This is a genomic window from Hyphomonas sp., from assembly GCF_041398385.1.
GTDB lineage: Bacteria > Pseudomonadota > Alphaproteobacteria > Caulobacterales > Hyphomonadaceae > Hyphomonas.
In genome coordinates, this window is sequence record NZ_JAWKUW010000003.1 from 283929 (window position 1) to 338780 (window position 54852).

Consider the following 54852-nt stretch of genomic DNA (forward strand, 5'->3'; position numbering starts at 1 on the left):
GTCGCCAAAAGTGCCGTTGGCGCGGTCGAGACGGTGAAAGAGGCACGCGTGGTCAATATTTCCCGCGCGCTCGAGCAATTGGGCGAAGCCGGCTATCATACGGTCGGGCTGGCCGGTGAAGGATCGGCCGACGTCGAGCGGGCAGTCAAAGGCGCGCCAAAGCTCGCGATCGTGCTTGGCGCCGAAGGGCCGGGCCTGCGCCCCGGCGTCGCCAAAGCCTGCGCCGAGCTTGCGCGCATCCCGATCCGGCCGGAAATGGAAAGCCTGAACGTATCCAATGCTGCCGCAATTGCCTTCTATGAAGCAGCCCGAAATGCTTTTCCCGGCGATTGATCCTCGTTAGGCTCGTCGCTGGATTTTGATCAGGGAGCCTGAACTGCCATGATGCGATTCATATCGATCCTTATTCTTCTGGCTGGCCTTGCCGTGGCCGGCTATGGCGGCTCACGCCTGCTCGAAGCCTATGGGCCGCAGGATCTGGGCAGCGCCGCCAGCGACATGACAGAAGCCGCCCCTGCGGAAGAAACCGTAATGGAATCGGCGCCCATGGAAGAGGCGGCAGGCGCAGAAATGGCAGCAGAACCCGCGGCCGTTGAAGTGGCCGAAGCGAAACCTGCGCCCGAAATAGCGACGCGCTCGCTTCCCGCTCCCTCCCTCGATGACGACCTGTTTTCCGGCGAGTCTGCGGCAATCGACGAAGTGCTGATGACGCCTGAAGTTGCGCCCGAAGTGCTCGATGCGCCCACTGCTCCGGCGCCCGATCCGGCTGCGACTTTCCTCGAAACGCTGCAGACCGTGCCAGTCGCGCATGAGACGCCGTCCATGGCGGAATACAAGCGCCCGTTCGAAGCCGTCCTCGCCCTTGATGCGACGGGAGATGATACCGCTGCCGACGCCCTGCCGGGCCGGGGCAATGTCCAGGAGGGCACCGCCCGCGTTTCCAAGCGGGTCGAGGCTCGCCTGTCGGGTTCCGGCTTCGCCATAAAGGCCATGACACCCGAACAGCAGACGATCTCGCCGCTGACAGAGAACACCTGGCGCTGGTCGGTCACGCCCCTCACGGCGGGCAGCCAGGAACTCACCTTCGACATCTACGCCATCGATGACGGCCCCGCCGTGCCGCTGCGCACCTTCCACAATACTGTGACGGTTCAGGTGACCGGCCTTAACCGGGCGATCGCCTTTGCCGACCAGGCTAACCCGCTGGCGGTGTTCCTCGGCGGCGTCGGGTCCATCCTTGCGGGACTGTTCGGGGCGATCAAGTTCGTCCGCAAACGCTAGAAATAACGGCAGACCTGCCCGGATTGTATGGTCCGGGCGGGCTCACCCCCTGACGCGGGGACAAGCGCCCTTTGACTTTCAGGCAAAAGGCCGCTTTGAGTGGCGGACATGACATCCCGCTCTTCTTCAGCTCCGCTATCCCTTGAAACCGCGCAGGAATTTCTGCGCGAGCAGGCTCAGCGCATCCAAATCGACCCGATGACCAATTCGGTCTTCGCCTTGTCGCAGACCCTGTTCCGCAGCCTCGAAGCCGGCGAGACCAGCCTTGCCGACCTGTCGAAATTCGCAGGCGAAGTGCACCTCGACCTGATCGAACAGCGGGCAGACCGCTTCCGCGCCCAGCATTGCGGAGGCAATGACACAGCAGCCTGGAAGCTGCTGGAAGGCAGGCTGGAAGAGCTTGCCGGGGAAGGGTTCGACGCCTTTAAAGCAGCTGTCGAACAGCCACGGGGCGGGATCGTCTTCACCGGACACCCGACCTTCGCGCTCTCAAGCGAACTCCGCACTGCCTTTGCCGCCCATGTAGGACATCCGACAAAGTCGAGCCGCGCCACGCTCGCGAAGTTGGTCCGTCAGGACTCCCGCGTCTGGAACCAGCAGATCAGCCTGCATGGCGAACACGAAGAAGCCCAGGCAGCGATTGTTCACGCTGCCGGCGCGCAGAGGAAAGTCTCGGCCGTCATCCTGAAAGTCGCCCGCCGCGCGTTCCCGGACCAATGGCGTTCACTGCGGCCAGCGCTGCCAACGCTCGCGAGCTGGGTCGGCTATGACCTCGACGGACGTGCCGACATTCACTGGTCGCAATCACTGACTTTCCGCCTCTGCGAAAAAGCCGAGCAACTGGAGCGCTATGCCGACCGCGCTGATGAGATCAACGCTATCGTGGGCAAAAGCCCGGCATTGAACGCCCTGTCGAAGCGCCTGAGGGCCGCATGCAAGGAAACCCGCCGGCACGCCGATCTGTTCGCCACAGATTTGACCAACGCCGACAACCTTGTCGCAGCGGCAAACGCGCTGACGGCGCACTCCGAGCACGCGATCCGAAGCGCCACCGACATCACGGATGCCGTCGACCGAGCTCTTCCGTCTGCAGAGGATGATCTGGCTGAAGCACTGATAGCGTTCCGCGCTGAAGCCGAGGCGCAGCAGCTCGGAACCGCGCGCATCCACCTGCGCGTCAACGCAGCCCAGGTGCGCACTGTTATCAACCGCGACCTTGGCCTCGAAACGGAAGACCGCGAGCTTGGCCGGGTCGCCCTCGCCGAGCTCGCCGAGAAGGCCCGTAAATCGAAGCCTGTGAAAGTGAACTTCGGGGATCTGTTCCTGGAACAGTCCACCGCACGGCGCCAGTTCATGATGTGCGCGCAGATCCTGAAGCATATCGACTCCGGGTCTGTCATCCGCTTCCTGATCGCCGAGAGCGAGAACCCCGCGACCGTAATGGGCGCGCTCTATCTCGCCCGCCAGTATGGCGTCGAAGACATGCTCGACATCTCCCCCCTGTTCGAGACGCCCGAAGCCCTCGAGACCGGCGGACGCTTCGTCGAGCGCCTGCTGGAAGAGCCGGAATTCCTCGCCTATGTGAAAGCGCGCGGCTACCTGTCCATCCAGCTCGGCTTCTCCGATGCCGGACGGTTTATCGGCCAGGTCGCCGCCGACATGGCGATCGAGCGGATCCACAACCTCATCGCCCGCGCGCTTGCCGCCAAGGAAGCTGGCGTCGATCTCCTCATCTTCAACACACATGGTGAATCCATGGGCCGGGGCGCCTGGCCGGGAACGTTCAAGCAGCGGTTCGACCACCTGCTGACGCCATGGACGCGCGGCGGCGCAAAGATGCGCGGCCTGAAACTGCGCCATGAAGTCAGCTTCCAGGGCGGTGACGGCTACCTCCACTTCGCAACACCAATGCTGGCCAGCGCGACCATGGCGGCATGGTGCCAGCACATATTCGAACCCGTTGAAGAATCTAGGGCCGACCCTTTCTACACGCGCACGGACCTTGTCTGGGATTTCTATCGCGCCCTCAGAGCCTGGCACGAGCGCCTGTTTGGAAACGCCGATTACGGACGTTTGCTCGGGGCCTTCTCCAGCGGCCTGACGGTCAAGGCAGGTTCCCGTCCCAAACGCCGCGCGGCTGGTCCGGCGGGGCCGCGTTCCCTGAGGGCGATTTCCCACAATGCGACGCTGCAGCAGCTTGGTGTTCCGGTGAACACGGCGGCAGGGATCGGTTCTTCGCTGCAACGGGAAACGGAGCGGCTGGTACAGCTGATAGACGCCAGTCCGCGGATGCGTCACCTGATCGAACTTGCCCAGCACGCCCGCGACCTGACCAGCCTGCCCGCGCTGCGCGCCTATGCCCGCGTCTACGATCCGAGCGTCTGGATCGCCCATGCGCGCCTCATGACCACCGATACGGCCGCGGCAGCGTATCGGGCAGTTTATTATTCCCTGCGCACGGACGAGACCGCCATTTCCATCGACCGGATCGCGAACATGATGACGGTGGACCTCAGGCGATTCGACCGGCTGATGGCGCAGACAAAAGATGCGCCGTCAACTGAACAGCGCCACGAGGAGCGCCTGACCCTTCATGTGCTCCATGCTATCCGGCAGACCCTCATAATGCGTGCCTTCGCAATCGTCGGTGGCCTGCCGCGGTTGTCGGAGCGACATGATGCCAGCACGCGGGATGTCGTGCGCATGGTCAGCGAACTGCGCATCGGCGAAGTCGTCGACCTGCTCAGCGAAATCTTCCCCCGTGCCCGCGACGAAGGCACTCCGCTGGCATCTCTGACCGAGTCTGGCGGCGACGTTCGCGGAACCGCTTATGGATACGATCGAATTCATCGCGACATCATCGCGCCCCTGAACGAGATCGACCGAACCCTGCATGGTATCAGCCTTGCGATCACGCATCCTTACGGAGCGTTCGGATAAGCAAGGTCAGTTCTGCTTGAGCCGGGTCGCGCTGCCGCCCAGAATGATGCCAAGATTGTCGGAACGATCCGACGCATATTTCAAGCCCAACCCCTTCATGTTCCGGTAAGGGATCGTGAAAGTGATCTCTTTCCGGCTCTGGTCGATCTGCATACGGAATTCCGACAGAAAATCCATGCCGACCACCATTGCCGGTTCCTCGGCAAGTCCCAGCAACTCGAACAGAGGCGGATCCGACACCAGAACGTCAGCGCGCTTGAATTCATAGCCGCCGATCGCACAGCGCCGAACCGTCGTGATTTCAAGGAGCGCTCCATAGCCGCCAGTCGCACCCTGCAGGATTTTGGTTTTTTCAGGGTTGGTCTTGGCCCGTGCGGCTTCAGCCAGTCTCGGATTGATATAGGTCACATTCGATCCGGTATCCAGCAACGCAAAGGCTTTCTCCCGGTTGACCCGCACCGGAATGAAGATCAGTCCATTCTCCTCAACATATTTCATCGTGACACTGGCTGTGCCCCCGATCCGTTCCGGTCTTCCTTCGTAGAGGAAAACCTTTCTGTTCCGAAAGTCGAAATCGACAACATCCCGGCCCAACAGATTCAGCGGCAGGACGTTGCTTGCCGCACCTTCGACTTTCATTGTCGGATTGTAGGCGGCCCGGGTGCTGCCAAGCACAACGTTGCCGACCTTGACGGCCCCAATATCGACAACGGAATATTCCTTCACACCCAATGTCCCGACAACGCTGATCTGGGGGGCATTGTCGCCCGGCTCGGGAATACCGGCCGCAAGGGCAGTCCGGCGATCAATCATCGGATAGGTCGCGGCTGTATCGATGACTCCTTCGGCCGCGGCCTGTCCGTTCAGCTCGATCGGCACGATCATATGGTTCAGCTGGTTGATCTCGAACAGGATGACTTCCCGTTCGTTGGCCTCTGCCGGCAGAACCGGCGCCCCCCCAAAAGCCATCGCAGCCCAACTGGCCGCACATAAGACCCTAGAAGTCCAGGATAGCGTTGCACCAACCATGGGGGCAGTATTCCATAAAATCGGATTCCTTCAAAATCGAACTGTCGGATCCTGCCCCGGCGTCACGCCTTTCGATGACGCTTACGTTCGCGTAAACCGGGGCCAAAGGGAACCTCAGAGGAAATCCGGAGACAGATCATGGCCGAAGCTTTCATCATCGACGCCTGCCGCACGTCCCGCGGCATAGGAAAGGTTGGAAAGGGCTCGCTGGCCCACCTTCATCCGCAGCACCTCGCAGCCACGACGCTTGGCGCTATTGCCGAGCGCAACGGGCTCGACACGGCCACCGTCGACGACGTCATCTGGGGCACGTCCAGCCAGCGCGGCGCCCAGGGCGCTGACATGGGCCGTATGGCGGCGCTCGATGCGGGCTATGACATCAAGGCGTCCGGCATGACGCTCGACCGCTTCTGCGGCTCGGGCATCACTTCCGTTTCGCTCGCCACCGCCCAGATCATGTCGGGCATGGAAGACTGCATTGTCGCCGGCGGCTGCGAGATGATGAGCTACACGGCGGCCACGGCGGATCCGAAGAACCCGCCCATGATGGACTCCGGAAACCTGCACCTGCGCGACCTGCACCCGCAGTCCCAGCAGGGCTGCTGCGCCGACGCCATCGCGACGATGGAAGGCATCACCCGCGAAGCCGTCGACCAGCTGGCCGTGGTCAGCCAGGATCGCGCCAAGCGGGCCATGGATGAGGGCCGGTTCGACCGGTCCGTCGTGCCGGTCTTCAATCGTGATGGAACACTCGCGCTCGACAAGGACGAATTCCCGCGCCCCGGTACCACGATGGAAAGCCTTGCGGGCCTCAAGACCGTGTTCAACATGTTCTGGGACATCCCGGTCGACGACACGGGCCTGACCTATGGCAACATGATCGAGAAGGTGTACCCGCAGCTGAAGGGCAAGGTTCAGCATGTTCATCATGCCGGCAATTCCTCCGGCGTGGTCGATGGCGCCGCGGCCATCCTGCTGACCTCCGAGGCCTACATGAAAAAGCACGGCCTGAAGCCGCGGGCCCGCGTCGTGGCAACAACGAATATGGGCGACTGCCCGACGCTGATGCTGAACGCGCCGGTGCCGGCCGCGAAGAAGGTATTGGCGAAGGCCGGCCTCTCCACGGACGACATCGACGTCTACGAGATCAACGAAGCCTTCTCGGTCGTTGCAGAGAAATTCATCCGCGACCTCGATCTCAACCGCGACAAGGTCAACATCAATGGCGGGGCCATGGCCCTTGGCCATCCGATCGGTGCCACCGGCTCCATCCTGATCGGCACCGCACTCGACGAGCTTGAGCGCTCGGGCGGCCGTTATGGCCTCGTCACCATGTGCGCCGCTGGCGGCATGGCCCCGGCCATCATCATCGAGCGCCTCGACGCCTGAGCCTATCCGGCGGATTTGCTACGCTGATCGAACGCCCGGTTCCCCTGCGGACCGGGCGTTTTTCGTTGGCGGCATTACAGAAGTACCGCCTGCGACATTTCTGCAAATAATTCTCATTCTCTGTTGCGAGTCATTCTCATTTGCATTAAGGCCCCAGTCAAAGGCCGCGCGGGGCGGTCATCAGGGAGACCCATATGAGACAAGCCGTTCGCAAACCGCGAAGCCTGCGAGTGCCCGCTACAATGTGTGCTGCACTCGCCGTCAGCACGGCCGTTCCAGCCTTCGCAGACGATGCCGAGGAACCGGAACTGCGGAACGAAACAATCACGGTCACGGACGTGACCGCTGATACGAACCCCTATGGCGACCCGGATGCGCCCTATCGCGCGGTACGCTCGGCCAGCGGCCTGTTCACCGAAGACCTGCTGGATACTCCGAAATCCATCACCGTCATTACCGATGAGACCCTGCACGACCTTGGCGCCAAATCCTTCCGCGACCTGTTCCGCGCCCAGCCCGGCATCACGCTCGGAACCGGCGAGGGTGGCAACGCGTTTGGCGACCGGATCTTCATTCGCGGTTTCGACGCCCGCAATGACGTCTATGTCGACGGCGTGCGCGATCCTGGTGTCGGCTCGCGCGAGACTTTCGCGGTGCAGCAGATCGAGATCCTGAAGGGCCCGTCCTCTGCCTTCGGCGGACGTGGGACGACCGGGGGAGCGGTCAGCCTCGTTTCCAAGAAGCCGGGCGAAGGCGACTGGGGCGACGTAGAATTCACGCTGGGTTCCGACGCGACGCGCCGGGCGACCCTGGACGTCAACCATGAAGTGACTGATGACTTCACTGTGCGCGTCAATGCGATGATGCACGAATCCGAAGTCGCCGGCCGTGACGAAGTCTACAATGACCGCTGGGGAATTACCGCCGCGGCGGAGTGGACCCCTACCGAAGACGTGACGCTTGGCTTCGACTATTATCATCTGTCCACCGACTACCTGCCCGACTGGGGCCACCCCTATGACGTCGACAACAACCGCCCCTTCGCGGTCGATCGCGACAATTTCTATGGTGTTCTCTCGCGCGACTTCGGTGAGACCTTTGCCGACGTCTACACGCTGCAGGGAAACTGGGTAATTTCGCCTTCCGTCGAATTCAATTCGGTCCTGCGCTACGGCCAGAGCAAGAACGCCTACACCGCTTCTGCGCCGGAGCGCCCGGATGCCGTCGCCCGGACGGTCAGCGCCAATGCGAAACGCCGCGACGCGATCACCGACTACTGGACCAATCAGAGCCGACTCACCTTCCGCTTCGACACCGGCACCATCGGCCACACGCTGGTCACCGGCATCGAGCTGTCGCGCGAGGAAACGCTGAACCGCGCACGCACATTTACCGAATGCGCCGTCCTTCCGTGTACGGGCGCGACCTCCAATCCGCTGCTCGACCTTGACAATCCCGATAATGGAATTCCATGGGGCAATGAAACCGAAGTGACGGGCCGGCCGACCATCACGACTGAAACGGCGGCGCTTTACGCCCTCGACACGCTGACCTTCTCGCCGAAATGGGAAGCCTTTGTCGGTATCCGGGCGGACAGCTACTCCGCTGAAACGTCGGGCCTCACGCCGGAACGGTCGAGCGGCTCGGATTTCATCAACTGGCATGGTGGCCTCGTCTACAAGCCGGTCGAGAATGCCTCGATCTATGGCAGCTATTCCTCCGCCTCGAACCCGCCCTGCGAACAGCTCGACGCCTTTGCCCTTGATTATGGCGGCTGCGACGCGCTGACGGCAGCGATGGACCCGGTCGAGAACAAATCGCTCGAACTCGGCGCGAAGTACAATCTCGGCGGGCACCTTGACCTCAGCGCCGCCGTGTTCCGGATTGCCCGCGACGGCGTGCCGATCTCGCTGGGCCGGGGCGCGACGACGACCGGCTCGCAGGACCAGGAAGTCCGGGGTGTCGAGTTCGGCGTGGCCGGCAACCTGACCGACAAGTTGAGCCTGTTCGGCGGCCTGACGCTGTTCGAGACAGAGATCACCGCGAGCACCGATCCGACCCATGTCGGCGAGATGTTCCCGAACGTCTCGGAACAGAGCTTCACACTGACGTCGCGCTACCAGATCACGGACGACCTGCACTTTGGCGGCACGGCCGGCTACAACAGCGAGAAGTTCGGCGGGTCCGTCGCTGCTGCATCGACCTTTGTTCCCGACTATTGGCGCTTTGACCTGTTCGGCGGCTATCACCTCACCGACAATATGGAGCTGACGTTCAACGTGCTGAACCTGACGGACGAACTTTACTATGATGCCATCTACCGTTCCGGCACGCCGTTCAGCTATGTCGCACCGGGCCGGTCGGTGCTCGTAACTCTGGACATCGACTTCTGATGTCCGGATAGAGGGGCGGCCATTTCATCCCCACGCAAACGGCCACCCTTCGCACGCCTGGAGACCCAAATGCTGATCTGCATTCCACAAGTCCTGACCAAGCAACAGGTGAAGGACATCCGCAAACTGATCGATGCGGCCGAATGGGTCGACGGCAAGGTGACGGCGGGCATCCAGTCAGCCGAGGCCAAGCGGAATACGCAACTGCCGGAGGAGAGCCCCGCCGCGCGGACGGCACAACAGCTGGTCAGCGTGGCGATCGGCAACAATCCGCTGTTCCTGTCGGCGGCGCTGCCGCAGAAAGTGTTTCCACCGCTGTTCAACCGCTATGTCGTGGGCGACAGTTTCGGGGCACATGTCGACAATGCGATCCGTTCGGTGAAGAACTCCTCAGAACGTATCCGTACGGACCTTTCTTGCACCCTGTTCCTGACCGAACCGGAAGACTATGATGGCGGCGAGCTGGTGATCGAGACACAGTTCGGCGTGCAGGAAGTAAAGCTGGAAGCCGGCGACATGGTGCTCTATCCCTCGACCAGCCTGCATTCTGTCAGCGAGATCACGCGCGGCGCGCGCATCTCGTCATTCTTCTGGCTGCAGAGCATGGTGCGCGACGAGGGCGAGCGGACGCTGCTGTTCGATCTCGACCAGTCGATCCAGCGCCTCGCGGCCGAGCGCAGCCACAAGGACAGCGAAGTGATCCGCCTGACCGGCATCTATCACAACCTCATCCGCCGCTGGGCCGAAGGCGCCTGAGCACCCTCACCTCCCACGCCCTTCGGGCGCGGGCCCCTCCTCTCCCGCGAGCGGGAGAGGGGTGAAGGGGCGCCGGGTCAAACCCCTCTCCCTCGGGGAGAGAAGGGGCCCATTGCGTCAGCTATGGGACGTGAGGGCCTGCACTTGAAGCCGGACTGGCTGGAAGCCATCCGGGGATAAAGGGCCGTGGCGCGGCGGGCGCCGTGGCGCTCCGCCAGAGTAAGAATATAGGCTACGGATTGGAGCGTTACCGCCCGCCGCGCCGGAGATGGAGATTTCGGATCGCCGCCGGCGCGCCTCATCGCATCGGCCGTCTTGCAGGGCCGAGGTCGGACAGCCCAGCCGAAACCGGATCTGCCGGGGAGGTCATCGGTCTTTGTCGGTCGTGTTTCCACTTCCTCCGCCGGACCAGCTTTCCTAGGGCCGCCGCCTGGCCGTTACTCCGGGCGACAGCTCAATCTCTCCATTCCTCCCCCACACAAACCGAACGGTACCGGCCCGGCCCCTGTGCAAGGGATGCGGACAAGATAGGTGTGCAGCGCCGCTGTCCGGATAGACGCGTCGTCACCCCCGAACGCGCAGCGGTCTGGGGGGCCATCCCTGAACGCTTCAACACAGCACGGCATCTGCTGTGTCTTCAGCGGAACATGACGCACGTTGGGGGTCTTCCAGAGATGGGTGCCCGGACGGCTTTCAGCCGTCGGGCATGACGCGGGAGGGGGATAGAGCGTGCGTCCTTCCCCTCCAAAAAAAGCACGGGCCTTTCGGCCCGTGCGCCTGTTTCGTCCTTGAGCCGATTATTTACGCCAGACAGCAGCCAGCGCCGGATCTTCCTCTTCGCCGGTGTATTTACGGGTCTCGGCGCGGCCGACGACCATGTGGTGCACTTCGTCCGGACCGTCGGCGAGACGCAGGGTGCGCTGGTTCGCATACATGCGGGCGAGCGGTGTCCACTGCGAGACGCCGGTGGCGCCGTGCAGCTGGATGGCGTCGTCGATGATGGCGCAGACGCGCTCCGGCACCATGGCCTTGACCATGGAGATCCAGACGCGGGCCTCCTTGTTGCCGAGCACGTCCATGGCCTTGGCAGCCTTGAGGACCATCATGCGCATGGCTTCGATCTCGATGCGGGCGCGCGAGACTTTCTCGATATTGCCGCCGAGCTTGATGAGGTCACGGCCGAAGGCCTGGCGGGTCATGCCGCGGACGACCATCAGGTCCAGCGCCTTCTCTGCCGCGCCGATGGAGCGCATGCAGTGATGGATCCGGCCGGGGCCGAGGCGCAGCTGCGAAATCTCGAAGCCGCGGCCTTCGCCGAGCAGCATGTTTTCCTTCGGCACACGGACATTGTCGAACACGATATGCATGTGGCCATGCGGCGCGTCGGGATCGCCGAAGACGTGCATCGGGCCGACAATGGTGACGCCCGGATGCGGCAGCGGCACGAGGATCTGCGACTGGCGGCGGTTCACGTCCGGCCCGTCATTGGTTTTCACCATGCAGATCATGATCTTGCAGCGCGGGTCGCCGGCGCCGGAAATGTAGTATTTCTCGCCATTGATGACCCATTCGTCGCCTTCGAGGACGGCGCTCATGGAGACGTTCTTGGCATCCGACGACGGCAGGGCCGGCTCGGTCATGGCGAAGGCGGAACGGATCTTGCCTTCGAGCAACGGCTTCAGCCACTGTTCCTTCTGGGCCGGCGTGCCGACGCGCTCCAGCACTTCCATGTTGCCGGTGTCAGGCGCCGAGCAGTTCATGGTTTCAGACGCCAGCGGCACCTTTCCGAGTTCGGCGGCGATGTAGGCATAGTCGAGGTTTTTCAGGCCCTCACCGGTTTCGGCATCCGGCAGAAAGAAGTTCCAGAGGCCCTGTTTCTTGGCCTCGTCCTTCGCCTTTTCGAGGGCTTCGAGCTGGCCGGGGGCATAGGACCAGATGTCCTTCTTGCCTTCGCCGAGGCGCTCGAATTCCTCGTACATCGGCTCGACCGTTTCCTTGATGAAGGTCTTGACGTGTTCGTAGAGCGGACGGGCCGAATCCGACATGCGCAGATCATTCAGCTCGTTCATCGCATCCATGGAATGCTGGGTGTCAGCCATTGGGGTTCCTCCTTGGGGACATGTTTTGGGGACAGGTAGCCACGCGCAGGGCGCGGCGGCAAATGGATTCCGGGTAAGGCGCCCTCTGGCGCTCCGGTAAAAACGGGTCTAGGGCGCGGACATGAGCCCGATGTCCGCCGCCATCATTCTCGTCACAGTCCTCGTCACGAGTTTCATATCGGGCATATTCGGCATGGCGGGCGGCATCATCTTCATGGGTGTGCTGAATGCGCTGGTGCCGGTGGCGACGGCCATGATCATCCATGGCGCCGTGCAGATGGTGTCGAACGGATACCGCGCCTTCCTGTGGCGCAGGCATATCGATTGGAAAATCCTCAGGCGCTACGCGCTCGGCTCGGCGGCGGCCGTGGCCCTGTTGTTCGCGCTGAGCTGGCGGCCGGACAAGCACACGGTCTACCTGCTGCTGGGCCTGGTGGCGCTGCTGGTGTGGCTGCCGAAGAAACTGCTCGACCTCGACATCCAGAAGCGCTGGCAGGCCGAGGGGGCGGGCTTCGTCGTACAGGCGCTGAACACGGTGGCGGGCGTGGCCGGGCCGCTGCTGGACCAGTTCTTCGTGCGCACCGAGATGACGCGCCATGCGATCGTCGCGACCAAGGCGGTGACGCAGGTGCTCGCCCATTTCGTGAAGATCGTATTCTGGAGCGTGCCGGTGATCGCCGCAGCGGGCGTCGAGGCGCTGCCGCCCTGGTGGCTGATCCTCGCGGCGGCGCCGCTGTCCATGCTGGGCACGACGCTGGGCGGCAAGGTGCTGGACCGGATGAGCGACGTGAACTTCAAGCGCTACATGCGCTATCTCGTCACCGCGATCGGCGCGGTCATGCTCATGAAAGCTGCCGGCTGGCTCTAGGGCCGCGCGCATGGGGCTTACTCCGGTGTCGACAGGCCGGACGATGCCACAAACTCGACTATTCGTGAAATTTATTGCATGAAGCACAAACATCACTGTCCGTGATGATTGTGAGGCGTGCCATGAATCTGAGATCGCTGGACCTGAACCTCTTGCCGGTGCTGGAGGCCGTGTATGCCGAGCGGAGCCTGACGCGGGCGAGCGAGAGCCTGCGCATCACCCAGCCGGCGGTGAGCAATGCGCTTTCACGCCTGCGCGCGCATTTCGAGGATCCGCTGTTCGTGCGCGAGGGGCGCGGCGTGAAGCCGACGGCGATGGCGGAGGCGCTGATGCCGGCGGTGCGCGAGGCGCTGGACCGGCTGCGTGCGGGGCTGGAGCCGCGCTCGGCCTTCGAACCGTCACGCTCCACAAGGGTGTTCAATATTTCCGCGCGCGATGCCGGGGCCTTCATGCTGGCGCCGGTGCTGGCGCGGAAGCTACAGGCCGAAGCACCGGGAATCCGTATCGCCTGGAGCCAGGTGACGCGTAGCGCAATTTCGGGCGAGCTTGCCTCTGGCCGTCTCGACCTCGCCATCGACGTGCCGGGCATCCGCGGGGCCGACCTCGAGCGCGAGCATCTGATGTCGACGCCCTATGCGGTCGTGGTGGCGGCAGATCATCCGATGTCGGACAAACGTTTGTCTGTGGAAGACTTCGCGGCGCTGCGGCATGTCGTCGTGTCCAGCCGCCGCGAGGGGCGGTCCTATATCGAGGAAGTCGTGCGCGCGAACGGGGCGCGGATCACGCCGGTGGTGCGCCTGCCGCATTACATGCCGGCACTGGAAATCGTGCGGCAGACGGACCTTGTGCTCACCCTGCCCGACTCGCTGGTGAGCGGCGACGGGCTGGCGGCGCTGACGGTGGACATGGACCTGCCGGGCCTAGATACGGACCTTTACTGGCGGCGGGAGAATTCCGAGGATCCGGCGCTCAGCTGGCTGCGCGGCGTGCTGCTCAGCCTCGCTAGACCGTCGACTGCTCCAGCGTCGGCATGATGGCGTCGATGGCCGGGCGGCGCACCAGCAGCTTGTTGCGGTAATAAGCGCCGTTGGAAATCGCCTTGAGGCGCGTTGCTTCATCCATGGCGGCATCCATCAGCTCGCCCGGCTCCACCACGCGGTCCAGCCAGCCGACGGGCACGGCCTCGTCCGGCGTATAGAGGCGCGCCTGGACCAGCGCTTCGGTGAGGTACATCGGATTGAGACGGGCGCGCGGAAGCTCCGTGCCGAAGGCCGGAAGGGTCATGCCGTTCACCGTCTCGTTGGCGCCGACCTTATAGGCGCCGCGCGCCGAAATCCGCGTGTCGCCGCCGAGCAGCAGGAAGGCGCCCATGGCGATAGCGTGGCCGGTGGAGGCGATCACGACGGGCTGTTTCCACGAGAAGAGGCGCATGGCGAGCTTTCCGCCGCCGCTGACCAGCCTGCGCACATCTTCCGGCTGGGCACCTGCCATGAATTTGAGATCGAAGCCGGCGGAGAAGCGGTCCGGCCGGCCGGTCAGGACCAGCACGTCGGCGCCGGCGGCTTCGTCGAGGCAGGCATTCACGGCGTCGAGCATGGTGAGGCTGATGGCGTTGGCCTTGCCGTCATCCATGGTAACGATGGCAATGTCGTTCTCTGTGCGGAGGGTTGCGGTCATCGGGATCTCCTTTTGCCGCACATGGCAGGGCTTCACGTGAAGGAAAGCAAGTCTTTCCGGCGCGTCAGTTCTGAAAGGCGGGGTTTCAGGGCCTACCCGCGGCGGGCCTTGAAGAAGTCCTTGAGGAGGGCGCTGGCCTCTTCGCCGCGCGCTTCGTCCTGTTCGACCTCGGGTCGCCAGTGGCAGGTGGGCTGGTCGAAGAAGCGGGCGCCGTGGATGACGGCGCCGCCCTTGGGGTCGCAGGCGCCGAAGACGAGCTTGCCGATGCGGGCGAGGCTGATCGCGCCGGCGCACATGGCGCAGGGCTCCAGCGTGACGTAGAGGTGTAGGCCGGTGAGGCGGTAATTGCCGTATTTGTGCGCCGCGCGGCGGAGCGCGATGATTTCCGCATGGGCGGTCGGGTCGTTGGCGCTGATCGGGGCATTGGCCCCTTCGGCGACAATCTCACCGGTCTCCGGATCGACGATGACGGCGCCGACCGGAACTTCCCCGGCCGCCGCCGCCGCGCGGGCAAGCTGCAGGGCGCGTTCCATGGGATCGGGGAGAATTGTCATTGATAAGGGATCGCCCTAGAGGAGCCGGAAGTAAACCCGGAAGACTACGAATGCGCATCATTGCAGGCGAGCACAAGGGGCGGGCGATTGCTGCGCCGAAGGGTCAGGGCACGCGGCCGACGGCGGACCGGGCGCGGGAGAGCCTGTTCAATGTGCTGGCCCATGCGCCATGGGCGCCGGAGATCGAGGGCGCGCGGGTGATCGACCTGTTTGCAGGCTCGGGCGCGCTGGGGCTGGAGGCGATGAGCCGGGGCGCGGCCTTCTGCCTGTTCGTGGAGACCGACCATGCGGCACGCGGCGCGATCCGCGACAATATCGAAGCGCTGGGGCTTTACGGGAATACGCGCCTGCACCGGCGCTCTGCCACCGACCTTGGCGAGAAGCCGGCGGGCGTCGGCAGCCCGTTCACCCTCGCCTTCCTCGACCCGCCCTATCACAAGGATCTGGTGGCCCCGGCGCTCGACTGCCTCGTCAAGGGCAACTGGCTGGCGCCGGACGCGCTGGCCGTGGTTGAGACGGCGGTGGACGAGACGATCCTGCCGGTGGGGTGGATACTGCTGGACAGCCGGGATTATGGCGCGGCGCGGGTGTGGTTTTTGAAGCGTAGCTGACCTTCATCCTCCCCCGCCTGCGGGGGAGGTGCTGAGCGCAGGCGAAGCGGAGGGGGGCCTTGCCGCAAGTTGGGTGCCCCCCCTCCGTCAGCCGGCTTCGCTGTCTGCCACCTCCCCCGTAAACGGTGGAGGATGAAGGCCGGTTACCCCTCCAGAAACTCTTTCCTCAGGTCGATGTTCGAGGTCTTGGTGCCGAGGTGTTTGGCGTCGCCTTTGAGCCAGGCTTCGGCGGCGTCGCGGCCCTTGTCGCGCAGGCTTTTCAGGAAGCGCCAGCCGGTGTCGTACTTGGTCGACAGGCTGAGGTCGCGCAGGTCGTCGCCGCCGCGGATGGCGTGGAGGTTGAGGCGGCGGTATTTCTTCAGCATGGGTTCTTTCAGCATGCCTTCGTCGATGAGGCGCTGGACGAAGGCGATGGCGCGGAGTTCCCCGATCAGGGCGGCGTTGAAGCTGATCTCGTTGAGGCGCTCCTGGATCTCGCCCGCGCGCTTGGGCACGCCGTCGCGGCGGATCGGGTTCAGCGTGACCAGCAGCACGTCTGCCGGGGCGCCGGAATAGACCAGCGGGAACAGGCTGGGGTTTCCGAGATAGCCGCCGTCCCAGTAGGCCTTGTCGCCGATCTCGACGGCGCGGAAGGTCTGCGGCAGGCAGGCCGAGGCGAGGACGGCATCGGCGCTGACTTCACCATCGGAGAAGACCTTGACGTGGCCGCCCTGCACATCGGTGGCGCAGATGAAGAGTTTGACCGGGCCGTCATGGATGAGGTCGAAGTCCACGACCTCGTTCAGCACGTCGCGCAGCGGGTTCACGTCCAGCGGGTTGAGGTCATAGGGGCTGGCGACGCTTTGCAGGGCCGAGGCATAGGCAAAGGCGATGGGGCTGAGCGCGCCATAGAGGCTGAAGCCGGAGGACACGCGGGAGACGGCCTGCCACAGCGCCTCCATCGTGGCCTGCGCGCCGACGCTGCCGCCGACGGCGTAACCTGCTGCGAAGGCTGCAGCATTCATAGCGCCGGCGGAGGTCGCAGTGATGGCCTGGATGTCGATCCGGTCTTCCTCCTCGACGAGGCGATCGAGGACGCCCCAGGTGTAGGCGCCATGGGCCCCGCCGCCTTGCAGGGCGAGGCTGATCGGGCGGCGGACAGGTTTCGCCATGGCGGCCTCCTTTGCGGACAGTCCTCCCGGTGCTAACCGGGTGCTTCCCGCCGGGCCAGACCGAATCAGGACATGCCAGCCATGACAGACAGCGATGCCCGCAATGCAGGCGACCTCGTCACCATCGAGCGGCTCGGCTCGAAGGGCGACGGACAGGTGCGCGACGGCGACGAGTGGATCTCGGTGGCGCTGGCCCTGCCGGGCGAAAAGGTGCGCATCGCGCCGGACGGCAAACAGCGCGCGAAACTGCTGGAAGTGGTGACGCCCTCGCCCGACCGGGCAAAGCCGGCGTGCAGGCATTTCGGCAAGTGCGGCGGGTGCGGCCTGCAGCATCTCGGCGAGCCGGCCTACAAGGCGTTCAAGCGGGGCCTGATCGTGCAGGCGCTGAAATCGCGCGGGCTGGAGGCGCCGGTGGAAGAGACCTGGGTGACGCCGCCCGGATCGCGCCGCCGCGTGACCTTTGCGGCGCGGATGACGAAACAGGGCCTGCGCTTCGGCTTCCATGCGCGGCGCAGCGACGACATTATCGACATATCGGAATGCCCGGTTTCCTCACCCGACATTGTACGGAAGATCGGCGCCCTGAAGGAGCTGGCCGCGCCGCTGGCGCCGCTGAAGGGCGAGATGGACATTCTGGTGACGGCCGCGCCGAACGGGCTGGACCTGCACCTGTCGGGCGTTGCGACCTTTGCCGCGCCGCATGACGTGATGATGGCGGGCGCCAAGGCGCTGGCGGCAGGATTTATCCGGGTCACCATCGGGCATGACGTGCCGCTGTCGCAGGCGCAGCCGGAATTCCAGGTGGGCAAGGCGTTCCTGCGCCCGCCGCCGGGCGGCTTCCTGCAGGCGAGCACCGAGGCGGAAACCTTCATGGCGAGCCTTGTGCGCCAGCATCTGAAATTCGCGGTGGACGTGGTGGACCTGTTCGCCGGCAGCGGGACGTTTGCCCTGCGGCTGGCCGAAGAGTCGCGCGTGCATGCAGTCGAGGGCAGTCCCGAGGCGCTGGCGGCGCTGGAAGCGTCGGCGCGGGAGGCGCGCGGGCTGAAGCCGGTGACGACGGAAGTGCGTGACCTGTTCCGCAATCCGGTGCCGGCCGCAACGCTGGCGAAGTTCGGCGGCGCGGTGATCGACCCGCCGCGGGCGGGCGCAAAGCAGCAGGTCGAGGCGCTGGCCTATAGCGGTGTACGGAGGATCGTCTATGTCTCGTGCGATCCCGGCACACTGGCGCGCGACCTGCGCGTGCTGGCGGATGCGGGCTATCGCGTGAACCAGGTCTATCCGGTGGACCAGTTCCTGTGGTCGGCGCATGTGGAAAGCGTCGCCTTCCTTGAGCGGACCGGCGCCTGATGAGCGGGGAGAAACCGGTTCCGGCCGTCGGCACGGTGTGCTTTCGCGGTGAGGACGTGCTGCTGATCCGCCGGGGGACGAAGCCGCTGGCGGGCAACTGGTCGATCCCCGGCGGCAAGATCGAGTTCGGCGAGCGGGCGGAGGCCGCAGCACTGCGCGAACTGAAGGAAGAGACCGGCGTGACGGCCCATCTCGTGGGCCTTATCGACGTGGTGGACGCGATCTTCACCTCGCGGACCAGCGGCGAGCCGACCCGGCACTATGTATTGTTCGATTTTGCGGCGGTGTGGGACGCGGGCGAGCCCGTGGCGGGCGACGACGCTGCCCATGCGGAATGGATCGGGCCGGAACGGCTGGAATCGCTGGAACTATGGGACGAGACGCGGCGCATCATCGCGGCGGCGCGCGCCATGCTCGCAAGCCAATCCGCCTCTTGACCGGCCCCAACGTCAGCCATCTTGTGTGGCGCAGAAAACCGAATATCCATCAGGAGGACGCCCCGTGACCTACGCCCCATTCAATCTTTCCGGAAAAGTCTGCGTCGTGACCGGCGGCAACAAGGGCATCGGCCTCGGCATGGTCGAGGCGCTGGCCGCATCGAACGCCGACGTCGTGATCTGGGGCCGCAAGGCCGACGACAATGCCGCCGCGGTGAAGAAGGCCGAGGCCCTCGGCACAGGACGGGTCAAGGCCTGGCAGGTGGATGTCGGCGAGGAAGCCGAAGTCGTGAAGGCGATGGCGGAAGCGGAAGAGGAATTCGGCCGCATCGATACCTGCATCGCCAATGCCGGCGTTGGCCGGGGCGCGGCAAACTTCCACGACATGACGCTCGACACCTGGCGCTACAACGAACGGATCAACGCCGAAGGCGCCTTCTTCACATTGCGCGAAGCGGCCAAGTCGATGGTAAAGCGGGCAAAGGCCGGCGATCCGGGCGGCAGCCTCGTCGGTACGGCCTCGCTTGCCGGGATCGAAGGCGCCGGGCGGAACCAGGCCTATGCGCACACAAAGGGCGGCCTGATCGCCATGATGAATGCGATTGCGGTGGAATACGGACGTTACCAGATCCGCGCCAATTCGATCCTGCCCGGCTGGATCGCCACCGACATGACCGAGGGCGGCCAGAACAGCGACGTGTTCAACACCAAGGTCATCTCGCGCGTGCCGATCCGGCGCTGGGGCGAACCGGAAGACTTTGGCGGCATCGCCGTATACCTGGCGTCGGACGCCTCGAAATACCATTCCGGCGACACGCTGATCGTCGATGGCGGCTATGCCAAGTTCTGATCCCAAATAAAACGGGCCGCCCCTTTCGGAGCGGCCCGGAATATCCTGTTGCCAGGAAGCCTGAGCTTAGTGCTCTTCCGGCTCTTCGGTCGCTTCTTCCACAGCGTCGGCAGCATCGTCAGCTGCGTCGGACATGGCGTCAGAAGCATCGTCAGCCATATCGGACATGGTGTCCATGGCGTCGCCTGCGGCTTCGGTGGTTGCGTCGACCGCATCGCCAGCAGCTTCGGTCACAGCGTCGGCTGCTTCCGTCGTCGCGTCGACGGCGTCGTTCACGGTTTCTTCGACAGCTGCCGGCGGCTCTTCTGCCGGCTTCGGTGCTTCAGCGGGTGCACAGGCCACGAGGGCAAGTGCGGACGCGCCGAGAAGGAAAATGTTTCTCATTTCAGTACCCCTGTTAGTTGGTCTTTCGACCGGGCGGCCTCAAACCTTCCGCCCATCGTTGTTAATAGTCCACACAGCAGGCCTCAGGACACACCTGTAAACCCCTGACGCGAACACCCCTTCCCGGTGAGGCGGGAAAGGGCAGAGATTGGGCAACCGGACCATTTCGCGGGCATTCTGCCCCCTGTCCAGCGCCGGCTCCCAACCGGAAAGGATACGAATGCCCGAATTCCGGGTCAGCCGGGTTCCCTTCCGGAGCGAGTCGCAGGCGATTCCGCCTGCTTGGACAAGAGTCTGCAGGCAGATCGCGGCGGGATTTAGGCAACGGCGCGGCAGGACGGCGTTGGACGCGCCCCGGCGGCAGCTCTTGCGTTGACGCAGCGGCGGGGGCCTAGCCTGACACAAAAGCCGGATTCAAAGGGAGAATCGCTGCCATGGGCCTGAAAACACGCCTCACTGAGATGCTGAATGTCCGTCACCCGATCATGCTGGCCGGGATGGGCGGGGTGTCCTATGCCGAAGTGTGCGCGGCGATGTGCAATGCCGGCGGCTACGGCGTGCTGGGCATGGCCGGTACCACGCCGGACTTCATCGAAGACCAGATGAAACGGGTTCGGGAGCTGACCGACAAGCCGTTCGGCGTCGACCTGCTGGCAGCCAGCCCGGAAAGTCTCGAAGCCTCCGTGGACGTGATCATCAATGGCGGGGCCGACAGCTTCGTCGCCGGCCTCGGCGTGCCCATGCCGATCATGGAGCGGCTGAAAAAGGCCGGTGTGAAGGTGATGGTGGTCGGCGGCGCCGTGAAGCACGCGGTGAAGGCCGAACAGGCCGGGTGCGATGCGGTGATCCTGCAAGGCGGCGAAGGCGGCGGGCATACGGGCCTCGTCGGCACGTTGCCGCTGGTGGCGCAGGCCGTAGAAGCCGTGAAGATCCCGGTGGTCGCGGCGGGCGGCATCTATGACGGACGGGGCCTCGCAGCCGCGCTCGCCCTTGGCGCGCAGGGCGTGTGGATGGGGACGCGCTTTATCGCGTCCGCCGAGGCGCACGCCGCAAACATGTACAAGCAGGCGGTGGTCGAGGCGGGCGATACCGACACGACGCGCACACGCTGCTATTCCGGCAAGCCGATGCGCTGCCGCACGAATGAGTACATCAATGACTGGGAAAGCCGGCCGCAGGACATCCAGCCCTTCCCCTACCAGGCCATCCATTCGACCAAGACCGGCGTGATCGGCGGCATCGGCGGCATCACGGACGAAACGAAGCTCAATCCGGACAGCTCCTGCTTCGCCATGGGCCAGTCGGCCGGTGGCGTGCATGAGGTAAAGCCGGTGGCGGCCATCGTGGCCGACATCATGCGCGATGCCGAAGCCGCGATCGACCGGATGGCGGGCCTGCGCGTGAAGGCGGACGCGTGACACACGGCCGGCGCGGAAGCAGCTGAGCCCTAGAGCTTCACAACGTCGACGCGGCGGTTGAGTGCCTTGCCGTCGGCCGAGTCATTGCTGGCCACGGGCTCAGTCTCGCCCTTGCCGGACGATTGCAGCCGCGCGGCATCGATGCCCTGCTCCACCAGCCAGGAGACGACCGATGCGGCCCGCCGTGCGGAAAGGTCCATATTGTAGGCATCGGCGCCGTCGGAATCGGTATGGCCTTCGATCTCGACACGGAGGTTCAGGTCCGCCTCCAGCGCCTCGAACAGCATGCGCAGCGCCGGATCGGAAATCGAGCGGGGCACATCGCTGTCATGATTGAACAGGATGCCGTAGATGCGCGCTTCGCCGGTCGCTTCCAGCGACTCCGAAATCGGGTTGCCTGACGACGCCTCGCTGCAGCGCGTGGAAGAGCCCTCCGCCGCGACCGGGCCGCCCCAGGCCGCGCGGCTACGCTGGCGATAGCGCACGCCGTCGAGCGCGCCTGCCGAATTGCGCGTCACGACCGCCGTGCCGGTGATGCCGTCTTCGGACGTCCAGTTCAGAAAGGCGACCCCGTCATTCACGGCCCCCTCCAGCGTTCCGGTGCTGCGCCCGCCATTCTCGACATAACAGCCTTCGATCAGAGTGCCTGTCTGGTGCAGCTCGATCAGGTCCGCGCGGCCGGACTGGAAGATGCCGGAAAAACGGTCTTCGTCTTCCGGCGGCACCAGCGTGCCGTAGGCCATCACTTCGTCGAGGTAGATCCAGGAGGCGGCCGGGTCCTGCGGCGAGGTCACGGTGAAACGCAGCCAGCGGACCGGACTTTCGGATGACACGTCGGTCATGGTCGGGCCGTCGACCGCAGCCTTCTCGATCATGCCGAGCATGACGAAGCCGGCATCCGGCCCTTCCGCAGAGCCTTCGACCGTCACGCTGCCGGCCGACCCGCCCGCGACACCGCCCGGACGCGCGCCCGCACCATCAATGCCGACGGCCGTCAGCTCCGCCGGCGCCAGAAGTTCGAACACGAATGTCCATGGCCCCGGCGCCTTCTTCGTGCTGGTGCTCCAGTGGCTCTGGTCATTGCCGTCCGTCAGCGCCAGCGCCCCGGCGGGATTCACCGGCGCAGACACCAGGACGGCACCTTTGGACAGGGTCAGCAGGTCTTCCGGCGGCGCCGCTTCCTCGGCCGAAGCCATGCCCGCAAACGCCAGAACTGCCACCATGGCGGCAGCACGAATTATCCTATACATAGTCCGTCCCCTCTGAGTTTTGTCCCAGCAGGCGGACTAGACCACGGGAGCGCCGCAATGGCAAAGAAGAGCTGGACCGAGAAGCTGAACAGCGGCGCCGTGCGTGAAGTGAAGCGGGCGCCGAAGGATTTCGCGGACATCCAGGCCGGACAGATGATGCTGATCACGACCGCGCGGGACGTCGCCGATTTCGTCTCCCATGTGCCCAAGGGCAAGGAAGTCGATATCAGAGCCCTGCGCGCGGGCCTCGCGAAGGAAGCGGGCGCCCAGATCGCCTGCCCGGTCGTTACCGGCATCTGCCTGCGCATTGCGGCGGAATATGCCGGCGAGAAGCTGGAGGCAGGCCTGCCGGCGAAGAACGTGCCGCCGGTCTGGCGTGCCATGCCGCCCGGCGCTCCGATCTGGAAAAAGATTGAGAACGGCAAGGAACATTTTCTCCGCTTGCGGAAAGCCGAGGGACTGGCTGTCTGAGATGAATTCCGCCCGACATGAAACACAAGCCCTGGAGCAGAATCTCTGGTCGCAATGGGCGCAATTCGGTGTACCGGACAATTGCGCCTTCCACCGGGAGGACGGCGTGTGGCGGCTGGTGACACCGATCGCCTCCCTTCCCTACAATGGCGTCTTCCGGTTCGACGTCGATGACCGCGAAGCAGATGCGCGCATTGACCGGATAATCGCAGATTATGACGCGCGGAATGTGGAGCATTTCTGGGTCGTGCACCCGTCCTCCCGCCCTGCCGACCTCGACAAGCGCCTTATAGCACGCGGCTTCATGGAATTTGAGGTTTGCCCGGGCATGGTCGTCAAGCCGAAAGATCTGAAGGCCGATATTCCGTCTTCGGATGGTGTGGAAATCAGGGAGATTTCGGCGACCGACGAAACACCCATCCTTGAACTGGTGGCCAACCGGTGGTCCGTGCCAACGGATGCGCTGGGCTACCTGCAGTCCTTCTTCCGGGAGAACCATGTCGGCCAGCCGGACGGGACCACGCGCGCCTGGCTCGCCACCCTGAATGGCCGGCCTGTCGGCAAGGCTTTCACGCACCGGTCCGGCAACATTGCTGGCCTTTACGGCGTGGCGATCAGCCCGGAGGCCCGGGGGCACGGCGTCGGCCTCGCCATCTGCGCCCGGGCGTTGAGGGAAACAGCGACGGACGGCATTGAGCTACTGGTCCTGCATTCAACACCCATGGCTGTCGACCTGTACAAAAAGCTGGGCTTTCGCAGCGTCGCCCCCTTCCGCCTGTTCGGACGGGGCGAGCATTTCTCCATCTGACACCGCTTCAGCCAGCGTCTTCGAACACCCTCGGATCCACAAGGTTCAGCAGGGGTTCGCCTTTTACGTAGCGGTGGAGGTTTTCCACGAAGGTGCCGTCCGCGCGCAGGATGGTGCCGGTGGTTTCGGGCGAGTCGTGCGGCGTGAGGCGGATTTTCGGATGGTGCCAGAGCGGGCTTTCCGGTGGCAGCGGCTCCGTTGCGGTGACATCAAGGGCGGCGGCCGCGGGATGGCCTGCATCAAGCGCCGCGACAAGGGCCTCTTCGTCCACCAGCGCGCCGCGGCCGAGGTTCATGAACAGTGCGTCCGGCTTCATCCGTGAAAAGAAGGTCGCCCCGGCGATGCCTTCGGTCTCCGGCGTGTGCGGCACGCAGAGGAGCACGATGTCCGCCTTCGGCAATTCGTCCGGCACGAGCCCCATGGGGTAGATTTCATGTGCGCCTTCAGCCGGGCCCGGCGAGCGGCGCAGGCCCGTCACATGACCGCCGAGCGCGGTGACGCGCGTGCCGACGGCCTGCCCGATCGAGCCATAGCCAACGATCAGCCAGCGGCTGCCGGCAATTTCGCGGGCGCGCAGGCGCTTCCATTCCGCCGCGTCCTGCTGGGCCCGGTGGGCGGGGCCCTCGCGCAGGAAATCCAGCGCCTGCCACAACGCCCATTCGGCCATGGATTCGGCCTGGGTGTGATTGGTCGTGTAGTGTTTCGCCGCCTTGCCGATGGAGATGAGGGCCGCATTGTCGAGGCCGGCCGCAGCAGACTGGAACCAGTCGAGCCGGTTGGACGTCAGCACCGCCTTCATGAAATCCCGCGCCGCACCGCCGAACCAGGCGTCCGGATTGCCGAAGGCGATGTGCGGATTGGGGGCGTGGGAGACGACGCGGCTGCCAGCGTGATAGAACTGGCCTTCATCGGTCATCACAATGACGTCCAATTTGTGTTCAATGTCCTTGAGCCGCGACTCAATGCGGGCAAAAGTTTTCTCATGAAGCAGACACGTTTTCATGCTCTCCTGCTTAGCGCCCTGATGCTGTCAGGCGCAAGCGCGGCGCAATCGTCCATTCCCCTGCGCGGGCCGGATTATTTCCGCGACGCGGCCGACCTGGCAACGACACTGGGCTCAGCCCACGCGATCCGGGTGCGCTGCAATGGCCGGGAAGACCAGTACTGGCGGCAGTACATGGCCGACATGCTGAGCTATGAGGCGCCGGATCGCGGCAACCTGCGCTCGTCCCTCGTCGAGAATTTCAATTCCGCTTACCAGTCGGTCAGCAGGCAATATCTTCAGTGCGACAACCAGGCGGTGGAAGCCGAAGCGCGCTTTGCCCGCCACGGACAGGAAGTCTCCGAGCGCCTGGCCATGCACTATTTCCCGAAACGGCCGGATTAGGCGCCGGCGCCGCTGGAACCGGCTGGCAGGCCGGCACTGACTTTATTGCCCCGGTTTCCCGACATGCTCCGTGGTCAGCACGAAGCGGGGGCCGGGGCCGTTGCGGCGGGCGGAGTCGTCGGGGTTGTAGAGCTGGCAGGTCTTCATGCTGAGGCAGCCGCAGCCGATGCAGCCGTCGAGCTTGTCGCGCAGGCGCTCGACCATGGCGATATGGTCATCGAGATGCTTGCGGAAGCGGCGGGAAATCTTCGTCCAGTCTTCCTTGGTGGGCGTGCGGCCCTCCGGCAGCGATGAGAGGACATCGCCGATTTCCTCGATGGTGAGGCCCATCTGCTGGGCGACGAGGATGAAGGAGAGACGGCGAATGTCGGCGCGCTGGAACTGGCGCTGGCCGCCCGTGGTCCGGTCTGGCCGGACGAGGCCGCGGGATTCGTAAAACCGGATGGCTGAGACGCTGAGGCCGGTGCGCCGGGCAACATCGCCAATGGTGAGGCCCTGTTTCATCGCGATAATTTCCTTCAACTCTGCGCTTGACCTCAACTTAAGTTGAGGAATTACACCCGTCAAATCAGGAGATTGAGCAACACAAAGAAAGGACCCCTCCGATGAAACCCGCCATTTTCGAACATGTGAACGTGACCGTATCCGACCCGAAAAAGACTGCCGCCATGCTGGTGGACCTGTTCGGCTGGCATGTGCGCTGGGAGGGCCCGTCGAAATACTCTGGCTATACCGTGCATGTCGGGACCGAGGAGGAGTATGTCGCCCTCTATGCCCTGCCGGAGCAGGAGCGCCTTGAGAAGGAAAGCTATTACCGCACCGGCGCGGTCAATCATTTCGGCATCCTGGTCGATGACCTTGCCGGGGCCGAGCAGCGCATCCTGAAGGCCGGATACGAAACGCATAGCCACCAGACCTACGATCCCGGCAGCCGGTTCTATTTCCACGACCATGACGGGATCGAATGGGAGGTGGTCAGCTACGCCTGAGCGCTCTAGTCTCCCGGCAAAGCTGACCGGGAGACTGCCCATGTGGAAACACCTCGTCGCCGCCGGTGCTCTGGCACTCGCCGCCTGCCAGAGCATCGACGCGCCTGCGCCGACTGAGACCCGTGCGACCGACGCGAAACCCGGACCCGGCGGGCGGATGCCGACCGGACGGGACATGGGCGTGCGCTCAGCCGTGGTCGCCCCGCATGCTGCCGCCGCGACGGCGCATCCGCTGGCGACGCAGGTGGCGCTGGACGTGATGAAGCAGGGCGGGTCCGCGGTAGACGCGGCGATTGCCGCCAACGCGATGCTGGGCCTTGTGGAACCGGTTGCCAACGGCATTGGCGGCGATCTTTTCGCCATCGTCTGGGATCCGAAGACGCAGACGCTCTACGGCTATAACGGTTCCGGCCGCAGCGCGAAGGGCGCGACGTTGGAGCAGATGCAGGCCAAGGCCGACGAGTTCATGGATGGAAAGGAAATTCCGCCCTGGGGCGCGGCGCCGGTGACCGTGCCCGGCACGGTGGATGCCTGGTATGCCCTGCATGCGAGGTTCGGCAAGCGGCCGATGAATTCGAACCTTGAGCCGGCGATCCAGTATGCCCGCAATGGCGCGCCGATCCCGGAAGTCATCGCCTATTACTGGAACCGCAGCGCGGACCTGTTCCCGAAAGGCGCAGAGAGCGGCATGATCGAGGAATTCGAGAATGCACGGAAGACCTATTTCGACCCGCCGCCCCGCGAGGGCTCTCTCTTCCGCAACCCGGACCTTGCCGACACGCTGGAGCGGATCGCGTACAAAGGCCGGGACGAATTCTATACCGGCGAGACGGCCCATGTGATGGGCGACTATTTCGAGCGCATCGGCGGGTTCCTGCGCTATGAGGATTTCGCCACGCATAAGGGCGAATGGGTCGAGCCGATGTGTACGGAGTATCGCGGCGATTACAAGGTTTGCGAGCTGCCGCCGAACACGCAGGGCATTGCCGCGCTCCAGATGCTGCAGATGCTGGAACGGTTCGACTTGCGCGGCATGGGCTACGGATCGGCCGACTCGATCATGGCCCAAGTGGAGGCGAAGCGCCTCGCCTTTGCGTATCGCGCAATGGCTTATGCTGACCCCGATTTTGCCAACATCGACCCGAATCTGTTCACGGCTCCTGACCGCTCTGCGGCCCTGGCCTCGGAAATCAGCCTGTCGTCGCCATTGTCGAACCCCCAAAAAGCGGTTGGCGATGTTGAAATGGAGCTGATTTTGTCAGGCACTCCACCGTGCGAGGTGCCTAATGCAGCTAACCTTAGCGGCGGATGGGTGCTTTATCCCCCCTTGTCGGCGGAATGCGCTGACAAGCTACAATCTGCGCAGGATGCTGACGCCAAGCTGGAAGACGGCGACACCACCTACCTCACCGTCGCCGACAAGGACGGCATGATGGTCTCGCTGATCCAATCGAACTATCGCGGCATGGGCTCGGGCCTCGTCGCCGATGGCCTCGGCTTCATGTTCCAGGACCGGGGCCAACTGTTCAGCCTCGATCCGGCCCATCCGAATGTGTGGGAGCCCGGCAAGCGGCCGTTCCACACGATCATCCCGGCCTTTGCCTTCAAGAAGGACATGCCCGGTTGCCAGGTGCGCGCGGTGCCGATCGAGATGGCCTGCCCGTTCGAACCGTGGATGAGTTTCGGCCTGATGGGCGGCGCGATGCAGCCGCAAGGCCATGTGCAGGTGATCCTGAACCTTGTCGACTATGACATGGGGCTGCAGGAGGCGGGCGATGCCGCGCGCTGGGAACATCTCGGCGGTTGTGAGCCTACGGACAACCTGGACGACCCAGCTTGCGACGCGGATCTTGGTGTGATCGAGATCGAGGGCGGCATTCCGGAAGCGACCAAGGCCGAACTGGAACGGCGCGGCTATACGGTGAAATACATCCAGGCGAATGCCGGCGGATACCAGGCCATCATGCGCGACTTTGACTCAGGCGCTTACATCGCCGCGACGGAAATGCGCAAGGACGGGATGGCGAACGGGTACTAGGCCCTCACCTCCCAGAGGGAGAGGGGTTAAGTGGCTATCCCAGCACCAACCGCACGCCCGCAAGGTCGATGGCCTTGCCTTCCACGCGGAGGCCGGCGTCTTCTGCACGGGCGAGCACTTTATCCGTATCCGAAACATGGATGCCGAATTCCGCCAGCTTGTCGGCGGGGCCTTCGCGGAATTCGATGAGGGCGTCGGCGAGGAACAGGCGGCGCCGGTCCGGCGTGAGGCCGAGAGCGAGGCCCCATTTTTGCGCGAGGGCGTCGGGGTCCGGGCTTTCCAGAACGGCGCCCGTGAAGTTTCCGGGGGCGGCATTGTCGCGCCAGTCCGGCCCGCCCCAGCGCCAGCTGCCGGCCGGGCGCGGCTCATCGACGGAGACGATGGCGCCGCCGATGTCGGCAGGATGGATGTGGCTGGCGGAGATGTCCGGGAAGTCGACATTCCAGACGCGGCGCATGCCTAGGCCGTCGACCCGCTGGCGCAGGGCGGCGAGGTCGTCCGTCTGGAAGATCACCATATAGCCGCCCTCCCCGTTCCGCGCGATGAAGCGCTGGCCGGGTGCCTTGTCGGTGGTCGGCACGATCACTTCGAGGAACTGGTCACCCAGGGCAAAGACGGCATTGACGAGGCCGAATTCGGCGACGCCGGGATCGGGATAAGGCTCGCCCAGGCCGAGCACCTGTTTCAGGAGGTCTGCGGTGTCGAGGCTGCGGGCGACGATCACCAGCTGGCGCAGGCGCGGCGGCGCCCCGTTCGATGTCATGGCTGTGTCCTCCCGGTTTTCCTTGCAGCCTAGCACACGCACCGCCAAAGCAAGGCCGGAATCTGGCCTTGCCCTTGCAATCTGGCAACTGCGATACGGTATTACAGACGAATTGACCTTTCCCGGTCCCGATGCCACCCCGGCCCCATGAGCGATCACACGCACTGCCTCGACGACCACGATCATGACCACGCGCACGGGCATTCCCATGGGCATGATCACGCACATGAACATGGGCACGACCATGCGCATGGCCATTCGCACGATCATGCAGACATGCGCACCGCCGATGCCCGGCGCCGGGTGGCGATTGCCGGACTGCTGACGGCGGCTTTCATGCTGGCGGAAGTCGCGGGCGGGTTGATTTCCGGCTCCCTCGCCCTGATGGCGGATGCCGCGCATATGCTGACCGACGCCGGATCATTGGCGCTGGCATGGCTCGGCTACAAGCTGGGCGAGCGGCCCGCGGACCCGTCGCGCTCTTACGGGTTCGGCCGGATGAAGGTGCTGGCGGCGTTCACCAATGGCATCCTGCTGATCGCGCTGGCCTGCTGGATCGTCTGGGAAGCGATCCATCGCCTGCTGGACCCGGCGCCCGTGCTGGGCGGGGTGCTGATGGCGGTGGCGGCGGGTGGTCTTGTGGTCAACATCGCCGCCGCCTGGATCCTGCATGGCGGCGACAAGCATGACCTGAACCTGCAAGGGGCGCTGTGGCATGTGCTGGGCGACCTGCTCGGCTCTGTGGCGGCGATCGCGGCGGGCGCGATCATCCTGGCCACCAACTGGACACCTGCCGACCCGATCCTGTCGGTTCTGGTGGCGATTCTCGTCCTGATCGCGGGCATCCGCATTGCGCGCCGGTCGGGCCATATCCTGCTGGAAGGGACGCCCGAGGGCCTGTCGATCGACACGATCCGGGAAGACCTGGTGGCGCATGTGCCGGGCGTGGAACAGGTCAGCCATGTCCACGCCTGGGCGCTGACCGAATCGAAGCCGCTGATCACGCTGGAAGTGACGGCCTGTAACGGGGCCTGCACCGAGACATTGCGGCGGGCGGTGAAAGCGCGGCTCGCCGACGCTTTCGACATTGGCCACGCGACCGTGGAAGTCGTCTCCGAGCCCTGTTGAGCTTTCGCGCACACGTCACATTGATATGATCGGCCGGGGCCTTTAAGGCTGCCCGGTCCCGCCCTATCTGCGGGGACCGATTCTGATCTGGCGCATCCGGAGACCCGACATGGCCGACACCAAGCATGTAGAGATCCTCATCATCGGCTCCGGCCCGGCCGGCTGGACGGCCGCCGTCTATGCCGCCCGCGCGCTGCGCGACGTACTGGTTGTCACCGGCATCCAGCCGGGCGGCCAGCTGACCATCACGACGGAAGTCGAGAACTATCCGGGCTTTGCCGAGATCCAGGGCCCGGAACTGATGGTGAAGATGCAGGAACACGCCGAAAAGATGGGCGCCAAAGTAGCGGACGATCACATCGCCAGCGTCGATTTCGGCGGCCGCCCGTTCAAGGCCCTCGGTGAGAGCGGCACCACCTACACCGCCGACGCGGTGATCGTGTGTACGGGCGCGCAGGCGAAATGGCTGGGCCTGCCGACGGAAGAGAAATTCAAGGGCTTCGGCGTCTCGGCCTGTGCCACCTGCGACGGCTTCTTCTATCGCGGCCGCGAGGTGATGGTGGTGGGCGGCGGCAACTCGGCCGTGGAAGAGGCGCTGTTCCTGACGAACTTCGCCTCGAAAGTGACCGTGGTGCACCGCCGCGACGGCTTCCGTGCCGAGAAGATCCTGCAGGACCGCCTGTTCAAGAATCCGAAAGTGGAAGTGATCTGGAACCACACCCTCGATGAGGTGGTGGGCGACGAGAACCCGCTGGGCGTGACCGGCGCGAAAATCCGCGATGTGGCGACGGGCGAGGTCAAGCTGGTGCCGGTGCACGGCGTGTTCATCGCCATCGGCCACGCACCGTCGACGGAACTCTTCGTGGGCAAGCTGGACATGAAGCCGAACGGCTACCTGATCACCGCGCCGGACTCGACGGCAACCAATATTCCGGGCGTCTTCGCCGCCGGCGACGTGACAGACGAAACCTATCGCCAGGCCGTCACGGCCGCCGGCATGGGCTGCATGGCCGCGCTGGAAGCGGAACGGTATCTGGAAGCGACCAAGTCAGAAGCGGACAGCGTCGCGGCGGAGTAGTCGCCGCTCAAAGCATTTCGAGTGCGCGCGCTTCTGCGGCCTTCGGGCCGGCGGAGCTGAGGATGGCGTGGAGTTCGCTCGCGCGGCGCTGCATCACGCCTTCAAGATCGCTGTCCGGGCTTGCGGCCTCGGCCGTCGCCAGGGCCGCCTCGATTTCCTTGCGGTATTTCTTCGCGTCGAGGGCGGCCAGCGCACGGGCCCATTGCCAATGGACGGAAGCATCGCCGGGGCTGGCGGCCGCAGCGGCCTCATAATGCTTGCGGGCCTCCCGCACGCTGGCGCCCATGACCATGGCCCCGAGCGAGCCGCCGCGGCGCACGACTTCGATGTTCCAGACGGCCAGGAAACCATGGGCGTAGGGGTTGTCCGGGTCGGATTCCAGCGCGCTTTTCGCCAGATTGCGCGCCTCTTCTCCCAGCCCGGTCTTGTTGGCCTCCATGGCGCTCATCGGCCGGATGATCATGGAGAGGGCAATCGCCTTCTGGATGCGGCCCTCGACATGGGCTGGATCGAGCGCCAGGGCGGCATTTGCCTCGCGGAGAGCGGCCTGAAGCAGGTCTTGCGGCGGATCGGCTTCGCAACTCAGCGCCTCGGCCAGCAGGACGCGGGCCGCAAAGGCCTCGGAATCGGCATTTTCCTGCCCGGCCAGAGAGGCCAGCGCCGCGTCATAGTCGCCGGCGGCAAAGGCCTGCAGGGCTTCCTGCCCCTGAGCCAGGGCCGGCCGCGGCAGGGCCAGTGCGGCCAGGACAACGATAATGACAGGCACATATCTCACAGGGGCGAATCTAGAGCGGCGCCCCGGTCGCTGCCAAGTGAAATCCCCGCGAGCGGACGACATTCTGACCAGCTGCACATGGCCTGCTTGCAGGGCGGGCCTGCCCCGTGTATGAGGCGCCCTTCCGGCGGCGAAAACGCCCCAATGGTTCGGTAGCTCAGCTGGTTAGAGCGCGCGACTCATAATCGCGAGGTCGGGAGTTCAAGTCTCCCCCGAACCACCACTTTCCTGCGAGATCAGCCAAACCGGCTCCATGGCGTTAAGGTTTGACGGAACCGGGAACCAGAAGCGACACTGGCCGCCTCAATCAGACAGGACGCATGTGATGCCGGAGAAATCAGGCGGTCTGGCGAAGCCGGACCTCAAAACTGCACTCTGGCGAGCGGTGCGAATGAAATGCCCGCAATGCGGCCGGGGGGCAATCTACCGTGCCTATCTGAAGCCTGTGGAAACCTGCTCGGCCTGCGGTGCGCCGATCGGCGAGATCCGGGCGGATGACGGGCCGGCCTGGCTGACCGTCCTGATGCTGGGTCCGTTCCTCGTCGCCGTGACGTTTGGTGTGTCGATGAGCGGCCTGCCTTTGTGGGCCACGCTGCCTACTGCGGCCATCGCAGTGACAGCAGGCGTGCTCGCCATGCTCCCGCTTGTGAAGTCTGCCTTCATTGCAGCGCTGTGGGTGGCCGGCGGGAACCGTCAGGCGACGGACTGACCGGACGCCCTATCCGACCTGTGCCCAGGTCTGGCCGGACGGGAGAGCCATGAGAATGTCGGCCAAGGTGGCGATGAGGTCGCGGGGGCGAATCGGTTTTGCGATCAGCGCGGCAAAGCCTGCAGACCGGCACAGCGCGCGGCGTTCGTCAGTGAGATCCGCCGTGACGGCCACCACCGGCGTCGCGACATTGAGGCCGTTCCCTCCCCTCAGGCTACGGACGATGTAGTCGCCATTTGCGCCCGGCAGGTGGAAATCGGTCAGGATCAGCTGGTAGCGGTTCATGACTGCGCGGGCGAGACCGTCTTCGGCGGACTCGGCATGGTCGACTTTCCAGCCGGCCCCGCGCAGGGCCTCGGTGATCACCAGGGCGGTGGCCGAATGGTCTTCCACAACAAGCAGGCGTCCCAGTTCGAACTTGCCGGAGGTCGGGCGCTCGGTCCGGACGGGCGGCGCGGTAGATACGAGGCGCGGCCCGGCCTTCTCGACCGGGATCTCGACCGTGAAGATGCATCCGCCGCCGGGATTGTCCGCAAGCGCGATCGTGCCTTTCATGGCGGCGGTCAGCGAGCGCGCAATGGCAAGGCCAAGGCCCGTGCCGCCATGACGGTGCACCGTTTCCGCGCTCGCCTGCTCGAAAGCCTCGAACAGGCGCGCCTTGTCCGCGTCGGAAATGCCGGTGCCGGTATCGGCGACGCGCATGCGCAGCCGGAGCGCATCGCCGTGCTCGAACGTGGACAGGTCCACATCGACATGGCCGCTTTCCGTGAACTTCAGGGCATTGCTGATGAGGTTGAACAAGACCTGGCGGAGCCGGAGAGCGTCGCCCTCAATACGCGGCGTTTCGCCGGAGACTTTCAGGCGCAGGTCCAGCCGCTTGCCATCGCTGCGCGGTTGCCAGGTTTCCCTGGTCTGTTTCGCAAAATCATTGAGGTCGAACGGGACCGGGTTGACGGGCATGCGGCCCGCTTCGAGGCGGGAGAGGTCCAGCAGGTCTGTCAGCAGGCGTTCGAGCTGGTGGCCGCTTTCGGAAATGGTGCGGGCGAGCCGCTTCGGCTCGTGACCGGAGATTTTCTCGCGCAACAGGTCGGCAACGCCGAGAATACCGGTCAGCGGGGTGCGGATTTCGTGGCCGACAAAGGCGAGGAAGTCTGCCTTGTCCCTGGCGGTTGCCGCCATGTCGGCCTTCGCCTTTTCCAGGCGACGGGCCGCCGTGGCGAGGGTCTTTGCCCGGCCGGCATTTTCGTCGGCGACCGCACGCAGGAGGGCCTGCGGGCTGACAAGGCCGATATAGGCCTCCTGCTCCGTCACGATCAGGCCTTCGGACAGCGCCATGGGAAAGGAATAGGCGGCCGTGCGGGCAACAACGCCCGCCGTGGTGCCAGCGGCGGCCACCATGGGGGATTTGACCAGAAGGCTCTTGATGGGCCGCGTGGCGTGCAGGAAGCGCCCTTCCGGAGCGGCCAGCGCCTCCATGATGGCGGCCCGGGTCAGGAGGCCGATGGCGCCTTTCGCATGGACAGGCAGGGCAAACAGGTCTGCTTCTGCCTGGAACCTGCCCAGCGCTGCAGCGCAGGTCATTTCAGGCGATACAGGCTCGATAGCCTGGCTGATTTCCTCAATGCGGACCAGCGTCACGGGCGTATTATCCCTACCTTAAACGGAAGAGAAAGATCGCCGGGAATGATTTAGACGCCGCTAACGGGCCGTAAACGCCCCGTTAACGCTGACGGTCAGACGACTTCCTTGTGATGCTTCACAATCTTGCCGACGAGGCCGTAGTCGAGCGCTTCCTTCGCGCTCATCCAGAAGTCGCGGTTGGTGTCTTCCTTGATCTTCTCATAGGTCTGACCGGTCGCTTCCGCAAAGATGCGGTTCAGGCGCTCGCGCATCTTGATGATCTCGCGGGCCTGGATCTCGACGTCCGTTGCCTGGCCGCCGACGCCGCCGCGCGGTTCGTGCAGCAGGAAGCGGGTGTTCGGCAGGGCGTAGCGATTTTCCTTCTGGGCCGCCGAATAGATCAGCGCGCCAGCCGAGGCGCACCAGCCCGTACCGAGGATTTTCACTGGAGCCGGCACGAATTTGATCATGTCATGGATCATGTCACCGGATTCGACATGGCCGCCCGGCGACGAGAGGACAAGCAGGATCGGCTTGTCGTTTTCGGACGACAGGGCCAGCAGGCGCTCGCAGACGCGGCGGGCCTGCATGAAGTCGATCCCGCCGGTCAGCAGGATGGTGCGGGCCTTGAACAGCGCTTCCTCGAGGAAGGCATTTGGCTCGCTGCCTTTCTTCTCTTCGTTCTCGTCGTCGAGGCGAGCTTCGCGGGCAGTAAAGGTCATGATGGCTCCGGTTCGCGGGAATCTGTCAGGCCTATAGGTGCGGTGCCCCGGGGCGCGGGTCAAGGCTGCAGGTGTGCGCTTCGTGTGGGCAATCCGCCTCGCTGGCGTGGCCCGATTTTTGTCACGAAAGCGAAACAAAGTATCCGGCCCTCCTTCACCGAGCCGGAGCAACAGAGGAGGATGTGCCTGAATGGTTCAGTTTGCCGGCCCCATGGATGCTGTTCCGCCCAAACCGGCACTGGATCGCCCGTCCGAAATAGGACTTTCCCCGAAACGGGTCGCCATTGGCCTGATCCTCATCGGTGCCTTCCTGTTTACGGCGCAGGCCTTTGTCCTGGTGATGAAGTACGGGTTTGACCGTGAATACCTGTTCGGCCTGGCCGCAAAGTTCCACCTGAACAAGGAAATGAACGTTCCAACGGTCACTTCGACCCTGATTCTGGTCGGGTGCGCGGCGATGCTGTCGGTGAATGCCCTGTTGAGCCCCAAGGGAAGACGGGCCGCCTGGTGGCTGCTGGCTGCCGTGTTCCTGTTCCTCGGCTATGACGAAAGCATGCAGATTCACGAGATGCTGTCGGGATCTGTCCATCGGACCTTCCAGGCGGACTGGGTGCCTGCGTTTGCCTGGGTGCTGCCCTATGGTGCTGCGATCATCGTTCTGGCGGTGGTGCTGCTGCCATGGTTCCTGGCGCTGGACCGCGCAAGCCAGATCAGTTTCTTCCTTGCCGGCGTGATATATGTCGGCGGCGCGCTGGGCATCGAACTGCTTGAGGGCATGAGCTTCAGCAGCATCGATCAAAGCCTTTCTGTTGAAGGCCTGAGGGCCGCTAACCACTCCCTGCCGCACGAACTGCTGACCACGACGCAGGAATGCATGGAATATATCGGCTCGGCCTTCTTCCTGTACTTGCTCGTGAAGCGCGTCGGGGGGCTGCGGCTGGTTCCGGGGCCTGGCTTACTGCCTCAAGCGGCTTCCTGAACGATCCGCGCGACGTCTGCGGCATAGCGCTGGGCCTTCTTTTCACCGACGCCACTGATCTCACGGAGCGCTTCGGCGCTATCGGGACGCTCACGGGCGATTTCGGCGAGGGTGCGGTCGTGGAAGATGACATAAGGCGGCACGCCGCGCGCTTTGGCTGTCTCGGTACGCCAGAGGCGGAGTGCCTCGAACAGGGCAAGGTCGCGCGCTGACAGGTCGCTATGACCCGCCGCAACTGCCCCGCGCGAAGCCCTGCGTTTGCGCGCGGCTGACGGGTCGGCCCGCAGGAACAGCGTGCGGTCACCCTTGAACAGCGCGCGGGCGCCATCTGCGTCAGGCACGACAACGATCGGCCGCATGGCATCGCCTGCTTCGGCCAGCAGGCCATCATAAAGCAGCGCATCGAAAATCCGGTTCCAGCCCTGTTTGGGAAGGTCCGCGCCGACGCCGAAGGTGGACTGGGTGGAGAGCTCCTCGTCGAGCCCGTCTTTTGCCTGTCCGAGCAGGTGCTGCACAATACGCCCGCGCCCGACGCGCTGGCCGCATCGGAGCACGGCGGACACGGCCATCTGCGCCCAACGGGTGGCGTCGTGGGTCTCGCCGCCTTCGCCCCGACATATGTCGCAGGTTCCACAGGTTTCAGCGGTTTCTTCCCCGAAATACCGCCGCACGGCGCGGCGGCGGCAATCGTCGCCATCAAAGAAGGCAAAGAGCTGACGGGTCTTGTTGATCTGGACGCGTTTCACTTCGTCCGGCGCGTCGCCCTCATAGGTCCATGAGAGGGAACGGCGCATGTCGGCCGGGCCATAGAGGGCGATACCCTCGGCGGGCTCGCCATCCCTGCCCGCGCGGCCGACTTCCTGCCAGTAAGCCTCGATCGTCTTGGGCGGGTCGGCGTGAATGACAAAGCGCACATCCGGTTTGTCGACGCCCATGCCGAAAGCAACGGTGGCGCACATGGTGAGACCGTCTTCGAGCAGGAAGCGGCGCTGGCGTTCGGCACGCGTGTTCGCTTCGAGGCCGGCATGGTAGGCAAGCGCAGGCACGCCGGCTTTTTCCAGGGCTTCAGCAAGGTCTTCGGTGGCGTTGCGGGTCGCGCAGTAGACGATGCCGGAAAGGCCGGGGCGCGCCTTGACGAGCGAGACAACGCGCTGTGTGCGGTTGCCCTCTTTTGGCTCCGCGGCGAGCGCAAGGTTCGGCCGGTCGAAGCTTGCAACGTGTACGGAGGGCTTCGTCAGGTTCAGTTGAGCGAGGATGTCTTCGCGCGTCTTTGCGTCGGCCGTCGCCGTAACGGCAAGGCGCGGCACGCCCGGGAAGAGATCCTTCAGGCGGCCGAGGGCGCGGTAATCCGGGCGGAAGTCATGGCCCCACTGGCTGACGCAGTGCGCCTCGTCCACCGCGATGAGGGAGATGCGCATCTTCGCCAGCCGGTCGGCAAGGCCGGTGCCGAGCGCTTCGGGCGAGACATAGAGCAGGTCCATCTCCCCGCGCGCGGCGGCGTCGAGGGCATCGGCACGGGCGGTGAAATCCATCGAACTGTCGAGCCGCTCGGCCCGCACACCGGCGAGCTTCAGCGCGTCCACCTGATCCGCCATCAGGGCGATCAGCGGCGAGACGACGAGACCGACGCCGGGGCGCAGCAGCGCCGGGATCTGGTAGCAGAGCGATTTGCCGCCGCCGGTCGGCAACACAGCGAGCGCGTCGCGGCCCGCCAGCGCATCGGCGATCACATCTTCCTGCAGGCCCCGGAACGCCTCATAGCCATAGACGCGCTTCAGCAGCGCGCGGGCGTCGTCGAGGGTGGGCGTGGGAGGCATGCGGGAGTTGTGGCGGGCGTCGCGAGTCGGGGCAAGGGGCGGGGTGCGAGGCCTCTTCCCGCCGGGCCGGAGCTGTGTCTCAATGGGCGCAAATTCGAGGAGGACCGCCATGACCGCTCCGAAGCCGCCGCTCAGCGCCGCCATGATCGGCAGCTGGCAGCTGTTCATCCGCGAAGACCACACCGCCGATGGCCGGGTCATCAAGGAGTCCGCCTTGGGGGCCGATCCGCTGGGCCTGCTGATCTATGACCGGGGCGGCAACTTCGCGGCGCAGTTCATGCGGCGGGACCGGTCCGGACCGCCGCCCGCCGCGCCCGTTCAGAAAGTGTCCGGCGCCAACAACACGATGCCGACCGACGGCTATGACGCCTATTTCGGCACCTACACGGTAGACGACGCCGCCGGCACGGTGACCCAGACACTTGTGGCGGCCCTGTCGCGGGAGAATGTCGGACAGGTGGTGACGCGCGACCTGTCCTTGGACGGCGATGTCCTCACCGTGACGCTGGGCACGACCCTGCCGGACGGTACGCCGGTGACGCGTATCCTGAAGTGGAACCGCGTCGGGTGACGCCTCAATCCATGTAATCGATCCGGTCGTCGTGGATCTTATAGCGCCAGCTGGGGCACTGGCGGCGCTGCGTTTCGGCGGCGAGGAAGTCGATGATGCCGTCGCGGTCGGCAAGCGGGCGGCCGGTGACGGCTTCCCAGCGGGCGGGCGGCGGAACATCGATGCTGAAATGGACGCCGCCGCCGCACATCTCGTGGGAGAATGGAATGCGGATGGCGCCGTCGACATAGATGATCGTGCCGGCGCGGAAATTGCCCTCGAATTCGAGGTGGCGGCGGAAGTCCGACATCAGCTTGTCGAAGGCTTTGGCGCGCATCTCCAGGTCTTCATTGGGCAGCTCGCGGCCGAAACCGTCGCGGTAGATAATGGGCTGGTCCGAAGACGGCGGGAGCGGTGGCGGTTCCGGCGCGGGTGGGGCGACGCCCTCTTCCAGCTTTTCGAGGGTGAGTGTGTGGTGCCATCCGTCACGATGGGTGATCGCGACCGTGTAGCGGCCGGGCGGCCAGGGAAGCGTATCGGTCAGGATCTGGATGCGGCCATTGAGGCGGTCGCTGATGGGGCCGTCCTCGACCGTGCCGCCGGGGCCGTGAATGGCGAGGCGCGTATAGTTGTGCGGACCGTCGGCGGGCAGCCAGAGGTTGAGTTGCTGGCAGCCCGGATAGCGCACGAAGCTCGCTTTGAGGGTGCCCGTGCTTGCAGGCGCGCCGGGGCTGGCTGGCACGCCCAGCACGATCTCGCCTTCGAAGCCGGGAGTGTCTGTCATGATGCGATCTAGCGCCGCCCGCGGGAACTCGCCAAGCGGAATCCGATTTGCTCTTGCAGGTTGATGGCGGCTCTCCATGTCAATCTTGGAGGACCATTCAGATGGCAAATGAGCCGCAGAGTCATTCAAGATCGGAAGCCCTGAAACGGCTGCTGCGACGGCGCGGGCGGCGGCACAAGACCGGCGCCAATTCGGGGGAGAAAGTCTACAGCTGGGCTGAGTACGGTCAGGTGAATTTCACGCCGAGCGGGGATCGGTCCACGATGGAATGGATCTTCGGCGTCGTAGCCGCACTGATGGCTTTGCTGATCGTTCCGATCATATTTGTCGCAGCGCAGATGGCGTCCTACGGCCCTAATCAAACGGTCGACCGGCTCCTGATGACGTTGGCCATCTTCAGCGCTTTCGCATTTGGGGCGGCGGTCCTTCTATTCCTGGCAGCATCAATTCGGATGATTGCTCGCATGGCCTTGGAATGGAGCTCCCGGAGACGGGCAAACCAGACACAGGCGCGGGACGAGGACGCGAATCGCGGCACATAGGGCCCGATGAAGACAGGTTCCCATCCCCCTGAAGCGCCGAAGGATTGCGCGCTCTGCCCGCGCCTTGTGGACTATCGTCATGCCGTCGCCGCGAAGGAGCCGACATGGTTCAACGGCGCGGTGCCGAGCTTTGGCGACGCGCGCGCACAGCTGTTGATCATCGGCCTTGCGCCGGGCGTCACCGGGGCGAACCGGACGGGGCGGCCCTTCACCGGCGACTGGGCCGGCGACCTGCTCTATGCGACGCTCGACAAGTTCGGCTTTTCGGAAGGGACGTATGCGGCCGATCCGGGCGACGGCCTCGCGCTCACCGGCGCGATGATCACCAATGCGGTGCGCTGCGTGCCGCCGGAGAACAAGCCCGTCGGCGCCGAGATCAATGCCTGCCGGCCGTTCCTGGCCTCACGCATTGCCGCCCTGCCGAACCTGAAAGTCATGCTCTGCCTCGGCAAGATTTCGCATGACTCCACCGTGCGCGCGCTCGGCCTGAAGCTGGCGGCGCATCCGTTCGGGCACGGAACAAAGTATGATGTGAACGCAGGCGGGCGGAGCGCTACCCTGCTGTCGAGCTATCATTGCTCCCGCTACAATACGAACACCGGGCGCCTCACGTCCGAGATGTTCGAAGACGTGTTCGCAATGGCGCGTGAGGCGATCGGCTGAGCCCTCACCCCTCCTTCAGGATGCGGGCTTTCTGACGGTTCCAGTCGCGTTTGGCTTCGTTGGCGCGCTTGTCGTAATTCTTGCGGCCGGTCGCGGTGCCGATGAGGAGTTTCGCGCGGCCGCGTTCGTTGAAATAGAACTTCAGCGGCACGATGGTGCGCCCGGCGCGTTCGACTTCCTGGGAAAGTTTCGCAAGCTCACGGCGGGAGACGAGGAGTTTGCGCTTGCGGCGCGGTTCATGGTTGAAGCGGTTGGCCCCGGCATAGGTGGGGATGTCGCAATTGATCAGCCACAGCTCGCCATTCTCGGGGCTGACATAGGCTTCGGCGATGTTGGCCTTGCCCTCTCGCAGGGATTTCACCTCGGAGCCGACGAGCATGATGCCGGCCTCGAGCGTGTCCTCCACCTCGTAGTCGCGGCGGGAGCGGCGGTTTTCCGCGACCAGCCCATCCGAGCGGCCCTTGGTTTGGGTATTCTTAGACATGCGCCCTATTTAGGCATGAAGCCCGGCAAGTGCCATGGCGGCGTCGATCTGTTCGCGCGCAGGGGCATCCGGCGGGGTGATCGGCAGGCGTACATCGGCTTCGCAGAGGCCCAGGCGGTGAAGGACATATTTCGCAGGCCCCGGCGAGGGCGAACAGAACAGGGCCTTGTGCAACGCGATAAGGCGGCGCTCGATGGCCTGGGCGGTTTCGAGGTCGCCGGCGTCGAAGGCCTTGTGCATCTGGGCGCAGGCCTCCGGCATGACATTGGCGGTGACAGAGATGCAACCCTTGCCGCCCATGGCCAAGTGGCCGAGCGCAATCGGGTCGTCGCCGCAGAGCTGGACGAACTGTTCGCCCTCCCCGATCAGCGCGGCATGCAGCGACACGCGGCCGAGATCGCCGGAGGCATCCTTGATGCCGATGACGTTGGGCAGGCGCGCAAGTCGCGCGACGGTGTCCGGCATCAGGTCGACCACCGTCCGGCCCGGCACATTGTAGAGGAATACCGGCAGGGCGACGGCATCGTTGATCGCCTTGAAATGGGCGTAGAGGCCCTCCTGATTCGGCCTGTTGTAGTAGGGGCAGACGACCAGCGCCGCGTCTGCGCCGACCGTTTTCGCGTGTTCCACAAGGTCGATCGCCTCGTCGGTCGCGTTGGATCCGGCGCCCGCGATCACCGGCACGCGGCCTGCTGCAACCTCGACACACAGGGAGACGACGTCCTTGTGTTCCTCGGTCGAAAGGGTGGAGGTCTCCCCGGTGGTTCCGACCGGCACCAGGGCCGCGGAACCGCCCGCAATCTGGCGCTCGACCAGCTCGGCAAAGGATTTCCTGTCCACGGCCCCGTTCCTGAATGGAGTGACCAGAGCTGGGATTGAGCCGTGAAACATCGTATTCTTGCCGCGATTCAGGTGTTGTTGGTGAAGATTCATATATGAATCGCCAGAGCCTTCCCACGCTTTGACAAAGAAATAAACACCCGGTGACCGTGCATATGATGCGACCCCTCGTGCTTTCCGTGATTGCTGTCCTCGCCATGAACGGCGCAGCGGCCGCCAGCCTGCCCGAGACTCCCAGCCTGAAACCCGCCCGGTCGTTTGCCTCCCAGGCGACCGACCCGAAGAATGCGGAAATCCTGCACAGGGCGCTCGCGGCGGCCGAGAATTATGACTGGGGCGAGGTCGCCCGCCTGCAGGGCCAGGCGACGGACCCGGCGGTGCGCGACCTCATCCTGTGGAAGCGGGCGAGCGAGGGCGTGCCCGGCATGGGCTTCGATGAAGTCTCCGGCGCGCTGGAACGGCTCAGCGACTGGCCGAAGACCTACAACATGCAGAAGCGGGCCGAGGAGATCATAGAACTGTCCTCGCTGACCGCCCAGCAACGGATCGAATGGCTGACGAAGGCCGGCCCGCGCACCGGCGCCGGCAAGGTGGCGCTGGCGAATGCGCTGTACTCGCAGGGCCAGGCCGACCGGGCGCTCGAAGTGGTGCGCGACGCGTGGCACAACAATTCGCTGGACCGCGATGTCGAGCGGCAGGTGCAGGCACGCTTTGGCGGCAAGCTGACCCAGGAAGACCACCGCGCCCGCGTCGAGTTCCTGCTGTGGACCAACCAGCGTTCAGCCGCAACGGCTCTGAAGCCGCTGCTGACGCCCGACTGGCGGAAACTGGTGGATGCCCGCGTCGCGCTCGCCAGCCGGTCGCGCAATGTCGACGGGCTGATCCAGGCTGTTCCGGCGGAGCTGCAGGACAATCCGGGCCTGCTGTATGATCGCGCCCGCTGGCGCCGGACACGCGGCAACCAGGAAGGCGCAACGCCGTTGCTGGTTGGGTTCGACGGCAAGGACATTCCGGAAGCCGGGCGCTCCAAGCTGTGGAACGAACGCTCTGTGGCCGTGCGGACCGACCTCAAGGACGGCAACTGGACGCGCGCCTACCAGCTGACGGCGCCGCATGGCATGGACTCCGGTACGGACTTCGCGGAGGCCGAATGGCTGGCCGGCTGGATCGCGTTGCGCCTCAAGGGCGACGCCGCCCGCGCGCTGCAGCATTTCGAGACGATGGAAAGCGGCGTCTCCATGCCCATCAGTTCCGCACGCGGACTGTACTGGATGGGCCGTTCGGAAGACGTGCTGGGCGACCAGGAGAAAGCGCTGGCTGCCTATCGCGAGGCGGCGAACCACAAATTCACCTATTATGGCCAGCTGGCCGCCGCGCGCGTGGGCGACAAGGCGATCTATTATCCCGACACGCCAATGCCGACCGAGGCACAGACCGCCGCCTTCGAAGCGCGCCCGATGGTGAAGGCGCTGCGGCTGCTTGGGGAATCGGGCGAGACCTATCTCTTCCGCGAATTCTCCTACCATCTCGATGACCTGCTGGAGACCGAGGCGGATTATGTTCTCCTCTCCCGGCTGGCGGCGGAATACCACATGCCGGACATCGGCGTGCGGGGCGCGAAGGCCGGGCTCGCCAAGGGCATCGTGGCACCAGACGCGGCCTATCCGGTGCTGACCTATCCGCTGATGCGGGAGCCACGGGTCGAGCGCTCTCTGATGCTCGCCCTGTCGCGGCAGGAAAGCGAAATGAACCCCGGCGCGATCAGCCATGCGGGCGCGCGCGGCCTGATGCAGTTCATGCCGGCAACGGCATCTGCTGAAGCGCGGATGAGTGGCCTGCCCTATCGCACATCGTGGCTGACGGATGACCCCGGCTACAACCTTACCCTTGGCGGCCAGCACCTCGACACGCTGCTGAGCAGCTTCAATGGCAGCTACATCATGACGGCAGCTGCTTACAATGCCGGGCCGACGCGTCCGAAAAAGTGGATCCAGGATTATGGCGATCCGCGCACCGGTCAGGTGGACCCAATAGACTGGGTGGAGTTCATCCCGTTCAGCGAGACGCGCAATTATGTGCAGCGCATCGTTGAAGCGACGCAAGTATACCGGTCGCGCCTTGCGGGCACGCCGGTTGAAATCCGGATCGAGGAAGACCTCGCGCGCGGAAAGAAGTAAGCCTCAGCGCGCCGGAACGTGGGCTGCGATCAGTTGCGGGCCATCCTCGGCGAAGGCGCGTTCGAGGGCCATGTCGAATTCTTCCGCGGTCCACGCATCCTGAGCGGAAACGCCCTGCGCTTCGGCGAGTTTGACCCAGTCGATTTCCGGCTGTCCGAGCTCGAGCATGCTCTTTGCCGTCGGGCCCGGATTGCCCGCGCCGGTGCGGGCGAGCTCGATGTTCAGGATACGGTAGGAGTGGTTGACGAAGACCACGTTGACTACGTTCGCATTCTCCCGCGCCATGCTCCACAGCGCCTGGTTGGTATACATGCCTGCCCCGTCGCCGGTGAGGCAAAGCACCTTTCGGTCCGGCGCAGCGATTGCGGCGCCGAGCGCGAGCGGCATGCCCTGCCCGATCGCGCCACCGGTCAGCATCATCCAGTCATGCGGCCGCGCGCGCTGAGTCATCAGGAAGCATGGAAGGCCGTTTGAGACACCGTCATCCGACACGAAGGTGCCTTCCGGCATGTGCCGTGAGATCGACATGCCGACGGTCATCGCATTGAGGTCGCCTGTCGGGGCTATATCGGAAATATCGAGCGGGGCGACATCGGCCGCAGCGGTCGCGCCGAGCGCGTCAGCAAGCGCCGCAAGGATCGCGCTGCTGTCGCTTTCAGGCCCGCCGATGATGTAAGGAGAGCATCCTTCCGGCACGAGCACGCTGGGCTTGCCCGGATAGGAAAAGAAGGCGACCGGAACCTGGGTACCCGCGACCAGCATCAGGTCCGATCCTTCAAGGTCGGCCATCGCGGCTTCGGCGAAATATTGCATCCGGTCAGGAATAAACGTGCCGGCGCCGCGCGCCTGGCGCGGGAAGAACGTATCCGTCAGCACACGGATTCCGGCTTTCGAGAGCCGCCCGGCATGAGTGAGCCCGGACTTTGTCAGGGCCGAGCCATTGATCAGGATGACCGGCTTTTTTGCGTCTTTTACTTTTCGCGCGGCCGCCTCGACGCGAGCCGCATCCGGGGCGCAGAGCGACGGGCGGATGCGCTTCTTTCCGGGCTTGCCGCCCTCGGCCCAGGCTGTGTCGGCCGGCAGGAGCAGGCTGACCGGACCGGGCGCGGGGCCGAAGCTGGCCTCCCATGCTTCCGCTGCGAGGTCGCCGGCGGATGCGACGGTATCGGCCGACTTGATCCAGTTGGAGTTCGGCCCTGCAAGGCCCATGATGTTCGAAGTCAGCGGCGCATCATAGCGCAGGTGCGGCACCGCATGATCGCCGATGACATTGATCATCGGCGTCCAGGCGCGCTTGGCATTGTGGATGTTCGCCCCGCCATTGAGATAGCCGGCGCCGAGGTGAAGGAGCGTCATCGCAGGACCGCCGGTGACGCGCGCATGGCCGTCCGCCGCGCCGGTCGCAACGCCTTCGAACAGGCACAACACCGACCGGATGCGCGGCTCATGGTCCAGCGCGGTGACGAGGTGCATTTCCGATGTGCCCGGATTGGCGAAACAGGCGGTGACGCCATGGTCTGCAAGCGTCGAGACGAGCGCTTCGGCACCGGTCATGGTCTGGAGGGCGGTATCGGGCATGGCGTTTCCCCTTCTGTCGTTGGCGCTGTGTAGCGTGTCCGGCACCAAGGTCAAAGCGGGACGCGACGGAAGGCGGACGGTTCAAGGGGATGAGGTTCCGCAGTCCGCCGCGCCCCTGGCCAAAGGGGATTTGGCATCGACAGCCTCTGCAGCCGCCGACGCAGGGAATGTAAAGGCAAAGAAGTTAAATGCGAATGATTTTCAGACCAAATACATAAACTTTCTTGTGCATGACTGGATCTTTACTCAACCAGGTTGAGTATTTCGTGATCGGGTTGAGGCGAATACAGACGCGCAACCTGATCCTTGCGCAGATCCTGTATCCGCGACTGGTTGATATAGCCTTTTTCCGTGATCTCGCCGGAATCCGCGCGGGGCGGCAGGGCCTGCAGCAGGAGCCGCGCGATTCGTGCAGACGGCTGGGGATGGGCCTTGTTATAGGCTTTCAGGCTGTCTTGCAGATGGCGTGTCACAGCCGGGTGGCTCACCAGTTCTGCGCCGCTCAGCGCTTCGCCGACCAGCCGCTGGCACCAGGCCTCATTGAGGAAGGCTAGCAGCGTGATGTCCGTTTCGTTGAGACCGCAGACGACAGCATCCGACAGGGCGCCGCCCGTCGCGGCGACCGCCTGTACGCGGACGGTCCCTGCGGAGACCCATGTGCCGTTCGACAGTTTGAATTCCTCGGCCGTGCGCCCGTCAAAGGCAAGGCCGCGTTCGGGGTTCGCCGGGTCAACAAACTTCACCGCATCGCCGAGGCGGTAGAAGCCTTCCTCATCGAAGGCTTCCGCGGTTTTTTCCGGATTGCGATAGTAGCCGGGCGTCACGTTCACGCCCTTCACGCGCAGTTCCATCTTCTCGCCCGCAGGCACCATTTTGAAGGTATTGCCCGGAAGCGGCAGGCCGATCAGGCCCATACGGTCATTCGGCCAGTGGACATTGGAGGCCGTCGGCGATGTTTCGGTTGCGCCGTAGCCAGCGGAGAGCGAAATGCGCTCGCCCGTGGTACGGACGGCAACGGCCTGGATACGCTCGTAGATGTCCTGCCCCATCGAGGCGCCGCCATAGGCCATGGACACGAGGCGGGCAAAGAAATTGTCGGCAAGTTCCTGGTCCCGCTCCAGTTCTGTTGCGAGCGCCGCCCAGGCGGCCGGAACGGTCGTGTGCTGAGTAACAGGGACTTCCTTCAGGTTACGGATCATCGCCGGCAGGCGGGCGGGCGTCGGGGCGCCCTCGTCGATATAGAGCGTTCCGCCCCAGTCGAGCATGTTGTGCAGCACCGAATGGGCACCAAACGTATGGCTCCACGGCAGGAAGTTGCACCAGACCTGAGGCCCGCCGCAGATTTCATCGAGGCGTGCCTCGTCCCAGACCGAACGGATCATCTTGGAATTCGCCGCGATCATGGAATGCAGGTTGATGACGGCCTTCGGCTCACCCGTTGAACCGGATGTCATCATGAAGGTGGCGATCGCATCGGGTGACAGGCGCTCATAGGCCGCATCGATTTCCGGCCCTGGCGTGCGGCCGAACTGTTCAAGCCGCATGGCATCGCAGCGTTCCGGCGCCTCGCCTGAATAGAGGACGATACGCCCGTCCATGCCGAGCCCGTCGAGCGCGCGCTGGTAGGCCGCGCCATCCTCGACATAGACGAATTTCGGGCCGATCAGCTGGTCGATATATTTCAGGCGTCCGAGGTCTTCCGACAGCATCGCATAAGCGGGCGTGACCGGGACGACCGGGCTGCCAGCCCAGAGGGCCGCGTATTTCGCCAGCGCATGGTCAATCGCGTTGGCCGACAGGATCATCAGCGGAGCATCCGGCCCGGCACCGGCATCGAGGAAACCCTGCGCGAGCCGGCGCACGGCGGCGAGCCCCTCGGCATAAGTCACTTCTCGCCAGCCTTCGCACCCTTCGCGCGGGCGCTCAGCGAGCCAGATCCGGTCCGGCGCTTCGGCCGCCCACTTGACCAGCGGCGCCAGCATGTGCGGCGGGTAAGGCTTAAGCGGCTGGCCACTGTCGAGATAGATCGTGCCGTCCGGCCGGCGGTCGACCTTTAGCTTCAGCGGCAGGTATGGCACCTCACGGAAAGGAATATGCGCTGTATCGGCCAAGCCGGCCTCCCTGGAATTTTTTAGAGCCGGGCTTCAGACGAGCCCGCGTGTCGGAATGTGGACCACGTGTCCGCAGTGCTTGCAATGCACGGCGTCACGATCGTGCATCAGCAGGCCGCATTGTTCGCACTCATACTCCACCTTGTCGTTCGGCTCCAGAATGGCGCGGAGCAGTTGCAGGAACAGGGTCAGTCCAAGGGCCATGATGATGATGGAGAGGATGCGCCCGACCTTGCCAATCATCAGCACGTCGCCATAGCCGGTCGTGGTCAGGCTGGTGACGGTAAAATAGAGCGCGTCGAGATAGGAATGGATGTTCGGGTTGATCCCGACCTGCGTGGCATATACCAGCGCCGACATGATGAACACGAAGACGATGAGGTTCGTCACCTTGTCGATCACGCGCTCATGGCGCTGGAAGAAGGGCGTGATCACCTTGATCCGCTTGACGAAGGTAAAGGCCCTGATCGCCCGCACCGCCCGCAGGACACGCAGGAAGGCGAAGTTGGACACAAGCAGCGGCGCCAGCATCGTGACGACGACCACCAGATCCGCAATGTTCAGCGGCCTGACCACAAAGTTCCATTTGTGCCGCGCGATGTAGAACCGGGCCAGCAGATCGAACGCGATCACGATGCCGATAGCGTAGTCGATCCAGGCATGGGTCTTGCCGCGCTGTTCGAACGGCGCCCAGAGAAAATAGGCGATCGTCACGAAATCGAAGATCAGCATGGCCCAGCGGAAGTAGAACGGCGCCGTGCCGTGCCCCTCATACAGCCAGAACAACAGCCGGTTCAGACCCTTGCGTTGGTGTTTCATGACCCCTGCTCCAGCGCCCCGAAGATGCCTTACCCTACAGGTTCCAGCGTCTCGTTAAAGCGCACGGGCTTGCCGCCGCCTTTTTTGACGATCGCCCCGTCGCGCATGACGAAGCCGCCGCGGATGATGGTGGCGACCGGCCAGCCGGTGGCTTCGAAGCCCTCGAACGGGGTCCAGCCGCATTTCGATTTCGACCAGTCCGACGTGATCGTCTCCTTGCGCTTCATGTCCACGACCGTGAAGTCGGCATGATAGCCCTCGGCGATGCGGCCCTTGTCGGCAAGGCCGAAGACGCGCTGTGGCCCGGCGCTGGTCAGTTCGACGAAGCGCTGCAGGCTGAGCTTCCCGTTGTTCACATGGGTCAGCATGATGGGCACGGTGGTCTGCACGCCCGGCATGCCGGAGGGGCTGGCCGGATAGGGCCGCGCCTTCTCTTCCTTCGTGTGCGGGGCATGATCAGACCCCAGAACATCGACGATGCCGGCATTCAGCGCGCGCCACAGGGCATCCTGGTGGCGCTGCTCGCGGATCGGCGGGTTCATCTGGGCATAGCCCTTCAGGCGCTGATAGCATTCCGGCGCCACCAGCGTCAGGTGCTGCGGCAGGCATTCCACGCTGGCGATGTCCTTCGCGTCGCGCAGGATCTCCATTTCCTCGGCGGTGGAGATGTGCAGCACGTGGATGCGCTTGCCGACCTTGCGGGCAAGGCGCAGCAGGCGCGTCGTAGAGGAGACGGCGGCCTCAACATCGCGCACCACCGGATGGCTCGTCCAGTCGCCCTGCACGGCGAGGCTGCGGCGCTCTTCGAGGCGGTATTCGTCTTCCGAGTGGAAGGCGGCGCGGCGCTTGATGGCGCGCAGCACGGCCTCGACGCCCTCGTCATCCTTGATCAGCAGGTCGCCCGTGGAGGCGCCCATGAAGACCTTCACGCCGCAGCAGCCCAGCATGCGCTCCATCTCGGGCAGGATGTGCGTGTTCTCGTGCGTCGCGCCGGCATAGAAGGCGTGGTCCACATCCATGCGGCCGGCGGCGCGGTTCAGCTTGTCCTGCAGCAGCTCCGGCGTTGTGGTGGCGGGATTGGTGTTCGGCATCTCGAACACGGCGACGACGCCGCCGAGGGCGGCCGAGCGCGCCTCGGTTTCGAGGTCTGCCTTGTATTCGAGGCCGGGCTCCCGGAAGTGGCACTGGCTGTCGATGACGCCGGGCAGGATGTGCAGGCCGGTGGCGCCGTAGATCTCGCCCGCCGATGCGCCGGAGAGGTCGCCGATGCGGGCGATGCGCTCGCCGCGTACGCCGATGTCGGCCTGCATCTCGCCACCCGGAGTGACGACGGTGCCGCCGCGAAGGATCAGGTCAAAAGTCTCGCTCATGCGCCCTATATGCGCCTGCCGGCTGCGCCTGTCACCCGTCCGCCGCTGCGACAGGCTTGCCCTTGGGTGACGCTTGGCCGGCCCCGGCTTTGCGCCTACGATCCGGAAGGATCGCGGGACCACATCGCGGCAGGAGGAAACGGAATGCCCAGGTTGAAACAGGCCGGGCGCGAGGCCGGAAACGACTACGCCAACAGGATCTTCGACATGTTGTTCGGAGACCGCGATCCCCTGTCCCAGCCGGGCACGGCGACGGGCACCCCGGGCAACTGGTGGACGGTGTTCAACATCGTGCCAGACGCCTTCCGCCACACCACCGAGGGGTTTCGTTTCTACCGGTCGCCCGAGAGGAAGCTGAGCGCAAAGCACCGGGAGCTCGGCCAGATCCGGGCCGGCTGGGCCGTCGGCAGCCAGTTCGTTTTCTCCCAGCACTGCAAGGCGGCGCGCGATGCCGGCTTCACCGAGGAACAGGTGCAGGCGATCCCGCACTGGCAGGTGGCGGACTGCTTCAACGAAATCGAACGCGCGCTGCTGGCCTATACGGATGCGCTGGTCCTCGACCGCGGGCGGGTGCCGGACGGCATTTTCGAAACCATGAAGAAACATCTCAGCGACGAGGAAATCCTCGAATTCACCTATATTACCTGCACCTACATGATGCACGCGGTGATGAGCCGGGCCCTGCGCCTCGAATACGACGATGTCGACGAGCGGGTCGTGGAAATCCCCGCGCCCACCGGCGACAGCGCCGATGTCATGAGCATGGTGGACGAGAAGGAGGATTGATCATGACCTACCACCACCTCGCCCTTGCCGCGAAGGACATGAAGGCGACCCATGATTTCTATGAGCGGATCATGGGTTTCGAGCTTGTGAAAGTGGAGGTCGCACCGGTTATGGGCGGCGGCTGGGGCAAGCATTTCTTCTATCGGATGAACGGTGACGACAACCGCTTCATTGCCTTCTGGGAACTGCATGAAACTGCGGGCCAGGACGCCTACAAGTATGACCTCAACGAGGCCGGAGGCCTGCCGCCGGGCACGAACCATTATTCATTCTCCGTCGACTCGGTCGAGGAACTGATGGCCTGGAAAGACCGCTGGAATGCCGCCGGCCTCGATGTGCTGGAAATCGACCATAATTGGTGCCACTCGGTCTACACGCGCGACCCGAACGGCAACATGGTCGAATTCTGCGCCACGACGGGGGAATTCACGGCGGCGGACCGGGCAAGAGCTCTGGCCGCCCTCGATGAGACCGAATTCAGGCCCTCCCCGCCACCAGCGAAATTCCAGCCCTGGCCGGCACGCGAAAAGGTCTGATTTTTAAGGGCTATGTTAGGGTTTTCGCCTTAGCTTTCACCCCTGAAACGGTCCATCGAGAGCCGGCCTGAGGTGAAACGTGGTAAATAACCTGGTCTATGCGTCCGACCATCGCCAGAGCGATTCCCTGTCGCCGTATGCGAGCGACCTGCGCGTTGCGGTGATTATTCCCTGCTACAATGAAGAGCGCACGATCCGCCAGGTTATCCGCGAGTTTTCCGAGGCGCTGCCCGGTGCCGAGATCGTCGTCTGTGACAACAATTCGAGCGACCGGACGTCCGGGACCGCCCGCTCGGCCGGGGCGACAGTTCTGTTCGAACCTTACCAGGGCAAGGGAAACGCGGTGCGCCGGCTGTTCAATGACGTCGATGCAGATGTCTATGTCATGATCGACGGCGACGCGACCTATGACGCTTCTGCCGCCCCAGGCATGATCGCCCGCCTGATGGACGAGCGCCTGGCGATGATCAACGGCGCCCGAATTTCCGAACAGGAAGAGGCCTATCGCTTCGGCCATAAACTCGGCAACCGGATGTTGACCGGTTTGGTTAGCGCTGCCTTCGGAAACCAGTTTCAGGACATGCTGAGCGGTTACCGGGTCATGAGCCGCCAGTTCGTCAAGAGCTTTCCGGCCCTATCCAACGGCTTTGAGATCGAAACGGAACTGTGCGTCCACGCGCTCAGGCTGAGGCTTCCTTCGGCAGAAGTGGGAACCGTCTACCGGGCCCGCCCGGAAGGCTCCACCAGCAAGCTCAACACGTTTCGCGATGGCTTTCGAATTCTGCGAATTATCAGCCGGCTGGTCCGCGATGAAAAGCCGCTTGAGTTCTTTTCGGCATTGGGCGGCCTCATTCTGCTCGCCGCATTGTTCCTCGCCACACCCGTCGCAATCACCTATTTCGAGACCGGCACTGTCCCGCGGTTTCCGACCCTTATCGTCAGTATAGGGATGGTCATAATCTCGATGCTGGCCTTCACGATCGGGTTGACGCTGGACACGTTCTCGCGCGGCCGCACGGAAGCCCGCCGACTTGCGTTCCTCGCGGCCGCCAACCGCAAGTAAGCAGCTGAAAGCCATAATGCGTGTTCGCGCTCTTCCACACGCTTTCAGGATCGGGGCGGCGCGGCTGATAATCGGATCGGCCCTCCTGAAGCGCATTGGCGAGTCCAGGCATGCAATCGCTTAAGGAAAACCGGGGCGCGCGGTATCTGGCCGCCAGCATTGTCGCGCTTGCCGTCGACTATGCGCTCACTCTTGTCCTCTATCATGCCGGCGGAATCGACCTGTCGATTGCCGCCGCGATCGCGTTTATTATTGTAGGCGCCACCTTCTATCTGGTGCACGAATTCTGGACATTCCGGGATGAAGCCGCTCGCTTTTCCGGAAAGCGCATGGCCGGAAATCTCCTGGTCATGTGTGTCGCCGGCCTGGTGCGTGTCGGCCTGATCGCCGCGCTGGAGCTTTTCCGCTCGCCGGCCGGTATCTGGGTCAGCATCTATTTTACGGTCGGCGTCGCCGGCTCGTTTACGACCAACTATCTGTTGAACAGATACGTCGTCTTCCGTCGCTGACAGGGCAGGCATGAGGGACGGGCGCTTGACCCCGCAGCCGGTGCGCAGCACAACTCGCGGTCCATTCCCACCGGAAGAGAGACCTCCCCATGAAACATGCTGGAACTGCCGCTGACAGCCGGGCGCTGCTGCGTCCTGTCCTGATCGGACTGGGCGGCGTCGCGGCCCTGACCGCCTCGTCCTACATCGCCGTGCCGATGTATCCTGTTCCTGTGACGCTTCAGACCCTGGTTGTGCTGCTGCTGGGCGCCGTGATGGGCCCGCGCGCAGGCGCTGCCACGGTTCTCGCCTGGCTCGCCCTGTCGCTTACCGGCGCGCCGGTTCTGGCAGAGGGCAAGTCCGGCCTGGTCGCCTTTGCCGGCCCGACGGCAGGCTATCTGGCGAGCTTTCCGGTTGTCGCGTTCCTTGCCGGATATTTGCCGAAGGATGACCGGATCGCCTCCCACGTCTCGCGGTTTGCCGGTTTCCTCGGCCTGCATGCCGCCATCCTGTTCGCAGGCTGGAGCTGGCTGTCCGCCTGGATGGGCATCGACGGCGCTTTCGTCGCCGGCGTCGTGCCGTTCCTGATCGGATCGGTGCTGAAGAGCGGCCTTGCGACGGCGCTCGTCGCCGCCTTCCCGCGTAAGGCCGGCTGATGCGGATTCCCCATCGCGCCCTCATCCGCCTGACCGGGCCGGACACGATCGCCCTTCTGGAGCGGACCGTGACCCACACGGTGGCGGACTGGCGCGAAGGGGAGTTGCGCTATGGCGGGCTGCTGACGCCCCAAGGCAAGGTGATCGCAGATTACCTGGCCCTGCGCACGGCGGACGGCGTCCTGCTGGACGTGCATGAGGATGCCGCCGAAGACCTGATGAAGCGGCTGAAGCTGTTTCGCCTGCGCTCGCAGGTGGAGATCGTGCGCGATGACACGCTCTCGGTCTCGACTTCGGAACAAGGCGACGACGACCCCCGCAGCCTGAAGCTGCCCTGGCGCCTCTACGGGCCTGTGGCAGACGCAGGCGAGCCCATCGCCCCTGCGGTCTGGCAGAACAATCTGATTGAGGCCGGCGTGCCCGACTGGGGCAGCGATTACCGCGCGGCGGACGTCTTCCCGACCGACATCAACATGGATGTGATGGGCGGCGTAGACTACAGGAAGGGCTGTTTTGTCGGCCAGGAAGTGGCGAGCCGGATGAAGCGCCGCGGCAAGATCCGCAAGCGCACGCTGAAGGTGCTGGGCGGCGCACTGGAGACTGGCGCGCCCATAATGGCGGATGGCGAGGTCGGCACGGTAACCAGTGCCGGAGGCGGCGCGGGCCTTGCCCTGGTGCGCACAGACCGCCTGCAAAAGGCGCTGGCCGAGGGGCATCCGCTGAGTTGCAATGGCGCCCCTGTTACGCTCGACCTGCCCGACTGGGCGGAAGCGGAACTGAAGGCGCTCGCAGAGGCCGGCGCCGATGACTGAGACCTGTCCATGCGGCTGGGCCCCGGCGAATGATGCGCTTTACAGGGCCTATCACGACACCGAATGGGGCGTGCCGGAATATGACGGGCGCGCCCTGTGGGAGAAGCTGCAGCTGGACGGGATGCAGGCGGGCCTTTCCTGGATCACGATCCTCAGGAAGCGCGACTCGATCCGCGAGGAATTCGACCGGTTCGACCCGGAAAAGCTCGCCCGGTGGACGCAGAAACGCGCCGAAAAGGCGTTGAAGAATCCCGGCATCATCCGCAGTGCCAAAAAGATCGAGGCCGTGATCGGCAATGCGCAGGCCTATCTCGCCATGCAAAAAGCGGGAGAGGATTTCGCCGACTATTGCTGGAGCTTTGTCGGCGGGGCGCCCATCGTAAACCGCTGGAAAAATTACAAGCACGCGCCGACCTCGACCGACTGGTCGGCGGACATGTCGAAAGACCTGAAGAAGCGCGGCTTCAAATTTGTCGGCCCTACCATCGTCTATGCATGGGCACAGGCGGTTGGCATGGTGAATGACCATGAAGTAACTTGCCCGCGTCATATCGAAGTGCAGGAATCGTGAAATGAAACGCCTTCTCGCCGTCACCCTTATTGCCGCGCCCCTGCTGGGCGCCTGCGTCTCGTCGAACAGCGCCGAAGGGCGCAAGGCGGAAGCCTATTCCCGGTGCAAATACTCGCCTGGCCCGGAAGCCCGCGACAAATGCATGGAAACGGAACTCGCCTTGATCGAAGCACGCGAGCGGAAAGATGCAGACCGGATCCAGTCAGACCGGGAAGCCGCAGAGCGCCGCCAGGCCGAGCTTGAAGCGGCCGGTGTACCGAGCGACGAGGCCAAGCAGGTCATCGACTCAGGCCTGCGCTGGCCA

The 54852-nt window shown here is 64.4% G+C and carries 56 protein-coding genes and 1 tRNA gene (2 of these 57 running past the window's edge); 36 read left to right on the forward strand and 21 right to left on the reverse strand.

Annotated elements, in window-relative coordinates:
* From R3C13_RS08445 to R3C13_RS08455, 3 genes are all read left to right on the forward strand, one after another.
* On the forward strand, positions 1-333 hold the final stretch of the coding sequence (locus R3C13_RS08445; RefSeq protein WP_371310368.1) for a TrmH family RNA methyltransferase. It extends 468 nt beyond the left edge of the window; 333 of the gene's 801 nt are visible here — the last part of the coding sequence; its start codon lies beyond the left edge, outside the window; the stop codon is at positions 331-333.
* 48 nt (positions 334-381) lie between these two features.
* Entirely contained in the window at positions 382-1281 is a 900-nt protein-coding gene (locus R3C13_RS08450; RefSeq protein WP_371310369.1) for a hypothetical protein, read from the forward strand.
* A 108-nt stretch (positions 1282-1389) separates the two neighbouring features.
* Positions 1390-4221 (forward strand): phosphoenolpyruvate carboxylase, encoded by a 2832-nt coding sequence (locus tag R3C13_RS08455; protein ID WP_371310370.1) that lies wholly within the window; start codon positions 1390-1392, stop codon positions 4219-4221.
* Positions 4222-4227: 6 nt separating this feature from the next.
* On the opposite strand, the gene R3C13_RS08460 is transcribed toward R3C13_RS08455, so the two are convergent.
* The gene (locus R3C13_RS08460; RefSeq protein ID WP_371310371.1) at positions 4228-5250 is read right to left on the reverse strand and encodes an aspartyl protease family protein; all 1023 of its coding nucleotides are present in this window, start codon (positions 5248-5250) and stop codon (positions 4228-4230) included.
* A 138-nt stretch (positions 5251-5388) separates the two neighbouring features.
* On the opposite strand from R3C13_RS08460, the gene R3C13_RS08465 reads away from it, so the two are divergent.
* The 3 genes from R3C13_RS08465 to R3C13_RS08475 all read left to right on the forward strand — a co-directional run bounded on the left by R3C13_RS08465 (position 5389) and on the right by R3C13_RS08475 (position 9788).
* Positions 5389-6639: an acetyl-CoA C-acetyltransferase gene (locus R3C13_RS08465; RefSeq protein WP_371310372.1), complete on the forward strand. Its 1251-nt coding sequence runs from the start codon at positions 5389-5391 to the stop codon at positions 6637-6639.
* 242 nt (positions 6640-6881) lie between these two features.
* Positions 6882-9032, forward strand: a complete 2151-nt coding sequence (locus tag R3C13_RS08470; RefSeq protein WP_371310373.1) for a TonB-dependent receptor — start codon at positions 6882-6884, stop codon at positions 9030-9032.
* Between the two features lie 69 nt (positions 9033-9101).
* The gene (locus R3C13_RS08475; protein ID WP_371310374.1) at positions 9102-9788 is read left to right on the forward strand and encodes a Fe2+-dependent dioxygenase; all 687 of its coding nucleotides are present in this window, start codon (positions 9102-9104) and stop codon (positions 9786-9788) included.
* Between the two features lie 797 nt (positions 9789-10585).
* Here R3C13_RS08475 and R3C13_RS08480 read toward each other — a convergent pair.
* The gene (locus R3C13_RS08480; RefSeq protein ID WP_371310375.1) at positions 10586-11887 is read right to left on the reverse strand and encodes an acyl-CoA dehydrogenase family protein; all 1302 of its coding nucleotides are present in this window, start codon (positions 11885-11887) and stop codon (positions 10586-10588) included.
* Positions 11888-12008: 121 nt separating this feature from the next.
* Between R3C13_RS08480 and R3C13_RS08485 the strand changes: the two genes are divergently transcribed.
* On the forward strand, positions 12009-12755 hold the full coding sequence (locus R3C13_RS08485; RefSeq protein WP_371310376.1) for a TSUP family transporter: 747 nt from the start codon (positions 12009-12011) through the stop codon (positions 12753-12755).
* Between the two features lie 122 nt (positions 12756-12877).
* Positions 12878-13789, forward strand: coding sequence for a LysR family transcriptional regulator (locus R3C13_RS08490; RefSeq protein WP_371310377.1), 912 nt, complete (start codon positions 12878-12880; stop codon positions 13787-13789).
* Here R3C13_RS08490 and R3C13_RS08495 read toward each other — a convergent pair.
* Together R3C13_RS08495 and R3C13_RS08500 are read right to left on the reverse strand one after the other, a co-directional pair.
* Complete coding sequence (locus tag R3C13_RS08495) at positions 13758-14432, reverse strand: crotonase/enoyl-CoA hydratase family protein (protein ID WP_371310378.1); 675 nt, start codon at positions 14430-14432, stop codon at positions 13758-13760. The two genes, R3C13_RS08490 and R3C13_RS08495, sit on opposite strands and share 32 nt — an antisense overlap.
* A 92-nt stretch (positions 14433-14524) precedes the next feature.
* On the reverse strand, positions 14525-14986 hold the full coding sequence (locus R3C13_RS08500) for a nucleoside deaminase (RefSeq protein ID WP_371310379.1): 462 nt from the start codon (positions 14984-14986) through the stop codon (positions 14525-14527).
* Positions 14987-15036: 50 nt separating this feature from the next.
* Between R3C13_RS08500 and rsmD the strand changes: the two genes are divergently transcribed.
* Positions 15037-15597: a 16S rRNA (guanine(966)-N(2))-methyltransferase RsmD gene (rsmD, locus tag R3C13_RS08505; RefSeq protein WP_371310380.1), complete on the forward strand. Its 561-nt coding sequence runs from the start codon at positions 15037-15039 to the stop codon at positions 15595-15597.
* A 143-nt stretch (positions 15598-15740) separates the two neighbouring features.
* Here the strand turns inward: rsmD and R3C13_RS08510 are convergent, their stop codons facing one another.
* On the reverse strand, positions 15741-16748 hold the full coding sequence (locus R3C13_RS08510; protein ID WP_371310381.1) for a patatin-like phospholipase family protein: 1008 nt from the start codon (positions 16746-16748) through the stop codon (positions 15741-15743).
* 81 nt (positions 16749-16829) lie between these two features.
* On the opposite strand from R3C13_RS08510, the gene R3C13_RS08515 reads away from it, so the two are divergent.
* The 3 genes from R3C13_RS08515 to R3C13_RS08525 all read left to right on the forward strand — a co-directional run bounded on the left by R3C13_RS08515 (position 16830) and on the right by R3C13_RS08525 (position 19382).
* Positions 16830-18095, forward strand: a complete 1266-nt coding sequence (locus R3C13_RS08515) for a class I SAM-dependent RNA methyltransferase (RefSeq protein WP_371310382.1) — start codon at positions 16830-16832, stop codon at positions 18093-18095.
* Positions 18095-18532 carry an NUDIX hydrolase gene (locus R3C13_RS08520; RefSeq protein WP_371310383.1) on the forward strand — a complete coding sequence of 146 codons (438 nt, stop codon included), beginning with the start codon at positions 18095-18097 and terminating at the stop codon, positions 18530-18532. Before R3C13_RS08515 ends, R3C13_RS08520 begins: the two co-directional genes overlap by 1 nt.
* A 64-nt stretch (positions 18533-18596) precedes the next feature.
* On the forward strand, positions 18597-19382 hold the full coding sequence (locus R3C13_RS08525) for an SDR family NAD(P)-dependent oxidoreductase (protein WP_371310384.1): 786 nt from the start codon (positions 18597-18599) through the stop codon (positions 19380-19382).
* A gap of 66 nt (positions 19383-19448) precedes the next feature.
* On the opposite strand, the gene R3C13_RS08530 is transcribed toward R3C13_RS08525, so the two are convergent.
* Positions 19449-19766, reverse strand: coding sequence for a hypothetical protein (locus R3C13_RS08530; protein WP_371310385.1), 318 nt, complete (start codon positions 19764-19766; stop codon positions 19449-19451).
* 434 nt (positions 19767-20200) lie between these two features.
* On the opposite strand from R3C13_RS08530, the gene R3C13_RS08535 reads away from it, so the two are divergent.
* Positions 20201-21184, forward strand: a complete 984-nt coding sequence (locus R3C13_RS08535; protein ID WP_371310386.1) for an NAD(P)H-dependent flavin oxidoreductase — start codon at positions 20201-20203, stop codon at positions 21182-21184.
* A gap of 29 nt (positions 21185-21213) precedes the next feature.
* On the opposite strand, the gene R3C13_RS08540 is transcribed toward R3C13_RS08535, so the two are convergent.
* Positions 21214-22434 carry an OmpA family protein gene (locus tag R3C13_RS08540; protein ID WP_371310387.1) on the reverse strand — a complete coding sequence of 407 codons (1221 nt, stop codon included), beginning with the start codon at positions 22432-22434 and terminating at the stop codon, positions 21214-21216.
* 57 nt (positions 22435-22491) lie between these two features.
* Between R3C13_RS08540 and R3C13_RS08545 the strand changes: the two genes are divergently transcribed.
* Positions 22492-22905, forward strand: coding sequence for a hypothetical protein (locus R3C13_RS08545; RefSeq protein ID WP_371310388.1), 414 nt, complete (start codon positions 22492-22494; stop codon positions 22903-22905).
* A gap of 1 nt (position 22906) precedes the next feature.
* The gene (locus R3C13_RS08550) at positions 22907-23713 is read left to right on the forward strand and encodes a GNAT family N-acetyltransferase (protein WP_371310389.1); all 807 of its coding nucleotides are present in this window, start codon (positions 22907-22909) and stop codon (positions 23711-23713) included.
* A gap of 7 nt (positions 23714-23720) precedes the next feature.
* Here R3C13_RS08550 and R3C13_RS08555 read toward each other — a convergent pair whose 3' ends face one another.
* Complete coding sequence (locus tag R3C13_RS08555) at positions 23721-24629, reverse strand: D-2-hydroxyacid dehydrogenase (protein ID WP_371310390.1); 909 nt, start codon at positions 24627-24629, stop codon at positions 23721-23723.
* A 66-nt stretch (positions 24630-24695) separates the two neighbouring features.
* Between R3C13_RS08555 and R3C13_RS08560 the strand changes: the two genes are divergently transcribed.
* Positions 24696-25100 (forward strand): TIGR02301 family protein, encoded by a 405-nt coding sequence (locus R3C13_RS08560; RefSeq protein ID WP_371310391.1) that lies wholly within the window; start codon positions 24696-24698, stop codon positions 25098-25100.
* 42 nt (positions 25101-25142) lie between these two features.
* Here the strand turns inward: R3C13_RS08560 and soxR are convergent, their stop codons facing one another.
* Entirely contained in the window at positions 25143-25604 is a 462-nt protein-coding gene (gene soxR, locus R3C13_RS08565; RefSeq protein WP_371310392.1) for a redox-sensitive transcriptional activator SoxR, read from the reverse strand.
* Between the two features lie 101 nt (positions 25605-25705).
* Here soxR and R3C13_RS08570 point away from each other — a divergent pair, with 101 nt between their 5' ends.
* Together R3C13_RS08570 and R3C13_RS08575 are read left to right on the forward strand one after the other, a co-directional pair.
* Positions 25706-26089, forward strand: coding sequence for a VOC family protein (locus tag R3C13_RS08570; RefSeq protein WP_371310393.1), 384 nt, complete (start codon positions 25706-25708; stop codon positions 26087-26089).
* A 40-nt stretch (positions 26090-26129) separates the two neighbouring features.
* The gene (locus tag R3C13_RS08575; RefSeq protein WP_371310394.1) at positions 26130-28127 is read left to right on the forward strand and encodes a gamma-glutamyltransferase family protein; all 1998 of its coding nucleotides are present in this window, start codon (positions 26130-26132) and stop codon (positions 28125-28127) included.
* A gap of 34 nt (positions 28128-28161) precedes the next feature.
* Here the strand turns inward: R3C13_RS08575 and R3C13_RS08580 are convergent, their stop codons facing one another.
* The gene (locus R3C13_RS08580; RefSeq protein ID WP_371310395.1) at positions 28162-28890 is read right to left on the reverse strand and encodes a VOC family protein; all 729 of its coding nucleotides are present in this window, start codon (positions 28888-28890) and stop codon (positions 28162-28164) included.
* Positions 28891-29037: 147 nt separating this feature from the next.
* On the opposite strand from R3C13_RS08580, the gene R3C13_RS08585 reads away from it, so the two are divergent.
* Both R3C13_RS08585 and trxB read left to right on the forward strand, forming a co-directional pair.
* On the forward strand, positions 29038-30018 hold the full coding sequence (locus tag R3C13_RS08585) for a cation diffusion facilitator family transporter (protein WP_371310396.1): 981 nt from the start codon (positions 29038-29040) through the stop codon (positions 30016-30018).
* 109 nt (positions 30019-30127) lie between these two features.
* On the forward strand, positions 30128-31096 hold the full coding sequence (trxB, locus tag R3C13_RS08590; protein ID WP_371310397.1) for a thioredoxin-disulfide reductase: 969 nt from the start codon (positions 30128-30130) through the stop codon (positions 31094-31096).
* A 7-nt stretch (positions 31097-31103) separates the two neighbouring features.
* Here trxB and R3C13_RS08595 read toward each other — a convergent pair whose 3' ends face one another.
* Positions 31104-31862 carry a hypothetical protein gene (locus tag R3C13_RS08595; RefSeq protein ID WP_371310398.1) on the reverse strand — a complete coding sequence of 253 codons (759 nt, stop codon included), beginning with the start codon at positions 31860-31862 and terminating at the stop codon, positions 31104-31106.
* A gap of 155 nt (positions 31863-32017) precedes the next feature.
* Between R3C13_RS08595 and R3C13_RS08600 the strand changes: the two genes are divergently transcribed.
* Both R3C13_RS08600 and R3C13_RS08605 read left to right on the forward strand, forming a co-directional pair.
* Positions 32018-32094: transfer RNA gene (locus R3C13_RS08600), tRNA-Met, on the forward strand.
* Positions 32095-32196: 102 nt separating this feature from the next.
* Complete coding sequence (locus R3C13_RS08605; protein ID WP_371310399.1) at positions 32197-32580, forward strand: DUF983 domain-containing protein; 384 nt, start codon at positions 32197-32199, stop codon at positions 32578-32580.
* A 9-nt stretch (positions 32581-32589) separates the two neighbouring features.
* On the opposite strand, the gene R3C13_RS08610 is transcribed toward R3C13_RS08605, so the two are convergent.
* Complete coding sequence (locus R3C13_RS08610) at positions 32590-34218, reverse strand: ATP-binding protein (RefSeq protein WP_371310400.1); 1629 nt, start codon at positions 34216-34218, stop codon at positions 32590-32592.
* 95 nt (positions 34219-34313) lie between these two features.
* Entirely contained in the window at positions 34314-34922 is a 609-nt protein-coding gene (locus tag R3C13_RS08615; protein WP_371310401.1) for an ATP-dependent Clp protease proteolytic subunit, read from the reverse strand.
* 190 nt (positions 34923-35112) lie between these two features.
* On the opposite strand from R3C13_RS08615, the gene R3C13_RS08620 reads away from it, so the two are divergent.
* Positions 35113-35901: a hypothetical protein gene (locus tag R3C13_RS08620; protein ID WP_371310402.1), complete on the forward strand. Its 789-nt coding sequence runs from the start codon at positions 35113-35115 to the stop codon at positions 35899-35901.
* On the opposite strand, the gene recQ is transcribed toward R3C13_RS08620, so the two are convergent.
* Entirely contained in the window at positions 35886-37718 is a 1833-nt protein-coding gene (recQ, locus tag R3C13_RS08625; protein ID WP_371310403.1) for a DNA helicase RecQ, read from the reverse strand. The two genes, R3C13_RS08620 and recQ, sit on opposite strands and share 16 nt — an antisense overlap.
* A gap of 109 nt (positions 37719-37827) precedes the next feature.
* Between recQ and R3C13_RS08630 the strand changes: the two genes are divergently transcribed.
* The gene (locus R3C13_RS08630; protein WP_371310404.1) at positions 37828-38289 is read left to right on the forward strand and encodes a lipocalin-like domain-containing protein; all 462 of its coding nucleotides are present in this window, start codon (positions 37828-37830) and stop codon (positions 38287-38289) included.
* Positions 38290-38293: 4 nt separating this feature from the next.
* Here R3C13_RS08630 and R3C13_RS08635 read toward each other — a convergent pair whose 3' ends face one another.
* Positions 38294-39052, reverse strand: coding sequence for a hypothetical protein (locus R3C13_RS08635; protein ID WP_371310405.1), 759 nt, complete (start codon positions 39050-39052; stop codon positions 38294-38296).
* 101 nt (positions 39053-39153) lie between these two features.
* On the opposite strand from R3C13_RS08635, the gene R3C13_RS08640 reads away from it, so the two are divergent.
* Together R3C13_RS08640 and R3C13_RS08645 are read left to right on the forward strand one after the other, a co-directional pair.
* Positions 39154-39594, forward strand: coding sequence for a hypothetical protein (locus tag R3C13_RS08640; protein WP_371310406.1), 441 nt, complete (start codon positions 39154-39156; stop codon positions 39592-39594).
* A 6-nt stretch (positions 39595-39600) separates the two neighbouring features.
* Positions 39601-40257 (forward strand): uracil-DNA glycosylase, encoded by a 657-nt coding sequence (locus tag R3C13_RS08645; RefSeq protein ID WP_371310407.1) that lies wholly within the window; start codon positions 39601-39603, stop codon positions 40255-40257.
* A gap of 4 nt (positions 40258-40261) precedes the next feature.
* On the opposite strand, the gene smpB is transcribed toward R3C13_RS08645, so the two are convergent.
* Together smpB and dapA are read right to left on the reverse strand one after the other, a co-directional pair.
* The gene (gene smpB / locus R3C13_RS08650) at positions 40262-40741 is read right to left on the reverse strand and encodes an SsrA-binding protein SmpB (protein WP_371310408.1); all 480 of its coding nucleotides are present in this window, start codon (positions 40739-40741) and stop codon (positions 40262-40264) included.
* A gap of 9 nt (positions 40742-40750) precedes the next feature.
* Complete coding sequence (gene dapA, locus R3C13_RS08655) at positions 40751-41632, reverse strand: 4-hydroxy-tetrahydrodipicolinate synthase (protein ID WP_371310409.1); 882 nt, start codon at positions 41630-41632, stop codon at positions 40751-40753.
* A gap of 104 nt (positions 41633-41736) precedes the next feature.
* Between dapA and R3C13_RS08660 the strand changes: the two genes are divergently transcribed.
* Entirely contained in the window at positions 41737-43758 is a 2022-nt protein-coding gene (locus R3C13_RS08660; protein WP_371310410.1) for a transglycosylase SLT domain-containing protein, read from the forward strand.
* 3 nt (positions 43759-43761) lie between these two features.
* On the opposite strand, the gene R3C13_RS08665 is transcribed toward R3C13_RS08660, so the two are convergent.
* On the reverse strand, positions 43762-45312 hold the full coding sequence (locus tag R3C13_RS08665; RefSeq protein WP_371310519.1) for an acetolactate synthase large subunit: 1551 nt from the start codon (positions 45310-45312) through the stop codon (positions 43762-43764).
* A 22-nt stretch (positions 45313-45334) separates the two neighbouring features.
* On the opposite strand from R3C13_RS08665, the gene R3C13_RS08670 reads away from it, so the two are divergent.
* Positions 45335-45595, forward strand: coding sequence for a hypothetical protein (locus R3C13_RS08670; RefSeq protein ID WP_371310411.1), 261 nt, complete (start codon positions 45335-45337; stop codon positions 45593-45595).
* Here the strand turns inward: R3C13_RS08670 and R3C13_RS08675 are convergent.
* The 3 genes from R3C13_RS08675 to R3C13_RS08685 are packed head-to-tail and all read right to left on the reverse strand — an operon-like array spanning position 45579 to position 49636.
* The gene (locus R3C13_RS08675) at positions 45579-47447 is read right to left on the reverse strand and encodes a feruloyl-CoA synthase (protein ID WP_371310412.1); all 1869 of its coding nucleotides are present in this window, start codon (positions 47445-47447) and stop codon (positions 45579-45581) included. The genes R3C13_RS08670 and R3C13_RS08675 overlap by 17 nt on opposite strands.
* Before the next feature lie 33 nt (positions 47448-47480).
* On the reverse strand, positions 47481-48266 hold the full coding sequence (locus R3C13_RS08680; protein WP_371310413.1) for an ion transporter: 786 nt from the start codon (positions 48264-48266) through the stop codon (positions 47481-47483).
* Between the two features lie 29 nt (positions 48267-48295).
* The gene (locus R3C13_RS08685; RefSeq protein WP_371310414.1) at positions 48296-49636 is read right to left on the reverse strand and encodes a dihydroorotase; all 1341 of its coding nucleotides are present in this window, start codon (positions 49634-49636) and stop codon (positions 48296-48298) included.
* A 144-nt stretch (positions 49637-49780) separates the two neighbouring features.
* On the opposite strand from R3C13_RS08685, the gene R3C13_RS08690 reads away from it, so the two are divergent.
* The 8 genes from R3C13_RS08690 to R3C13_RS08725 all read left to right on the forward strand — a co-directional run.
* Positions 49781-50422 carry a carboxymuconolactone decarboxylase family protein gene (locus R3C13_RS08690; RefSeq protein WP_371310415.1) on the forward strand — a complete coding sequence of 214 codons (642 nt, stop codon included), beginning with the start codon at positions 49781-49783 and terminating at the stop codon, positions 50420-50422.
* Positions 50423-50424: 2 nt separating this feature from the next.
* Positions 50425-50958, forward strand: coding sequence for a VOC family protein (locus R3C13_RS08695; RefSeq protein ID WP_371310416.1), 534 nt, complete (start codon positions 50425-50427; stop codon positions 50956-50958).
* 79 nt (positions 50959-51037) lie between these two features.
* Positions 51038-52021 (forward strand): glycosyltransferase family 2 protein, encoded by a 984-nt coding sequence (locus R3C13_RS08700; RefSeq protein WP_371310417.1) that lies wholly within the window; start codon positions 51038-51040, stop codon positions 52019-52021.
* 110 nt (positions 52022-52131) lie between these two features.
* On the forward strand, positions 52132-52530 hold the full coding sequence (locus tag R3C13_RS08705; protein WP_371310418.1) for a GtrA family protein: 399 nt from the start codon (positions 52132-52134) through the stop codon (positions 52528-52530).
* Positions 52531-52619: 89 nt separating this feature from the next.
* Positions 52620-53165 (forward strand): biotin transporter BioY, encoded by a 546-nt coding sequence (locus tag R3C13_RS08710; RefSeq protein ID WP_371310419.1) that lies wholly within the window; start codon positions 52620-52622, stop codon positions 53163-53165.
* Positions 53165-53977 carry a folate-binding protein YgfZ gene (locus R3C13_RS08715; protein WP_371310420.1) on the forward strand — a complete coding sequence of 271 codons (813 nt, stop codon included), beginning with the start codon at positions 53165-53167 and terminating at the stop codon, positions 53975-53977. Before R3C13_RS08710 ends, R3C13_RS08715 begins: the two co-directional genes overlap by 1 nt.
* Positions 53970-54548 carry a DNA-3-methyladenine glycosylase I gene (locus R3C13_RS08720; RefSeq protein WP_371310421.1) on the forward strand — a complete coding sequence of 193 codons (579 nt, stop codon included), beginning with the start codon at positions 53970-53972 and terminating at the stop codon, positions 54546-54548. Before R3C13_RS08715 ends, R3C13_RS08720 begins: the two co-directional genes overlap by 8 nt.
* A gap of 1 nt (position 54549) precedes the next feature.
* Positions 54550-54852, forward strand: partial view of a hypothetical protein gene (locus tag R3C13_RS08725; protein WP_371310422.1) — the 5' portion only. Its footprint extends 6 nt past the window's final position; the window shows 303 of its 309 coding nt (coding positions 1-303); the start codon lies at positions 54550-54552; the stop codon falls past the right edge of the window.

What these genes read in the sequence shown, in the direction of transcription:
- R3C13_RS08450 (WP_371310369.1), top strand. Translation starts at nt 382, where the DNA reads ATGATGCGATTCATATCGATCCTTATTCTTCTGGCTGGCCTTGCCGTG.
- R3C13_RS08455 (WP_371310370.1), top strand. Translation starts at nt 1,390, where the DNA reads ATGACATCCCGCTCTTCTTCAGCTCCGCTATCCCTTGAAACCGCGCAG.
- R3C13_RS08460 (WP_371310371.1), bottom strand. Translation starts at nt 5,250, where the DNA reads ATGGTTGGTGCAACGCTATCCTGGACTTCTAGGGTCTTATGTGCGGCC.
- R3C13_RS08465 (WP_371310372.1), top strand. Translation starts at nt 5,389, where the DNA reads ATGGCCGAAGCTTTCATCATCGACGCCTGCCGCACGTCCCGCGGCATA.
- R3C13_RS08470 (WP_371310373.1), top strand. Translation starts at nt 6,882, where the DNA reads ATGTGTGCTGCACTCGCCGTCAGCACGGCCGTTCCAGCCTTCGCAGAC.
- R3C13_RS08475 (WP_371310374.1), top strand. Translation starts at nt 9,102, where the DNA reads ATGCTGATCTGCATTCCACAAGTCCTGACCAAGCAACAGGTGAAGGAC.
- R3C13_RS08480 (WP_371310375.1), bottom strand. Translation starts at nt 11,887, where the DNA reads ATGGCTGACACCCAGCATTCCATGGATGCGATGAACGAGCTGAATGAT.
- R3C13_RS08485 (WP_371310376.1), top strand. Translation starts at nt 12,009, where the DNA reads ATGAGCCCGATGTCCGCCGCCATCATTCTCGTCACAGTCCTCGTCACG.
- R3C13_RS08490 (WP_371310377.1), top strand. Translation starts at nt 12,878, where the DNA reads ATGAATCTGAGATCGCTGGACCTGAACCTCTTGCCGGTGCTGGAGGCC.
- R3C13_RS08495 (WP_371310378.1), bottom strand. Translation starts at nt 14,432, where the DNA reads ATGACCGCAACCCTCCGCACAGAGAACGACATTGCCATCGTTACCATG.
- R3C13_RS08500 (WP_371310379.1), bottom strand. Translation starts at nt 14,986, where the DNA reads ATGACAATTCTCCCCGATCCCATGGAACGCGCCCTGCAGCTTGCCCGC.
- rsmD (WP_371310380.1), top strand. Translation starts at nt 15,037, where the DNA reads ATGCGCATCATTGCAGGCGAGCACAAGGGGCGGGCGATTGCTGCGCCG.
- R3C13_RS08510 (WP_371310381.1), bottom strand. Translation starts at nt 16,748, where the DNA reads ATGGCGAAACCTGTCCGCCGCCCGATCAGCCTCGCCCTGCAAGGCGGC.
- R3C13_RS08515 (WP_371310382.1), top strand. Translation starts at nt 16,830, where the DNA reads ATGACAGACAGCGATGCCCGCAATGCAGGCGACCTCGTCACCATCGAG.
- R3C13_RS08520 (WP_371310383.1), top strand. Translation starts at nt 18,095, where the DNA reads ATGAGCGGGGAGAAACCGGTTCCGGCCGTCGGCACGGTGTGCTTTCGC.
- R3C13_RS08530 (WP_371310385.1), bottom strand. Translation starts at nt 19,766, where the DNA reads ATGAGAAACATTTTCCTTCTCGGCGCGTCCGCACTTGCCCTCGTGGCC.
- R3C13_RS08535 (WP_371310386.1), top strand. Translation starts at nt 20,201, where the DNA reads ATGGGCCTGAAAACACGCCTCACTGAGATGCTGAATGTCCGTCACCCG.
- R3C13_RS08540 (WP_371310387.1), bottom strand. Translation starts at nt 22,434, where the DNA reads ATGTATAGGATAATTCGTGCTGCCGCCATGGTGGCAGTTCTGGCGTTT.
- R3C13_RS08545 (WP_371310388.1), top strand. Translation starts at nt 22,492, where the DNA reads ATGGCAAAGAAGAGCTGGACCGAGAAGCTGAACAGCGGCGCCGTGCGT.
- R3C13_RS08550 (WP_371310389.1), top strand. Translation starts at nt 22,907, where the DNA reads ATGAATTCCGCCCGACATGAAACACAAGCCCTGGAGCAGAATCTCTGG.
- R3C13_RS08555 (WP_371310390.1), bottom strand. Translation starts at nt 24,629, where the DNA reads ATGACCGATGAAGGCCAGTTCTATCACGCTGGCAGCCGCGTCGTCTCC.
- R3C13_RS08560 (WP_371310391.1), top strand. Translation starts at nt 24,696, where the DNA reads ATGAAGCAGACACGTTTTCATGCTCTCCTGCTTAGCGCCCTGATGCTG.
- soxR (WP_371310392.1), bottom strand. Translation starts at nt 25,604, where the DNA reads ATGAAACAGGGCCTCACCATTGGCGATGTTGCCCGGCGCACCGGCCTC.
- R3C13_RS08570 (WP_371310393.1), top strand. Translation starts at nt 25,706, where the DNA reads ATGAAACCCGCCATTTTCGAACATGTGAACGTGACCGTATCCGACCCG.
- R3C13_RS08575 (WP_371310394.1), top strand. Translation starts at nt 26,130, where the DNA reads ATGTGGAAACACCTCGTCGCCGCCGGTGCTCTGGCACTCGCCGCCTGC.
- R3C13_RS08580 (WP_371310395.1), bottom strand. Translation starts at nt 28,890, where the DNA reads ATGACATCGAACGGGGCGCCGCCGCGCCTGCGCCAGCTGGTGATCGTC.
- R3C13_RS08585 (WP_371310396.1), top strand. Translation starts at nt 29,038, where the DNA reads ATGAGCGATCACACGCACTGCCTCGACGACCACGATCATGACCACGCG.
- trxB (WP_371310397.1), top strand. Translation starts at nt 30,128, where the DNA reads ATGGCCGACACCAAGCATGTAGAGATCCTCATCATCGGCTCCGGCCCG.
- R3C13_RS08605 (WP_371310399.1), top strand. Translation starts at nt 32,197, where the DNA reads ATGCCGGAGAAATCAGGCGGTCTGGCGAAGCCGGACCTCAAAACTGCA.
- R3C13_RS08615 (WP_371310401.1), bottom strand. Translation starts at nt 34,922, where the DNA reads ATGACCTTTACTGCCCGCGAAGCTCGCCTCGACGACGAGAACGAAGAG.
- R3C13_RS08620 (WP_371310402.1), top strand. Translation starts at nt 35,113, where the DNA reads ATGGTTCAGTTTGCCGGCCCCATGGATGCTGTTCCGCCCAAACCGGCA.
- recQ (WP_371310403.1), bottom strand. Translation starts at nt 37,718, where the DNA reads ATGCCTCCCACGCCCACCCTCGACGACGCCCGCGCGCTGCTGAAGCGC.
- R3C13_RS08630 (WP_371310404.1), top strand. Translation starts at nt 37,828, where the DNA reads ATGACCGCTCCGAAGCCGCCGCTCAGCGCCGCCATGATCGGCAGCTGG.
- R3C13_RS08635 (WP_371310405.1), bottom strand. Translation starts at nt 39,052, where the DNA reads ATGACAGACACTCCCGGCTTCGAAGGCGAGATCGTGCTGGGCGTGCCA.
- R3C13_RS08640 (WP_371310406.1), top strand. Translation starts at nt 39,154, where the DNA reads ATGGCAAATGAGCCGCAGAGTCATTCAAGATCGGAAGCCCTGAAACGG.
- R3C13_RS08645 (WP_371310407.1), top strand. Translation starts at nt 39,601, where the DNA reads ATGAAGACAGGTTCCCATCCCCCTGAAGCGCCGAAGGATTGCGCGCTC.
- smpB (WP_371310408.1), bottom strand. Translation starts at nt 40,741, where the DNA reads ATGTCTAAGAATACCCAAACCAAGGGCCGCTCGGATGGGCTGGTCGCG.
- dapA (WP_371310409.1), bottom strand. Translation starts at nt 41,632, where the DNA reads ATGTTTCACGGCTCAATCCCAGCTCTGGTCACTCCATTCAGGAACGGG.
- R3C13_RS08660 (WP_371310410.1), top strand. Translation starts at nt 41,737, where the DNA reads ATGATGCGACCCCTCGTGCTTTCCGTGATTGCTGTCCTCGCCATGAAC.
- R3C13_RS08665 (WP_371310519.1), bottom strand. Translation starts at nt 45,312, where the DNA reads ATGACCGGTGCCGAAGCGCTCGTCTCGACGCTTGCAGACCATGGCGTC.
- R3C13_RS08670 (WP_371310411.1), top strand. Translation starts at nt 45,335, where the DNA reads ATGGCGTTTCCCCTTCTGTCGTTGGCGCTGTGTAGCGTGTCCGGCACC.
- R3C13_RS08680 (WP_371310413.1), bottom strand. Translation starts at nt 48,266, where the DNA reads ATGAAACACCAACGCAAGGGTCTGAACCGGCTGTTGTTCTGGCTGTAT.
- R3C13_RS08685 (WP_371310414.1), bottom strand. Translation starts at nt 49,636, where the DNA reads ATGAGCGAGACTTTTGACCTGATCCTTCGCGGCGGCACCGTCGTCACT.
- R3C13_RS08690 (WP_371310415.1), top strand. Translation starts at nt 49,781, where the DNA reads ATGCCCAGGTTGAAACAGGCCGGGCGCGAGGCCGGAAACGACTACGCC.
- R3C13_RS08695 (WP_371310416.1), top strand. Translation starts at nt 50,425, where the DNA reads ATGACCTACCACCACCTCGCCCTTGCCGCGAAGGACATGAAGGCGACC.
- R3C13_RS08705 (WP_371310418.1), top strand. Translation starts at nt 52,132, where the DNA reads ATGCAATCGCTTAAGGAAAACCGGGGCGCGCGGTATCTGGCCGCCAGC.
- R3C13_RS08710 (WP_371310419.1), top strand. Translation starts at nt 52,620, where the DNA reads ATGAAACATGCTGGAACTGCCGCTGACAGCCGGGCGCTGCTGCGTCCT.
- R3C13_RS08715 (WP_371310420.1), top strand. Translation starts at nt 53,165, where the DNA reads ATGCGGATTCCCCATCGCGCCCTCATCCGCCTGACCGGGCCGGACACG.
- R3C13_RS08720 (WP_371310421.1), top strand. Translation starts at nt 53,970, where the DNA reads ATGACTGAGACCTGTCCATGCGGCTGGGCCCCGGCGAATGATGCGCTT.